We start from the raw sequence: 57671 nt of genomic DNA, 5'->3' as shown, positions 1-57671 counted from the left end.
CGAGCGCCTGCACGCCACGAACAATTTTCCCGAATTCACCGGTCGGCTCTGCCCGGCCCCGTGTGAATCGTCGTGCGTGCTCGGCATCAACCAGCCCGCCGTCACCATCAAGCAGGTCGAGGTGTCGATCATCGACCAGGCCTTCGCCAAGGGTTGGGTGCAGCCGCAGCCGCCAGGGCGTCTGACCGGCAAGACGGTCGCCGTAGTCGGATCCGGTCCGGCCGGACTGGCCGCCGCCCAGCAGCTGACCCGCGCCGGCCACACCGTTGCCGTGTTCGAACGCGACGACCGCATCGGCGGCCTGCTACGCTACGGCATCCCCGACTTCAAAATGGAGAAGAAGCACCTAGAACTGCGTCTGGCGCAGATGACGGCGGAGGGAACCCGGTTCCGCGCCAACGTCAACATCGGCGTGGACATCACCTGGGACGACCTGCGCGCCCGCTACGACGCCGTCGTGGTGGCGACCGGTGCCATGGTGCCCCGCGACCTGCCGATTCCGGGGCGCGACCTGCCCGGCGTGCACTTCGCCATGGAATACCTGGTGCAGCAGAACAAGATCGGCGCCGGCGGAGCCATCGAGGCGCAGATCACCGCCGAGGGCAAGCACGTCGTCGTGCTCGGTGGTGGTGACACCGGAGCCGACTGCATCGGTACTGCGCATCGTCAGCTGGCAGCATCCGTCACCAACCTGGCGATCGGCAAGCAGCCGGGCACCACTCGGCTGGAAAATCAGCCGTGGCCGATGTCCCCGACCCTGTTCGAGGTCTCCAGCGCCCACGAAGAGGGCGGCACCCGCCAGTACCTGGCCTCGACGGTCGAATTTCTGGCCAACGAATTCGGTGAGGTGCGTGCCATTCGCATCGCCGAGACTGAATACCTCGACGGACGCCGCGTTCCCAAGGCCGGCACCGAAAAAGAAATTCCGGCCGACCTCGTGCTGCTAGCGATGGGCTTCACCGGCCCAGAGCCCGACGATCTCAGTCACCAGTTGAAGCTTCCGTTCGACAATCGCGGCAACGCGGAACGCGACGGCAACTACCAGACCAGCCACGAGGGCGTATTCGTCGCCGGCGATGCCGGTCGCGGACAGTCACTCATCGTCTGGGCTATCGCTGAGGGGCGCGCTGCGGCCGCTGCGGTCGACCAGTTCCTGGAGGGCCAGACCCAACTGCCATCTCCCGTTAAGCCAACGGACCGCTCCTTCGCCCTTTAAACCCCTACTCTTCCTGCACCACGTCGTTATGCGCTCACACAGCGCGGAAATCGGAGATTCACCAGAATGAGACGCGCAAAAATCGTCGCCACCCTCGGGCCGGCGGCTGCCAGCTACGAGCAGATCAGAGCGCTCATCGACGCGGGCGTTGACGTCTGCCGCATGAACCTGAGCCACGGCAACTACCAGGTGCACGAGAGCGTCTACGCCAACGTGCGTAAGGCTGCTAACGACTCCGGGCGTGCCGTGGCCGTCATGGTCGACCTGCAGGGCCCCAAGATTCGCCTGGGCAAGTTCGAGGGCGGCCCGTATGAGCTCGCCGTCGGTGACATTTTCAAGATCACCACCGAAGACGTGCTCGGCACCAAAGAGCTCTCCGGCACCACCTTCAAGGGTTTGCCGCACGACGTGCACCCCGGCGACTTTCTGCTCATCGACGACGGCAAGGTCAAGGTGCAGGTCGTCGAAACGGATGGCGTGATCGTCACCACCCGCGTGATCGTCGCCGGCCCGGTCTCCAACAACAAGGGCATCAACCTGCCCGGCGTTGCCGTGAACGTACCGGCCCTGTCGGAGAAGGACGAAGCCGACCTGCGCTGGGGCCTCCGTCTCGGCGCCGACCTCATCGCCCTCTCCTTCGTGCGCAGCGCCGATGACATCACCCGCGTGCACGAAATCATGGCCGAAGAGGGCCGTCGGGTTCCGGTGATCGCCAAGATCGAGAAGCCGCAGGCCGTCGACAACCTCGAAGAGATCGTCGACGCCTTCGACGCGATCATGGTCGCCCGCGGCGACCTCGGTGTCGAGCTGCCGCTCGAGGCCGTGCCGATCGTGCAGAAGCAGGCCGTCGAGATCGCTCGCCGCATGGCCAAGCCGGTCATCGTCGCCACGCAGATGCTCGAATCCATGATCCTGAGCCCGGTGCCCACCCGCGCCGAGACCAGCGACGTTGCCAACGCCGTGCTCGACGGTGCGGATGCCGTCATGCTCAGCGGTGAGACCAGCGTCGGAGAATACCCCGTTGTCACGGTGCAGACCATGGCCCGCATTGTGGAATCCACCGAGGTGCACGGACTCGAGCGCATCGGCAAGCTGACCAACCGTCCGCGCACCCAGGGCGGTGCGATCACCCTCGCCGCCATCGAGGTCGCCGAGTTCGTCGATGCCAAGTTCCTCTGCATCTTCACCGAGTCCGGCGACTCGGCCCGCCGCATGTCTCGCCTGCGGTCGAAGATCCCGATGCTGGCCTTCACGCCGGAGCCGGGCATCCGTCGTCGTCTGGCCCTCACCTGGGGCGTTCAGACCTACCTGGTGGAGCCGGTGACCCACACCGACGCGATGTTCGGTCAGGTCGATGACATTCTCATCGGCCAGGGCCTCGCCGAAATCGGTGACAAGGTCGTCGTCATCTCCGGTTCCCCTCCCGGAATCGTCGGGTCGACGAACGACATTCGCGTGCACCGCGTGGGTGACGCCCACAACGAGGTCGCACCGGCGTACGTCAAGAAGTAGCGGTTAACACGAAAAGCCCCGCCCGATGTTTCGGGCGGGGCTTTTTGGGGCTGGTTAGACGACGGGAGGCCGCGCCCGGGTGTCGAGCCACTCCTGATGTTGCCGGAGCGCCGAACGCACGGCTTTTCGAATGACCAGGTAGGCGACCCAGAATCCGAGCGCCGCCAGGGCCGGATAGATCAGTAGTGTGAGGTAACCCCAGTACGCAATGTTGTTCGACATGGTGCCACCCTGACAGGCGACGGAGTGTCAACACAAACTGGCTGAACTCGAAGACGCTGGGGCATGGCTATTTTGCACACACGTGCAAGACACAGGAATTTGATCCAAAAGATGCCCGTCACCTGCGGTTTAACCGCGACATCAAAGTACCGGTGGTGGGACTCGAACCCACACGTCCTTTCGAACAAAGCATTTTGAGTGCTCCGCGTCTGCCATTCCGCCACACCGGCTTACAACTACTCGTTCAGAATACCGTAGGCTTTTGCTCGTGACCGACCAAGACAGCACCCCCACCCCTCCGCGCCGCGTTGTCGTCGCTGAGGATGAATCCCTCATCCGCCTCGACATCGTCGAGATTCTGCGCGACAACGGCTTTGAAGTCGTCGGCGAAGCCGGTGACGGAGAAACAGCGGTCGCCTTGGCACGGGAGCTCCGCCCCGACCTGGTTATCATGGATGTCAAGATGCCCCAGCTCGACGGCATCAGTGCTGCTGAACGCTTGTCCAAAGAGCACATCGCACCGGTCGTTCTGCTGACCGCGTTCAGCCAGAAGGAACTGGTCGAGCGTGCCACCGAGGCCGGCGCCCTGGCCTACGTCGTCAAGCCGTTCACCCCGAACGACCTGCTGCCGGCGATCGAGATCGCCCTCTCGCGCTACAGCCAGATCATTACCCTCGAAGCCGAGGTTGCCGACCTGGTCGAACGGTTCGAGACCCGCAAGCTCGTAGACCGGGCCAAGGGCCTGCTCAACGAGAAGATGGGCCTGACCGAGCCGGAAGCCTTCCGGTGGATCCAGAAGGCGTCGATGGACCGTCGCCTCACCATGCACGACGTGTCGCAGGCGATCATCGAGCAGCTCAGCGCCAAGAAGTAGCAGCAGTTCAGATCGAATGGCCCGGCAGATTCTGCCGGGCCATTTTTTGTGCCCGGGCATGACCCGCGGGCGTGTCGGAGGTGTCCGATACGCTCGAACAGACGAAGGGCGGGCGCATGTTCCTACTGGACGGCAGCGTGGTGACGAGTGCGAGTGACCTGAGCGCGGCATCCGTCTGCGAGTTTGCGTTTCTGCGCCGCATCGACGCGAAGCTCGGCCGCGTCGACAGCGTGTCGGACCCGGTCGACGCGATGTCGGAGCGCACCTCGCGGCTGGGCGACGAGCACGAACACCGTGTGCTCGAGCGGTACCGGCTGGCCCAGTCTGTGGTCGAAATTGCCCGTCCAGAGCGGATGGCGCGCCCTGCTCTGGAGATTGCCGCCGATCAAACGCGGCTGGCTTTCGCGACGACCGCCGAGATCATTTTTCAGGCCACGTTTTTTGACCCCGCCTTCGGCTCGCGCACCAAGAATCACCACGAGGGCATCGCTTTTCTCGGATTCGCCGACTTTATCGTGCGGCAGGAGAACGGCGTGTGGCTCCTGCAAGACACCAAACTGGCCCGGCACGCCCGAGTGACCGCGCTGCTGCAGCTGGTCGCCTACGCCGAACAGCTTGAGCGCATCGGCGTGCCAACAGCCCAGACCGTCGAACTGCTCCTTGGCGACGGTTCCGTGAGCGTGCACTGCCTTGCTGATATTCGTCCGGTGTACCGCAAACGCAAGCAGCGCCTGGTGCAGATCATTTCGGACCGTCTGGCCGACACCCAGGCCGTCGCGTGGGGAGACCCTCGCTACACCGTCTGCGGGCGCTGTACCAGCTGTGAGGGTGAGGTGCAGCAGCACCGCGATCCGCTGCTGGTGGCCGGGCTGCGATTGTCACAGCGGGCGCGGCTGGCGGCCGGCGGCATCCGCACCATCGATGATCTCGCGGAATCCACCGGAGAAATCGAGGGCGTGTCGGACTCGACGCTCACCGCCCTGCGCACGCAGGCGCGGCTACAGCTTCAGGCGGTTCCTGGCACAGCTCCGCCGGTCGACCTGTACCACCCAGGGGCGCTGGCCGCGCTGCCAGAGCCGAACCCCGGCGACATCTTCTTCGACTTCGAGGGCGACCCGCTCTATTCAGAGGTAAACGCCACTGAAGGCGGTGCCCCTGACGGCTCGCCCACGCAGTGGGGCCTGGACTACCTGTTCGGGCTGGTCGACGTCGATGAATCCTTTCGCGCCTTCTGGGCGCATACCTGGGCCGAGGAGAAGGTCGCCCTCACCGATTTTCTGGCCTATCTCGGGCTGCGTCGAGCCCAGTTTCCGGGCCTCCACGTCTACCACTACGCCGCCTACGAGCGCACCCACCTGCTCAGCCTCGCCGCCCGGCACGGCGTCGGCGAAGACCAGATCGACCAGCTGCTACGCGAGAACGTGCTCGTCGATCTGTACCCAATCGTGCGCAAAACCATGCGCGTCGGGTCGCGCTCCTACTCCATCAAGAAGCTCGAACCGCTGTACATGGGCGCCGAACTGCGCGGCGGCGAGGTCACCAATGCGGCGGACTCCATCACCGAATACGCCGCAGCCCGAGACCTGCACGCTCACGGCGACCGGGTCGAGGCGCAACGCATGCTCTCCTCCATCGCCGACTACAACCGCTACGACTGCGTCTCAACGCTGCGCCTGCGCGACTGGTTGCTTACGCTGGCGCGCGGAGCGGGCATCTGCTCGGCCGGTGGCACGACCGAAGCGGATGCCGACCCGCTCCAACAATCACCGGTGCGCGACGCTCTGCTCGCCCTCGCTGCGCCAACGACACCGCACACCCCGCGCACCACCGACCAGACCGCGGCCGCCTTTGCCGCCGCCGCCATCGACTATCACCGGCGAGAGCAGAAGAGTTTTTGGTGGGGGCACTATTTTCGGCTCGAGTACCCGATTGATGAATGGCAAGACACCAGGGACGTGCTCGTCGTCGAACGCATCGACGTCGAACGCGACTGGTTCCGCGAGGGTAAACAGCGCGTCGACCGTCGCCACCTCTGGCTGCGCGGTCGCCTCGCACCGGGGAGCAGTATCAAACCGGGGGACCAGGCGGGCCCTTACCTGCTCTACGAACACGCCGGGCCGTTCGTCAACCCCGACGGTGCAGAGGGCGCACGCGCTCACCGCACCGTAACAGTGCTGCGCGTCACCGATGACGGCGGCATTCTGGTCGAAGAGACACTTCAAAAGGACACCGCACGCTACGATAACCGGCCGAGTGCCCTGGCACCGGCCGCACCACCCCGGGCCCTGCAGCAGAAACCCGCCATCGACGAGTGGGCCCAGGTTATCGTCGACGCTCAGCCCAGCTGGCCGCGCGACTCGATGGTCGATATTCTGCGACGCACCCCGCCGCGCACCGGCAGCGGGCACTTGGCACTCGCCCGGGCGGACGGCAGCACCATCGACGCCGTCATCGCGACCCTGCTCGACCTGGATCACTCCTACCTTGCAATCCAGGGGCCACCCGGTACTGGAAAGACCTACCTCGGCGCCCACGTCATCACCGCGCTCGTGCAGCAGCACGGCTGGAAGATCGGCGTTGTCGCCCAGTCCCATGCGGTAGTGGAGAACCTACTCGAGGCCGTCGTCAAGGCCGGGCTCGAGCCGGCTCTCGTCGGCAAAGTCGCCAAGACCGGCGCCGATGCGGCGGAACCCGCCTACACCGTGCTGCAGAAAGACGGGCAACTTCTGTTCGCATTGAATCACACCGCGACGGGATTCGTCGTCGGCGGCACCGCGTGGGACTTCAGCAATCCGGCTCGCGTGCCCCGCCACAGCCTCGATCTGCTCGTCGTCGACGAGGCCGGCCAATTCTCGCTCGCCTCGACTATCGCGGCCAGTGTCGGCGCCCGCAATGTGCTGCTGCTCGGCGACCCGCAGCAATTGCCGCAGGTCAGCCAGGGCCTGCATCCCGAGCCGATCGACCAGTCTGCCCTGGGCTGGGTCGCCGCCGGCCACGACGTGCTTCCCGCCGACCGGGGCTACTTTCTCGCCGAGAGCCGCCGCATGCATCCCGCGGTCACCGAGCCCGTCTCCCGCCTGTCCTACGGCGGCCTGTTGCGCGCCGATCCGATCACCTCGACCCGATCATTGTCCGGAATTCGGCCCGGTGTGCACGCCGTGCCGGTCGAGCACACTGGCAATTCCATTTCGTCAGCCGAAGAAGCGAATGCCGTCGTCGCACTCGTGAGCGGTGTACTCGGCCGACTGTGGACAGACCCGACCACGGATCGGGTCGATTCCCCCCTGACCGAAGCCGACGTGATTGTCGTGACTCCCTACAACGCCCAGTTGGCTCTCGTTCGTGAGGCACTGGCGGCTGCGGGCTACTCCACCGTGAGGGTGGGCACTGTTGACAAGTTCCAGGGTCAGGAGGCCGCCATTGCCATTGTCACGCTCGCGGCCAGTTCGGCCGATGACGTGCAGCGTGGCCTGGGATTTCTCATTTTGAAGAACCGTCTGAACGTTGCCATCTCGCGGGCCCAATGGGCCGCTTATCTGGTCTATTCGCCGGCTCTCACCGAATACCTGCCCGTGACGCCGAACGGCGTTGCCGAGCTGAGCGCGTTCATCAGTCTGGTCGAGCCCGACGTGAGCTAACCCCGCGGCGGCAGGTCTTTGATGATGTTCGTGATGCGAATCGTCGAGCAGCGCCGGCCGGCATCGTCGGTGACCACGATCTCGTGGGTGGTCAGGGTGCGGCCTAGGTGGATCGGGGTGCACACCCCGGTGACGTACCCCGATGTCGCTGAACGGTTGTGCGAGGCGTTGATCTCAATGCCCACGGCGAGCTTTCCCGGTCCGGCGTGCAGATTGGCTGCCATCGACCCGAGGGACTCGCCGAGCACGACGTAGGCGCCGCCGTGCATGAGCATGGCCGGCTGCGTGTTGCCGGCCACCGGCATCCGCGCCACCGCCCGATCAATCGTGAACTCGGTGAACTCCAGCCCCATCTTGTCGGCCAGGTCTCCGCCACCCCGCTGTTGAACCCAGGCGAGTGCGTCGTCAGTTGTGTTGAACATGATCACCTTTGGTCGGGGGAGCCCGCGCGGGAAGACGCTTGTAGGCTAGGGGAGTGTTGGACTCCGAAAAGCCTACCCTGATGATCATCGACGGCCATTCCCTGGCATTCCGGGCGTTCTTCGCCCTGCCAGTGGATAGTTTCCAGACCCACGCCGGTCAGCATACGAACGCCATCCATGGCTTTCTCTCTATGCTGCTCAGCTTGCTGCGCAACGAGAAGCCAACCCACCTCGCGGTTGCGTTCGACATCTCCCGCGCCTCCTTTCGCACCAGGGAATACCCCGAGTACAAGGGGACCCGCAATGCGACGCCGCCGGAGTTCCTCGGGCAGATCCCGCTTTTGCAGGAAGCCCTCGCCGCGATGAACATCACCACCATCACCAAGGAGGACTTCGAGGCCGACGATATTCTCGCCACCCTCTCAGTCCAAGGCACAGCGGCCGGCTACAACGTGCTCGTCGTCTCCGGCGATCGGGATGCCATCCAGTTGGTCAACGAAACCGTCACCCTGCTCTACCCCTCCAGCCAGGGCGTGTCAGCCCTCACCCGCTACGACCCGGCCCGGGTGCGCGAACGCTACGGCATCGAACCCGAGCAGTACCCCGATGTGGCCGCTCTCGTCGGCGAAACCAGCGACAACCTGATCGGCATCAGCAAGGTCGGGGAGAAGACCGCGGTGAAGTGGCTGGGCCTCTATGGTAGCCTCGACGGCATCCTGGAACACGCTGAGGAGATCAAGGGCGTCGTCGGAAACAACCTGCGCGAGCAGAAAGAGAACGCGATTCGCAACCGCCGGCTAAACCGCTTGGTCACCGACCTGGAGCTTCCGATGGCCGTCGCGGCGCTCGAACGCGGCGCCATGGACACCGACGCGGTGCGGGACATCTTCACCCGCCTCGAATTCAAGACCCTGCTTGACCGGGTACTCAAGCTCGCCGGCGAAGACCCAGCCGTTGAAGCAGCCGTGGCCGTCATCGACGAGATACCCGCGGTGCAGGCCCCCATCGCGCAGGACCTCCTCGACGAAGAACTGCAGTCCTGGCTCGACCGGGTGATCGCGGCCCACCCGGCCGGACTAGGCCTCACTGTCGAGGTGCAGGACGGCAAGCCGATCGGTTTCGGTTTGGCCAGTCCGACGGAAACCATCAACCTGCCCTGGCAGCCGGGCCGCAAGGACTACGCCCCGCTCGAGGCGTGGCTCGCGAGCGACGCGCCGAAGATCATGAACGATGCCAAACACCAGGTGAAGGCACTGCGCCGCAGCGGTCTACCGTTCAGCGGCCTGGCCTTCGACACGCTGGTCGGTGCCTGGCTCATTCGCCCGGGTGGGCCGGACAAGACCCTGGCCGACCTCGTGTCGCGCTACCTCGACGAAACCCTGCCCATCGCCGACCCCAACCAGCTCGTGCCCGATAGTACCCAGCAGGCCGGGGCGCCAGCCCAAGCGTGGTTCACGCTGCGTGTCTTCGCCGCCGTCGAGAAGGCCCTGGACCCGGGTTCGCTGAAACTGCTGCTCGACATCGAACTGCCCACCCTGCTGGCTCTGGCCGACATGGAACTGGCCGGAGTTACCGTTTCGCACGACGAGCTCGCCGAGCTGTCCGCCGAGCTCGGCGCCAGCACGGCGAGCCTCGCCACCGCCGCCTACGCCGAAATCGGCCGGGAGGTGAACCTCGGCTCGCCCAAGCAGCTGCAGGACGTGCTGTTCACGCAGTTGGAGATGCCCAAGACACGCGCCAACAAGACCGGCTACTCAACGGATGCCGGCGCCCTCGCCGATCTGCAGGCCAGCAACCCGCATCCGTTCCTCGACCTGCTGCTGAAGCACCGCGACGCCACCAAGCTGCGTCAGATTGTGGAGACCCTCGACAAAGCCATCGACACGACCGGCCGTATCCACACCACCTACGTGCAGATCGGTACCACCACCGGCCGGATCTCGTCGAACGACCCGAACCTGCAGAATATTCCGGTGCGCACCGAGGAGGGGCGACGCATCCGCGCCGCCTTCCAGGCGGGTCAGGGCAGCGAGAGCCTGCTGACCGCCGACTACTCGCAGATCGAGATGCGCATCATGGCACACCTGTCCGAAGATGCCGGCCTGATCGAGGCCTTCAACGCTGGCGAAGACCTGCACCGCTTCGTCGGTGCGCGAATCTTCGGCGTGGACCCCGCCGACGTGTCCGGCGAAATGCGCAGCAAGGTCAAGGCGATGAGCTACGGGCTCGCCTACGGCCTCAGCGCCTTCGGCCTGTCTAAGCAGCTTCGGATCGACACTAAAGAGGCCAAGCAGCTTATGACGGACTACTTCGAGCGGTTCGGTGCGGTGCGCGACTACCTGCGCAACGTGGTCGAGCAGGCCAAGGTCGACGGATACACCGAGACCATTTTCGGGCGTCGCCGCCCGTTCCCCGACCTGGCCAGCCCGAAACGGGTACTACGCGACAACGCTGAACGAGCGGCGCTCAACGCTCCCATCCAGGGTTCGGCAGCCGACATCATGAAGATTGCCATGAACGGTATCGCCGCCGACCTGACGGATGCGTCGATGGACTCACGCATGCTGCTGCAAGTGCACGACGAATTGATCTTCGACGTCGCCCCCGGCGAATGGGATTCCCTGAGCCAGGTGGTCACCCACAACATGGAATCTGCCGCAGATCTGCTCGTTCCGCTGACGGTTCAAGTCGGCCGTGGAACCAACTGGGACGCCGCCGCCCACTAGTTCGCTGGCGCTTGACCGGCCAGTTTCCTCAATTGGGGGGTTCAGATAGAACTCTCGTGTTCTAGGCTCGATGCATGACAAATGACATCCAGCGCACTCCCACGGCCATCGACCAGATCGCCGAAGAGTGGGTGGACTCCCTCGTCGACCTTGACCCAACGGTGGGTACCTACATCGGCCGCACCGAGGGTGATGGCCGCTACGGTGACTACTCACCGGCTGGCCACGAACGCTTCGTCGCCGAGGCCAAGAAGACAATCGCCCAACTGGATGCCGCCCGCCCGGTTGACAGCATCGACGAGGTCACCAAGATCGACCTGCGGAGCGAGTTGTCGCTCAGTGTCGAGAGTTCAGACGCCCAGTTGGAACTGCGCGACCTCAACGTCATCGCTTCGCCGGCCCAGGAGATTCGCGAAATCTTCGACCTCATGCCCACCAAGACCGTCGACGACTGGGCCAACATCTCAAGCCGGTTGGGCAACCTCCCGGCCGCCATCGACGGGTACATCGAGACCCTTCGCCTCGGCATCGAGCGTGGGGTGACCCCCGCACGCCGCCAGGTGCGCGAGGTGCTCGCGCAGGCTCAGCGCCACGCCGCCAATGACGGCTTCTTTGCCGAATTCTCAGCGAACGCGTCGCTCGATAGCGGCACCCTTCCCGCTTCCCTCGCCAAGGACCTCGGCCTCGGCGCCCGCCGCTCGGCAACCGCCTACGACAAACTGGCAACCTTCTTCCGCGACGAACTTGAGGGCAAAGCCACCGACGAGGACGCGATCGGCCGCGAGCTGTACACCCTCGCCTCCCGCCGCTTTCTCGGCGCCACCATCGACCTCGACGAAACCTACGAGTGGGGCATCGAAGAACTCGCCCGCATGGTCGACGAGCAAGAGAAAGTCGCCGATCAGATCAAACCCGGCGCGAGCGTGCTCGAAGCCATCGCCTACCTCGACACCGACCCGAGCCGCAAGCTGCACGGTACCCAGGCCCTGCAGGAGTGGATGCAGCGCACCAGCGACAAGGCGGTCGCCGACCTCGCCGAAACCCAGTTCGACATCCCCGACGAGATCAAGACCATCGAGTGCATGATCGCCCCCACCCAGGAAGGCGGCATCTACTACACCGGACCCACCGACGATTTCTCCCGGCCCGGGCGAATGTGGTGGTCGGTGCCGGTGGGTGTGACCGAATTCGACACCTGGCGCGAGCTCACCACCGTTTACCACGAGGGTGTCCCCGGTCACCACCTGCAGATCGGCCAGGCCGTCTACAACCGGGCCAAGCTCAACACCTGGCGCCGGCAGCTCGCTGGCACGAGCGGTCATGCCGAGGGCTGGGCCCTCTATGCGGAACGACTCATGGAACAGCTCGGCTACCTCGACGACCCGGCCGACCGCCTCGGCATGCTTGACGGCCAGCGGATGCGCGCCGCTCGCGTCGTGCTCGACATCGGTGTGCACCTGGGCAAGACCCTGCCCGACGGTTCCGGCCCCTGGACCGCAGACTACGCCTTCGAATTTCTCGGTCAGAACGTGAACATGAACGAAAGCTTCGTCAAGTTCGAGGTTAATCGCTATCTCGGCTGGCCGGGCCAGGCGCCGTCCTACAAGGTCGGCCAGCGCATCTGGGAGCAACTGCGCGATGCCGCTCAGAAGCGCCAGGGGGATGCATTCTCGATCAAGGAATTCCACCGTACTGCCCTCGATTTAGGTGGCGTGGGTCTCGATACCCTGCGGTCGGCGCTGCTGAAGTAGGGCATCCGCTGGAGTAGGCAGACGAGAAGTCTGGTCAAGTTGCCTGCGGGGGAGTCTGGTAGCTAAGATAAAGTGTCACATTTGTGGCACTCTATCCGCTGCCATGCGCGGAACGTTCCCCGGGTTTTCTCTACCGCGGAACAACTAAAACACCTGAACGACTTTTTGCGTGTGGCCCGACTATGTCCATCCTGGAGCAACTACTACATGACAATCGCAACGACCGAACGGGCACCCAAGCAGGTCGCCATCAACGACATTGGATCTGCTGAAGACTTTCTTGCCGCGGTCGAAAAGACTCTGAAATTCTTCAACGACGGAGACCTCATCGAGGGCACCGTAGTGAAGATCGACCGCGACGAGGTTCTCCTCGACGTTGGGTACAAGACTGAGGGCGTCATTCCCTCCCGCGAACTTTCCATCAAGCACGACGTCGACCCCTCCGAGGTTGTCAAGGTCGGCGACCTGGTCGAGGCCCTCGTTCTTCAGAAGGAAGACAAAGAAGGCCGCCTCATTCTCTCCAAGAAGCGCGCTCAGTACGAGCGTGCATGGGGCGACGTTGAAAAGATCAAGGAGTCCGACGGTGTTGTCACCGGTTCGGTCATCGAGGTCGTCAAGGGTGGACTCATCGTCGACATCGGCCTGCGCGGCTTCCTGCCGGCATCGCTCATCGAACTTCGTCGCGTTCGCGACCTGACCCCGTACCTGGGCCAGGAAATCGAAGCGAAGATCCTCGAGCTCGACAAGAACCGCAACAACGTTGTGCTGTCGCGTCGCGCCCTGCTCGAGCAGACGCAGAGCGAGAGCCGCACCACGTTCCTCAACAACCTCCAGAAGGGACAGGTCCGCAAGGGCGTCGTCTCCTCGATCGTCAACTTCGGCGCGTTCGTCGACCTCGGCGGCGTCGATGGTCTGGTTCACGTTTCCGAGCTCAGCTGGAAGCACATTGAGCACGCCAGCGAGGTCGTTGAAGTTGGCCAGGAAGTCACCGTCGAGATCCTCGAAGTTGACCTCGACCGCGAGCGTGTCTCCCTGTCGCTCAAGGCAACGCAGGAAGACCCGTGGCAGGTATTCGCCCGCACCCACGCCATCGGCCAGGTTGCACCGGGTAAGGTCACCAAGCTCGTTCCTTTCGGCGCGTTCGTTCGCGTTGCCGAGGGCATCGAGGGACTCGTACACATCAGCGAGCTGTCCGGCAAGCACGTTGAGCTCGCCGAGCAGGTTGTCTCGGTCGGCGACGAGGTCTTCGTCAAGGTCATCGACATCGACCTCGAGCGTCGCCGCATCTCGCTCAGCCTCAAGCAGGCCAACGACGGCGTCGACCCCGACGGAACCGAGTTCGACCCGGCCCTCTACGGAATGCTCACCGAGTACGACGACAAGGGCCAGTACAAGTACCCCGAAGGTTTCGACTCCGAGACCAACGAGTGGCGCGAAGGCTTCGACGAGCAGCGCGAAAAGTGGGAGCAGGACTACGCTGCCGCCCAGGCTCGCTGGGAAGCCCACAAGAAGCAGGTTTCGACCGCGAACGACGAGATCGCTGCCCCCAGCGACGTCGCACCGGCCGGTTCAGCTTTCTCGAGCGAGTCGGCTGGCGCCGGCACGCTCGCCGACGACGAAGCTCTCGCGGCACTCCGCGAGAAGCTCTCCGGCGGCAACTAGCACGACATTTTCACACTGAAACATCGGGTCGCATCCTTCGGGGTGCGGCCCGTTGTTTTTGTTACAACAGGATGGAGAACGGATGCTGCCGCCCCGGTCCGACGCAGCAACTGACATCCCGATGAACTTGATTGCGGCACAGGGAAGCCTTCGTGCTATACCTGATAGTGAGGATCTTTCTTTTTCCCTGATTGTGGCGGGAAGTCCGAGCCGATTAGTTTTGCGTTTTCCACCGATGCACCCGAAGGCTGGATGGAATCCGAGTTGAAGTTCCATGCACCAAAGTCCCATCGGAGAGTTCCATGAGTAGTTTTGACCCGGCCGACAACGCCGATTACAGGGTCGCAGACGATTCTCGATCAGACGCGGCACAGGGGAGCAACCGCCAGAGTGTCGATGATGCGGTTTCATCGTTGTCGATTGAAGTGCTCAACCGTCGCTTGCATGACCAGCAGTTCTACACGCGTTCGCTGATCGAGTCCAATATTGACTCGCTGATGACCACCGACACCAGGGGCGTCATCACCGACGTCAACCAACAGATGGTCGACCTGACCGGTCGCAGTCGGGATGAACTCATTGGTGCTCCCTGCCGCAATTTCTTCACGAATCCGGCGCGCGCCGACTCAGCAATCGCCCGCGTCATAAGGGAAGACAGATTAAGCGATTATGAGCTAACCGTGCGGTCGTTCGACGGCACGGAAACCGTCGTCTCGTACAACGGGTCCACCTTGCGCAATCGTGAGCGCATCGTGCAGGGTGTTTTTCTGGCAGCTCGCGATGTCACCGAGAGCAAACGATTTGAACGGGCGTTGCTGGAGAAGAACTTTAAGATGGAACAGACCAATATCTCTCGTGCCGCATACATCAAACGCGCCAGGGTAGAAATTTTGACCCCGTTGCAGAGCATCGTTTCGTCAGCGGAAGTCCTGATTGCGGGCATCGTCGGCGAACTGAGCGCAGCACAGCAGGATCGAATTAGGAGTATTCAAGCTGAGGGCGAGTATCTACTGTCGCTGCTGCACAACGTGTTGGGCATGTCTACAATCGAGACCGGAATTGTGGAATTCAAGTATCAGGACGTCAATGTTCAGGGAATTTTGGCGTCGTGTGCCGCCGCATTGAATCGGCCAGATAAGCCCCCGGTGAACGTGCAGATCGACGTGGCAAGTGACGTGGGATCGTGGGCACTCGATTCAGCTAACGTCGAGAAGATCATTGCTATTCTGCTCTCCAACGCCGTAATCGCGAGCCCCGGCGGCACTGTTACCGTGCAGGCACGTGTAGTGAGTCGTCACGATGTGGGCACGTATGTTGGCTCACGACCCAGTTGGATGTTTGAACTGGCCGAGAGCGAATTCATCGAGTTCCTAGAGTTTCGGGTAACGGACCTGGGAGTAGGCATTGCAGCCGAAGACCTTCGCACCGTGTTTCTGCCGTTGGGACACCGAGGATCCGATCCTGAGTGGCCCTCCGCGGGAGGTGGCGTGGGGCTTGCCTTGGTGAAACTATTGGTGGAGCTTCAGAACGGCACCCTCGGTGTCGACTCCACGTTCGGAGAAGGCGCCGCATTCACCTTCTGGCTGCCGCGCCGTATCGCACCCATTATCGAGAGGGAGGTTGCGACCCCCACCAGTCCGATCCCTTCCACTGTCGAAAATCACGATGACGAATCTGCGGAGTTGGCCCCGCTGGAACCGCTCGATGAGAACGGGGATTCCCTGCTGCAGCATGCGAGTAAGGAACTCATCGCAGCCGCCAATGCCGATTCCAACGTGGACCTTCAGAGCCTCGCCGAAGCCGTCGCTGGCCTGGCTGTGCCAAGCGGTCACTCCACGGCCCTTGTCGTCGAAGACGACCCGAAATCAGCCAAACTTGTTCGGCTGCTGCTCGAGGCCGAAGGTTTCCGGGTGATTGGGGCGCCGAGCGGTGAAGAGGCACTAGATCTTGCCCGCCGGGTGCCGCTCAGCCTGATCACCCTCGACGTGCAGCTTCCGGGAATGGACGGCTGGAAATTCCTGATGAAACTGCACGACTCTCCGAATCTGGCTTCCATCCCGGTGGTCGTCATCGCCGGTCTAACCGATATGAGCCTGGCACTGAGTCGCGGCGCGGCGGCCGTGCTGGAGAAACCGCTGCAACGGGTCGAACTGCAGAATTCCCTCACCCTGCTCGGACTGCGTCCCGACCGTTCTCACACCCGGTGCATCCTCATAGTTGACGAAGACAGCGAAACCGTCGATCAGGTGACGTCCTACCTGGAGGAGCCGGCCTATCGGGTCGAATCCTCCGCAACCGGCACCGCTGCAATAGCGGATGCGCTCAAGCTCGCGCCCGACCTTATTTTGATCAATCTCATGATGGAGCACCTCGGTGGATTCAGAATTGTTCGTGCTTTGCAGGAGCACGAGAGCACCCAGCACATTCCGGTTCTGGTCATGTCGTCGGAGCAGATCACCGATGAGGAGCAGGACACCATCGACAGCGATCCGGCTCAGCCCGTGGTGGCGATGAACAAGCCTGACTTCAACCGGCAGGCGCTTCTGGCCGAGATCAAGCGCGCTCTCGGCTGAGTGCAAGCCCACGACACCACCGACGCGCTGATATTCCACGGCCCCAGCGGAGAATTCCATGAAGCGATTGTCTCGTAACAACAACGACCTTCTGATCGACGAACCACTGGTCTCGGGTGAGGCGCACAACTCGACCGATCTCTCATCGCTCTCCATTGATGCGCTCAAGCAGAGGCTGCACGACCAACAGTTTTATGCCCGGTCTGTGATCGAATCCAGTATCGATGCCGTCATGACCACGGACATCAGGGGCACCATCGTCGATGTGAATCGACGGGTGATGGATCTGTCCGGGCGTACCCGGGATGAGCTACTGGGGAGTCCTTGCCGCAAACTGTTCACCGATCAAGCACGCGCTGACGAGCTGATTGCGCAGGTCCTGATGAACGAAAGCGCCAGCGACTTCGAGCTGACCATTCGATCCTTCGCGGGTACCGAGGTTGAGATCTCATTCAACGCGTGGGCGCTTCGCGACCGTGAACGTTCCGTGCATGGAATTTTTGCAGCCGGACGTGACGTGACTGAGACCAAAAATCTCGAGCGGGCGCTACGAGACAAGAACAACAAGTTGGAGGAGATGAATAGAGCGCGGGCGGAGTATCTGAAAGTTGTCGAGGTCGTTCTTCTCGCGCCATTGAACAGTATTGTCGCCGAGTCATCGGCGATGGCCTCGGGTTCTGATGGTGTCCTTACCGACGTTCAGCAGGCTCGAATAGAACGGATCCAGACGCAGGGCGAGCAACTCTCGGCTTTGCTGGGCGATCTCATCGGCATGTCACGGGTAGAGACGGGGCTGATTGACCTGGAGTATGCGGACACCGAAGTGAGAGCGCTTCTTCAGGGGGCCGTCGCTCGGGCTACGAAGTACAGCGGGGCCATGACCAGCGGGACAGTGATGGTGGCTGTGCAGGTTGCGCCTGACGCACATAGTTTTACCGTGGATGCCGCCAGTCTGAACCAGATTATTGACGTTTTGCTGTCCAATGCTCTGCAAGCGTCCGGCGAGCACGGCCAGATCAACGTGGCGGCCCGGTTGGTCAATTCGCGCGTGGCTGGCACATTCTCCGGGTCTCGTCCCCACTACGCTATTTCGCCGCAGGAGTCGGACTGCGACGACTATCTCGAAATTAGCGTGTCCGATGGCGGCATTGGACTCGTCGAGTCCGAGCTCGCCGAGATTTTCCGGCCACTTCGCCAGGTGGTGGACAACGCGCACCGCCGGTTTGACGGGCACGGCGTCGGACTGACCAAAATAAAGCATCTGCTCGAGGCACAGGGCGGGGGCTGTGGCGTGGAGAGCGTTGTGGGGGCGGGGGCAACTTTCACCATCTGGCTCCCGAATCACGGGGTTCCGACGTCAACCTCGACAGATGCCAGCAGCTAGCATGGCCTGATGTATTTGATTGGGTTGACCGGCGGGATCGCCTCGGGCAAGAGCACAGTGGCGAAGCGACTGGCCGATCTAGGGGCTGTGGGCATCGATGCCGACCGTTTGGCCCGGGAAGTGGTTGAACCGGGTACCCCAGGCCTCGCCGACATCGTCACCGAGTTCGGCGAGGATATTGTGCTGGCCGACGGCACATTGAATCGGCCGGCCTTGGGCGCGATCATTTTCACTGACCCGTCCCGGCGTGAGCGGCTGAACGCCATCACCCATCCGGCCGTGCGTCAGCTCACCCGGGCGCGCGTAGCCGCTGCGGCGGCCGCTGACCCGCACGCCATCGTCGTCTACGACGTACCCCTCCTGGCCGAAGCAATCGCCGGCGGTCTCGTCAAGTTCGACCTGATCGTCGTCGTGAAAGCGGATGCTGACACGCGCATCGAGCGGATGGTGAAGTTGCGCGGCCTTACGCCCGACGAGGCGATCCACCGCATCACCGCACAGGCGAGCGACGCGGAACGCCTCGCTCTGGCCGACGTCGTCATCGACAACACGGGAACCGTCGCCGAGACCCTCGCCCAGGTTGACACGCTGTGGGACCGGGTGCGTAGTGCTGAAGCCGACGCGAGTGACGGGAGCAATGACATCCGTTTGGGGCCCACGGCCGTGGAGAGCTGAGTGTCAGACCCCCTTTGTAGAATGGAAGTATGGAACCCACGCGCTCTGTGAACCCGTTTGAAGTGGTCAGTGAGTACACGCCGAGCGGCGACCAGCCCACGGCGATCGCCGATCTCGCTGCCCGCATCAATGCCGGCGAAACTGACATTGTTCTGCTCGGCGCCACGGGCACGGGCAAGTCGGCGACGACCGCCTGGCTGATCGAGCAGGTGCAACGTCCGACGCTCGTGTTGGCCCACAATAAGACGCTCGCCGCCCAGCTGGTGAATGAATTCCGCGACCTCATGCCCAACAATGCGGTTGAATACTTCGTCTCCTACTACGACTACTACCAGCCGGAAGCCTACGTACCCCAGACCGATACCTTCATCGAGAAGGACTCCTCGATCAACGAAGAGGTCGAACGGCTGCGACACTCCACCACGAACTCACTGCTCAGTCGTCGCGACGTGATCGTGGTGTCGACGGTGTCGTGCATCTACGGTCTCGGCACGCCGGAAGGCTACATGCAGGCCATGATCGCCCTTCAGGTGGGGCAGAAGGTCAGTCGCGATTGGTTGGTGCGCAAATTCGTCGCCATGCAGTACAAACGCAACGATGTCGATTTCTCTCGCGGCAACTTTCGAGTTCGCGGCGACACCATCGAGATCATCCCGATGTACGAAGAGCTGGCGATTCGCATCGAGATGTTCGGCGACGAGATCGAGGCGCTGCACAGCCTGCATCCGCTAACCGGTGACATCGTCAAGACACTCGACGCGGTCTCGGTGTTTCCGGGCTCGCACTATGTCGCGAGCGATGACGTCATGCGTCGGGCGATCGGCACGATCGAGATCGAACTGGCCGAACGCCTTCAAGTGCTCGAACGTGAAGGCAAGCTCCTCGAAGCGCAGCGACTGCGCATGCGCACCACCTTCGACCTCGAAATGATGGAGCAGATCGGGTTCTGCTCCGGCATTGAGAACTATTCCCGCCACATCGATGCCCGCGAGCCGGGGGAAGCCCCGCACTGCCTGCTCGACTATTTTCCCGACGATTTTCTCATGGTCATCGACGAGTCGCACGTGACCGTGCCGCAGATCGGCGCCATGTATGAGGGCGATTCCTCGCGCAAACGCACCCTGGTCGACCACGGCTTTCGGTTGCCGAGCGCGCTCGACAACCGCCCGCTCAAGTTCAATGAGTTCAAAAACCGGGTCGGCCAGACCGTGTATCTGTCGGCGACGCCGGGTAAGTACGAGATGGGCATAGCTGATGGCATCGTCGAGCAGATCATCCGACCGACCGGCCTGATCGACCCGCAGATCATTGTCAAGCCGAGCAAGGGGCAGATCGACGACCTGCTCGAAGAGATCAAGAAGCGCAGCGAACGCAACGAGCGCGTGCTCGTCACGACCCTCACCAAGAAGATGGCGGAGAACCTCACCGACTTTCTCACCGAAGCCGGGGTGCGCGTACGCTACCTGCACTCCGACGTCGACACCCTGCGCCGGGTCGAGCTGCTGACGGAGCTGCGTGCTGGCATCTACGACGTTCTGGTCGGCATCAACCTGCTTCGTGAGGGCCTAGACCTGCCCGAGGTGTCCCTCGTCGCCATCCTCGACGCCGACAAGGAGGGCTTCCTGCGCTCGGCCACGTCGCTCATCCAGACCATCGGGCGCGCGGCCCGCAACGTGTCCGGCGAGGTGCACATGTACGCCGACCGGCTCACCGCCTCGATGGAAAAGGCAATCGACGAGACCGACAGGCGCCGAGAGAAGCAGGTGGCTTACAACACCCTGCACGGCATCGACCCGACCCCGTTGCGCAAACGCATTGGTGACATCACCGAGGCCCTCGCCCGCGAGGAGGCCGACACGGCTGAGCTGCTGGCCGGCCGCGATGCCCGCCGCAAAACGTCGACGCCCAACCGTCGCGTCGGCCTGGCCGCGAACGGCGCCAACGATCTCGAGTCGATCATCGCCGACCTCAACGGGCAGATGCTCGAGGCTGCTGGCGAGCTCAAATTCGAGCTCGCCGCTCGCCTGCGCGATGAGCTGTCCGAGCTCAAGCGCGAACTACGCCAGATGGAGAAAGCCGGCCACCTGCAATAGCCGACGCCGCGTGCCTCCCGAGTCGGTGCCGGTCCCGGAACGGTTCCCCTAGCGTCGCGGCACTCGTCCGCTCTCCTGGCACTCCGAGCTAGCGGTGCCGCCATCTCTACTGAGTGCCGCGAGAGCGGATGCTGCGGCTGGGCCGGCTGGGCTGGGCCGACCAGGCTCAGTCGAACGCAGCCCGATTGCTGAACCCGGTGCGATTACCGCCAGCAGTAAGCGCGCCGCCGACCGCGACGAGCGCCGGCAACGCCACGACGATCAGGGCCAGTTGCAGCCACGGCGGCGTGAACGGCAGCACGGAGAAGCCCGCCGTGTCGCGGGTCAGCGAGAGCGCGAACGACGGCACCAGCCCGAGCAGCACCCCGATCACGCTGCCGAGGCCCACGATCACCACGGCTTGCCAGAACCCGAAGGCTCGACGAACCCGCGGTGATGCCCCGAGGGAGGTGAGCACGGCTTACCGACAGGTCGACGCCCGCGAGTGCCGTGATCGCGGTCTCGCCGCGGCCGTAGTGCATCGAGACACCGTCGAGCTGTAAGAGGATGTCCGAGCCGGTCACGCGTGGGCCTGCACCGTTTTGGCCGGGCGTCCGCGCTTGGGCACATCCGTGTTGAGCGGCAGCGGATCGGCCAGCCCGGCGGCCCGAGCACGAGCGAGCCGGTGCTCCGAGTGATCGAGCCAGCGCGCCTCGGCCTCGGCCGCGAAGATGAGCGAGTCGACCACCAGCAGCCAGGCCAGCTGCTCCGACGACTCCGGGTCGGCGGTCGCGTTCTTGGTGCGGGTCAGCTCTTGCAGGGTACGCATCGTGGCGGTGCGCTGCACTTGGATCACCTGGGCGATGTCAACTCCCGGCAGCGTCACGGCGATCGCGAGCTTGATGGCGAGCTCGTCGCGGGTAGCCATGGTACGTACCACGGGGGAGCCGAGCCAGTCGGCGACCTCCGCGCGGCCGGCATCCGTTATCTGGACGTAATTCTGACCGTCGGCGTCGATATCGGCCTTTTGCACGAGGCCGTCCCGCTCGAGCCGGTCCAGCGTGTTGTAGATCTGGCCGACGTTGAGCGGCCAGGTTGAACCGGTACGCCGGTCGAATTCGGCCCGCAACTGGTAGCCGTAACACGGCCCCTGGTTGAGTATGGCGAGCAGACTCTGGCGAACAGACATACGACCTCCGACTCTTCAAACGGCTAATAACTACTGAGTATATACATACTCAGCAACCTTACGCGGAGGCCGCGCCCCGCGTCGTGGCACTCGTTAGCTCTCGTGGCACTCCTAGCACCGAGTGCCGCGAGGCCTAACGAGTGCCACGACGCGAAAGGCATCCTGCCGGTTGTGCAAATCGTGCATGCGGCCCTAACGGCCTCGCCGAGGCCCGACTTCCTGCACGAGACTGTCAGTGGCGTTGCATAGACTCAATGAGTGTCGATTACCAAGGTAGAAACAGGTCCGAAACTCAGTGTGCGCGGAGCCCGGGTGCACAACCTCCACAACGTAGATCTCGAGATACCGCGCGACTCGCTCGTGGTCTTCACCGGGCTCTCCGGGTCGGGCAAGTCGTCGCTGGCCTTCGACACCATCTTCGCCGAGGGCCAGCGCCGCTACGTCGAGTCGCTCTCGGCCTACGCTCGGCAATTCCTCGGGCAAGTCGACCGGCCCGATGTGGACTTCATCGAGGGCTTGAGCCCCGCGGTATCGATCGACCAGAAATCGACCAACCGCAACCCGCGGTCCACGGTCGGTACCATCACCGAGATCTACGACTACATGCGCCTGCTCTGGGCCCGCATCGGCGTGCCGCACTGCGCTGTCTGCGGCGAGATCATCCAGTCCCAGACCGTGCAGCAGATCGCCGATCAGCTGATGGAATTGAAGGCGGGCATCCGCTACCAGGTGGTCAGCCCGGTGATTTCTCAAAAGAAGGGCGAGTTCGTCGACCTGTTCCAGGAACTCGCCGGCGGCGGTTACTCCCGGGCGATCGTCGACGGCGCCCAGATTCAGCTGAGTGAACCGCCCGTTCTCAAGAAACAGCAAAAGCACGACATCGCTGTCATCGTCGACCGGCTCGTCGCCGGCCCCGAACTGCTCAGTCGTCTCACCGACTCGCTCGAAACGGCGCTCAAACTCACCGATGGCCTCGTGCAGATCAACTTCCTTGACGAAGAAGGCGACAAGGCCTGGCAGAACTACTCCGAGAAGCTGTCCTGCCCGAACAACCACCCGGTGCAGCTGACCGAAATCGAACCGCGCACCTTCTCCTTCAACGCGCCGTTCGGCGCCTGCCCGGAGTGCTCCGGCCTCGGTACCCGCATGTCCGTCGATGAAGACCTGTTGCTCGGCGACCCCGACCTGAGCATCGCCGAGGGCGTCGTGCTGCCCTGGACCACCCAGGGCAAGGGCCTGTTCCAGTACTACGAGAAACTGCTCGACGGGCTCGCCCGCGACCTCGACTTCTCGCTCGACACCCCTTGGGGTGAGCTCACCAGCGAGGTGCAGAACGCCGTCATGCGCGGCGACAACTTCGAGGTGCGGGTCAAGTGGAAAAACCGTTACGGCCGGGAGATGAGCTACACCTCCGGTTTCGAGGGCGTCGTGCCGTACATCGAACGCCAGTATCTGCAGGCCGAGAGCGACACCCAGCGTCAGCGCTGGTCGGAATACCTGCGCGAGGTCGACTGCCACGTCTGCCGGGGCACCCGGCTCAAGCCCGAGGTGCTCGCCGTGCTCGTGCACGACGCGAGCATCGCGGATGTCTGCGCCCTCAGCCTGAGTGATGCCCGCGCCTTCATGGACAAGCTGACCCTGACAGACCGGGAGGCGGCCATCGCCGCCCAGGTGCTGCGGGAGATCAGGGCACGCCTCGACTTTCTCATTCGGGTGGGGTTGAACTACCTCAACCTGGCCCGGGCCGCGGCGACCCTCTCGGGCGGTGAGGCGCAGCGCATCCGTTTGGCCACTCAGATCGGGTCCGGCCTCACCGGAGTGCTTTATGTTCTCGACGAACCGAGCATCGGCCTGCACCAGCGCGACAACCGGCGCCTGATCGAGACGCTCGTCACCCTGCGTGACCTCGGCAACACGCTCATCGTGGTCGAGCACGACGAAGACACCATCAAGACCGCCGACTGGGTCGTCGATATCGGCCCTGGCGCCGGCGTCAATGGCGGGCACGTCGTGCACTCCGGCTCCTATGAAGGGCTGCTGGCCAACACCAAGTCGCTGACCGGCGATTACCTGTCCGGACGCAAGTCCATCGCCACGCCGCAGACCCGCCGCCCGGTCGACCCGGAGCGCCTGATCGGCGTCACCGGCGCCGAGGCCAACAATCTGCAAAAGGTCTCGGTGACCTTCCCGCTCGGCACCTTCACGGCCGTCACCGGGGTCAGCGGATCGGGCAAATCATCGCTGGTCAACGACATCCTCTACCGGGTGCTCGCCAACCGGCTCAACGGCGCCCGCAAACTTCCCGGCAAGCACACCCGGGTCACCGGCCTCGAGCAACTCGACAAGGTCATCCACGTCGACCAGGCACCGATCGGCCGCACGCCGCGCTCCAACCCGGCCACCTACACCGGCGTGTTCGACAAGATCCGCACCCTGTTCTCCGAAACCATCGAATCGAAGACCCGCGGCTACCTCCCTGGCCGGTTCAGCTTCAACGTCAAGGGCGGGCGCTGCGAAGCCTGTTCGGGCGACGGCACCATCAAGATCGAAATGAACTTTCTGCCCGACGTGTACGTCGCGTGCGAGGTATGCGGGGGAGACCGGTACAACCGCGACACCCTCACCGTGCACTACAAGGGCAAGAACATCGCCGAGGTACTTGACATGCCGATCAGCGAGGCTGCCGACTTTTTCGAACCGATCTCCTCGATCCACCGCTTCCTCAAGACCCTGGTCGAGGTCGGACTCGGCTATGTGCGCCTCGGCCAGAGTGCCACCACCCTCTCCGGCGGTGAAGCTCAGCGGGTGAAGCTCGCCACTGAGCTGCAGAGGCGTTCCAACGGGCGCAGCGTGTACGTGCTCGATGAGCCCACCACCGGACTGCACTTCGAAGACGTGCGCAAACTCCTGCTCGTGCTGAACAGCCTCGTCGACAAGGGCAACACCGTCATCGTCATCGAACACAACCTCGACGTCATCAAGTCCGCCGACTGGGTGATCGACCTCGGACCCGAGGGTGGTTCCGGCGGCGGCAAGGTACTCGCCACCGGCACGCCGGAGCACCTCGCCACGGTCAAGAAGAGCTTCACCGGCTCCTTCCTGAAGGAGGTCCTGGCTGCCGGCTAGGCGGCTGATCGGCCATGTCTGACGCCCTGAGCTATCGCCCGAAAACGGGCGAGATTCCCACGACCCCCGGGGTCTACCGGTTTCGCGACGCGACCGGGCGCATTCTCTATGTCGGTAAAGCCAAGAACCTGCGGGCGCGGCTGAGCAACTATTTCGCCCCGCTCCATAGCCTGCACGAGCGTACCCGCCGCATGGTCACCACGGCCACCGGTGTCGAGTGGACTGTTGTCGGAACCGAGGTTGAGGCCCTGCAGCTCGAATGGATGTGGATCAACGAGTTCGATCCGCCGTTCAACGTGCAGTTCAAGGACGACAAGTCTTACCCGTACCTCGCGGTTACCCTCGCCGACGAGGCGCCGCGAGCCTTGGTCACCCGCACCGAGGGAATCAAGGGTGCCCGCTATTTCGGGCCGTACCCCAAGGTCTGGGCCGTTCACGAAACCATCGAGCTCATGCTCAAGGCTTTCCCCATCCGTACCTGCAACAACGCCAACTACAAGCGGGCCATGCAGAGTGGTAAGCCGTGCTTCGCGGGCCAGATCGGGCGGTGCTTCGGCCCCTGCTCCGGGCTGGTGTCGATCGAGGACCACCGCACGATCGTCAACGAGTTCGTCAGCTTCATGGGCAGCCACGACAAGAAGCTCATCAATGAACTCACCCAGCAGATGAAAGAAGCGGCTGCAGCCCAACAGTACGAAATAGCGGGCAAGCGACGCGACCAGGTGCGCGCCCTCAACGCTGTGCTCGAGAAGAGCGCTGTCGTTCTGCGCGACAACGTCGATATCGATCTGTTCGCCGTCGAGCAAGACGAACTTGCTGCGGCCGTGCAGCTCTTCATCGTGCGGGGCGGGCGCATCCGTGGTGTGCGCGGCTGGATGGTCGACAAAGAACTCGACGTCACCATGAGCGAACTCATCGACTCCATGATGCAGACCGCTTACAACCATGATGCTCTGCCGCCGCGCGAAATTGTTCTCCCCGAACTGCCCGACGACGCCCAGGCCCTCGAAACCTGGCTGGCCAATCTCGCCGGGCGCAAGGTGCGCCTCGTGGCCGCCCAGCGGGGTGAAAAGGCGGCCCTGCTGGTCACGGCCGGCAATAACGCCAAGCAGGCGCTGATGCTTTACAAAACCCGGCGCAGCTCGGACTTCGTCGCACGTTCCAAAGCACTCGAAGACATTCAGGACGTGCTCGAGATGCCGGCCGCCCCGCTGCGCATGGAATGCTACGACGTATCGCACCTCAGCGGCACCAATATCGTTGCGTCCATGGTCGTTTTTGAAGACGGGCTGCCCCGCAAAGACGAATACCGACGCTTCAACATTCCTGAGTCGACCGATGACACCGACTCGATTTACCAGATCCTCACGCGTCGGCTCGCGTATCTGAAACCCGAAGCGTTGGCAGCGGATGCCGTGGTCGTTGATGACACCACGACCGACATTGCTCAGGTCGAACAGAAGCGTGCCAAATTCAAGTACCAGCCGAACCTGCTCATCGTCGACGGCGGCCAGCCGCAGGTTGCCGCCGCCAAACGGGCCCTCGCCGAATCTGGCGTCACCGGAATCCAACTGTGCGGAATAGCCAAACGGCTCGAAGAAATCTGGCTCCCCGATTCCGACTACCCGGTCATTCTGCCGCGCAACAGCGACGCGCTGTTTCTCATCCAACGCATTCGTGATGAAGCCCACCGGTTCGCAATCACCCACCAGCGCATTCGGCGCAAGAAAGACATCAGCTCCGTTCTCGGCGAAATCGCCGGGCTCGGGCCGGCCCGGGTGAAAGTTCTGCTGCAACATTTCGGCTCTGTGGCGCGCCTCAAGGTCGCTTCGGCGGCCGAAATAGCGGATGTCCGCGGCATCGGCCCCGTGCTGGCCGAGTCGATCCACGCCCACCTGCGCTCCTAAACAAGACCCGAAAGCGCCCCACGCTGGGTAGGCTTGCTAGTCCACCGACTTCTCATTAAGGCGATTTCCAAGAATGACTACGGACCCCGACAAGCAGGAAGTGCTGATCGTCACGGGAATGTCCGGGGCGGGACGCTCCACCGTAGCCAACGCGTTGGAAGACCTCGACTGGTATGTCGTAGACAATCTTCCGCCGCAAATGCTGCGGCCCCTGGTTGATCTAGTCGAACGGGCTGGTACGAATCTGCCCAAGATCGCCGCTGTCGTCGACATTCGCGGTCGCGATCTGTTCGGCGATTTCCTCGACACTGTGCAACAACTCCGCAGCAACACACAGGTGCAGGTCATCTTTCTGGAAGCCAGGGACGACGCGCTGGTCCGCCGGTTTGAATCGGTGCGCCGCCCGCATCCGCTGCAGGGCGACGGCACCCTGCTTGATGGCATCGCGGCGGAGCGCTCCCGACTGCTCGCCGTGCGGGAGTCGAGCGACCTCGTCATCGACACCTCCGATCTCAACGTGCACCAGCTCGCGACGACGATCACCGAACGGTTTGCGGCCGAGGGGCGAGCGGGCGTGCAGCTGACCATCATGAGCTTTGGCTTCAAGTACGGCCTGCCGACAGACGTCGATCTGGTCGCGGATGCCCGCTTCCTACCGAACCCGTTCTGGATCCCCGAGCTGCGCGCGCACACCGGCGTCGACCCGGAGGTGAGAGACTTTGTACTTGCCCAAATTGGTGCCCTCGATTTTATCGACCACTACGCCGCCGCCATGGCGCCGGTGCTGGCGGGCTACCAGCGGGAAAACAAACGTCACGCCACCATCGGCATCGGCTGCACCGGAGGCAAGCACCGCTCCGTTGCGATGGTCAGAGAACTGGCGTCTCGACTCGAGAAACTTCCCGGTGTCGCGGTCAATATCAAGCACCGCGACCTCGGACGCGAATAAGCGAGCCCGGGCACAGCATCCGGCTCCCCGGGCTTTTATCACTCAGACCTCACGCAACTGATCAACAGAATGGAAAAGCGATTGGCACTCACCGCCGACGTTAAAGATGAACTTTCGCGCGTGGAGGTCTCCAAGACCACCGTGCGCGCGGCCGAACTGGCCACAATTCTCCGGTTCTCCGGCGGATTGCACATGATTAGCAGCCGGATCGCGATCGAGTCCGAACTCGACACTGCCATCCTGGCCCGTCGGGTGCGCAAGGATCTCGCCGAGTTGTACGGCGTGCGCAGTGCCCTGCAGGTCATCGCCGCCACCGGCATCCGTCAGTCCAGCCACTACCTCGTGCAGGTGATCGAGGGCGGGGAGACGCTCGCACGCCAGACCGGCCTGCTGGATGGGCGTCGCCGCCCGATTCGTGGTCTGCCGAACCGGCTGACCACGGGCTCGAGGGAAGAGATCGCGGCCGTCTGGCGCGGTGCGTTTCTCGCCCACGGCACCCTGACCGACCCGGGCCGCTCTGCAGCCCTCGAGGTGATCTGCCCGGGCAACGAGGCGGCCATGGCTTTGGTCGGGGCAGCCGGCCGGCTGGGTGTCGCGGCCAAGGCACGCGAAGTGCGCGGAGTACACCGCGTTGTCATTCGCGATGGTGACGCCATTGGCGCGATGCTCGTGCACATGGGCGCTACCAGCACGGTCCTCAACTGGGAAACCCTGCGTCAGCGCCGCGAAGTGCGCGCCACCGCCAACCGCCTGGTCAACTTCGACGACGCCAACCTGCGCCGCTCCGCCGAGGCGGCCGTCGCCGCCTGCGCTCGGGTACAGCGGGCCATGGACATTCTCGGCGAGGATATTCCCAAGCACCTGCGCTACGCGGGAGATCTACGCCTCAACTTTCGCGATTCCAGCCTCGACGAGCTCGGCCACCACGCCGACCCGCCCATGACCAAAGACGCCGTCGCCGGTCGAATTCGTCGCCTGCTGGCCATGGCCGACAAAAAAGCGGTCGAACTCGGCGTCGAAGGAACCGACGTTGACTACCCGGTTCACCCCGATGACGTTTCACCTCGGTAAACCACACAACGCGACGCGCGAGGTCACGAATTCTGTGCCGCCCAGGCCTCGCGGGTAGACTAGATCGTCGCTTACAACGCCGCCGCACCCGGTGCGGCGGCACAACTCACAAGGAGATAAGTAATGGCCGAATACACCCTGCCCACCCTTGACTATGACTATGCGGCTCTTGAGCCCAGCATCAGCGGCACCATCATGGAACTCCACCATGGTAAGCACCACCAGGCGTACGTCACCGGTGCCAACACGGCCCTGGCTCAGCTTGCCGAGGCTCGCGACAGCAGAAGCCTCGCCAACGTGAACAAACTGGAGAAGGACCTCGCCTTCAACCTCGGCGGCCACGTCAACCACTCCATCTTTTGGACCAACCTGTCCCCGAACGGCGGCGACAAGCCGGTCGGCGAGCTCGCCGCGGCGATCGACGATAACTTTGGTTCGTTCGACAAGTTCCAGGCGCACTTCACCGCCGCCGCTCTCGGCGTGCAGGGTTCCGGCTGGGCCGTGCTCGCTTGGGACTCCATCGGGCAGCGCCTGATCATCCAGCAGTTCTTCGACCAGCAGTCCAACTTCGCTGCCGGTACCGTTCCGGTGCTCATGCTCGATGTTTGGGAGCACGCCTACTACCTCGACTACCGCAATGTGCGTGCCGACTACGTCAAGGCCTTCTGGAACATTGCCAACTGGGCAAACGTGCAGGAGCGTTTCACCGTCGCACGTGAGAAGACCAACGGCCTGCTGCTACTCTCGTAGCCTGCTGGTGCCCCGAATTCTTCGGGGCACCGCCGTTCTCCTTCCGCACTCTTTTCATCGCGTCTTCCGGCGCCCTCTCATCAACAGGAGCTATTTGTGTCCGTAAAGATCGGCATCAACGGATTCGGCCGTATTGGCCGTAACTATTTCCGCGCAGCACTCGCCAAGGGCAGCGACATTGAAATCGTCGCCGTCAACGACCTCTCTGACCCCGCGTCTCTCGCGCACCTGCTGAAGTACGACTCCGTCGGAGGTCGGCTGAACGCCACCGTCGAGGTGGACGGCGACAACATCGTGGTAAACGGCAAGCCCATCAAGGTGCTGGCCGAGCGCGACCCGGCCAACTTGCCCTGGGGCGCACTCGGCGTTGAAATCGTCATCGAGTCCACCGGTCGCTTCACGAAGGCCGCCGACGCCCAGAAGCACATCGAAGCCGGCGCCAAGAAGGTCATCGTGTCTGCTCCGGCAACGGGTGCCGACGTCGCGACCCTCGTGCTCGGTGTGAACGAGGACACCTACGACTCCGCAATCCACGACATCATCTCGAACGCGTCCTGCACCACGAACTGCCTGGCGCCGCTGGTCAAGGTGTTCCTCGACAACTTCGGCATCGAGCGTGGCCTGATGACGACGATCCACGCCTACACCGCAGACCAGAACCTGCAGGACGGCCCGCACAGCGACCTCCGTCGCGCCCGTGCCGCCGCGTTGAACATCATCCCCACCTCCACCGGTGCCGCCAAGGCTCTCGGAATCGTCATCCCCGAGAGTGTCGGCAAGCTTGATGGATATGCCCTGCGCGTTCCGGTTCCGACCGGCTCGATCACCGACCTCACCCTCACCGCCTCGCGCGCGGTCACGGTTGAAGAAGTGAACGCCGCCTACAAGGCAGCGGCCGAGGGCCCGCTCAAGGGAATCCTGAGCTACACCGAGGACCCGATCGTCTCCAGCGACATCGTCGGCGATCCGCACTCCTCGATTTTCGACGCCGGACTCACCAAGGTGATCGGCGACCAGGTCAAGGTCGCGTCGTGGTACGACAACGAGTGGGGTTACTCCAACCGCCTCGTAGACCTCACCGAGTTCGTCGCCGAGCGACTCTAACGGCCGCGCGGTGACGCTACGCACGATTGACTCGCTCGGTTCGCTTACCGGCAAGCGGGTCATTGTCCGCTTCGACCTGAATGTGCCGTTGAAGAACGGTCAGATCACCGACGATGGACGAGTGCGGGCGTCACTGCCCACCCTCAACGCCCTCGTCGCCCAGGGCGCCCGCGTGGTGATCGTTTCTCACCTCGGGCGCCCCGACGGAGCCGTTGATCCCCAACACAGCCTGAAGCCCGTTGCTTCTCGCCTGAGCGAACTGGTGAATCTGCCGGTGGCCTTTGCCACCGATACCGTCGGTGATTCCGCCACGCAGGCCGTCGCAGCGCTTCAGGACGGCGACATCGTCGTTCTGGAAAACCTGCGCTTCAACGCCGGTGAGACCAGCAAAACGGATGCCGAGCGCCTCGCGTTCGCCCATCAGCTTGCGCTGCTCGGCGACGCCCTCGTCTCTGACGGCTTCGGCGTCGTGCACCGCAAGCAGGCCAGCGTGTTCGATCTGGCCTCGCTACTGCCGAGCGCGGCCGGCCTGCTCATCGCGGCCGAACTCGACGTCCTCGATCGCCTCACCGAGAAGCCCGAGGCGCCTTACACGGTCATCCTCGGCGGATCCAAGGTCAGCGACAAACTCGGTGTGATCGGGCACCTGCTGCCCCGGGTGAATTCTCTGCTCATCGGCGGCGGGATGCTGTTCACCTTCCTGGCCGCCCAGGGCCACAAGGTCGGCGCGAGCCTGCTGGAGAGCGATCAGATCGAGACGGTGCGCGGGTATCTGGCCGAGGCCGATCGTCTTGGCGTCAAAATCGTGCTCCCCACCGATCTCGTCGTGGCCTCGAAATTCGGTGCAGACGCCCAGCACGTGATCACCCCGGCCGACGGCATCGAGAACACCCCGTTCGGTGCTGCCGGTCTCGGCCTGGATATCGGGCCAGATACGGCGGCGGCATTCGCTGAAATCATTCGTGCGTCCAACACCGTATTCTGGAACGGCCCAATGGGTGTCTTCGAACTCGCACCATTCGCGGAGGGCACCCGCACGGTAGCCGCGGCACTCACCGAGGTCACCGGCCTCAGCGTGGTTGGTGGCGGCGACTCGGCTGCTGCCGTGCGCATCCTCGGTTTCAGCGACGACCAATTCGGTCATATTTCTACCGGCGGTGGCGCGAGCCTCGAGTTCCTCGAGGGCAAGCGTCTACCAGGACTGGAGGTCCTCGGATGGCAGTGAACATCAACCCTCGGCGTACACCGCTGATTGCGGGCAACTGGAAAATGAATCTGGACCACCTCCAGGCCATCGCTTTCGTGCAGAAACTCGCTTGGAACCTCAAAGACGCCAACCACGACTTTGCCGCGGTCGAGGTGGCAGTTTTTCCCCCGTTCACCGATCTGCGCAGCGTGCAGACTCTGGTATCGGCCGACAAGCTTCCGCTGGCCTTTGGCGCCCAGGACGTGTCAGCTCAGGATTCGGGCGCATACACCGGAGAGATCTCGGGTGCTTTCCTGGCCCAGCTGGAATGCCAGTACGTCATCATCGGGCATTCCGAACGCCGTACCCTGCACAGTGAAACCGATGAGCAGGTCGCTGCCAAGGTGACTGCGGCTCTCAAGCACAATCTGGTGCCGCTGATCTGCGTCGGTGAAAGTGCCGAAGACCTCGCCGTTCACGGACCCAGTGCGGTCCCGGTCGCCCAGCTTCGGGCAGCCCTGGCAGGGGTCACCAACGCGGCAGACATCGTCGTCGCGTATGAGCCGGTATGGGCCATCGGGTCCGGCCAGGCTGCCACGCCGGAACAGGCAGAACAGGTCGCCGCAGCGCTGCGTGGCGTTCTCACCGAGACTCTCGGCCAGGACGTAGCCGACAAGACCCGCATCCTCTATGGCGGATCGGTCAAGAGCGGCAACATCGCCGCATTCATGCGCGAACCCAACGTCGATGGTGCCCTGGTTGGCGGTGCCAGCCTGGATATCCCGGAGTTCTCCAGCATCATTCGGTATCACAAGCATGTCGGCGTCTAAACCGACGCGTTGCTGACATCGCAGGAGCGAGGTAGTTGCCACTGGCAACCCCCTCGCTCCTGCGTGAAGGTATAATTACGTTGTCTGGGCGCCCAGAGTTGCGCCCACCGTTTTTGAAAGGTTTCGTGTGGAGATTCTCCAGGTCGTCATGCAGGTGCTCGTCGGTATTACGAGCCTCCTGCTCACCATGCTCATTTTGCTGCACAAGGGGCGGGGTGGTGGGTTATCGGACATGTTCGGTGGCGGCGTCACCTCCAACCTCGGCGCATCGGGAGTTGCCGAGCGCAACCTCAACCGCATCACTGTCATTCTGGGACTGCTGTGGATCTCGTGCATCGTCGTTCTCGGATTGATCACCAAGTTTGATACAGGGGCTTAACTTTTCACACTGTGCGGAGTTACCCTGAAGCGAAGTCACCCAGAATTCTGGGCACAGTTATTTACGAGCACGTCTCAGCACCAGCAGCAGCACCAATAAGAGTTCGACTGCAGCGCACAACTGCACGGGTATATGGAGGAACAAGATGGCATCAGGCGGAAGCGCAATTCGTGGCTCGCGTGTCGGCGCAGGCCCCATGGGCGAGCAGGACCGCGGTTTTCACGCGGATCGCATCAAGGTTTCCTACTGGGATGCACTCGGCAATGAGACCGTCCGATACTTTGCCGCGAGTCTTCCCGACGAGGAAATCCCCGTCACCATCGATTGCCCGTCGTCCGGGCTTCCCGCCGGGCGTGATAAGGAGAATCCTCCCTCCGTGGTGAAGCTTGAGCCCTACAAGACACACCTGGCCTACGTCAAGGAGCGTCGCACCGAGGAAGAAGCAGAGTCGCTTCTCGAAGAGGCACTCAACCAGCTGCGCGTTCGTCGCGGCAAGTTGTCACCCACGAACTGACGTGTAGCACAGCAAAGACCGGCCTCGAGAATGTCGAAGGCCGGTCTTTTTGTTTGTCTGGCTGACTAGTACGTCGGGGCGATTAGGTTCTCGGGAACCTGGGCCGCAGCGTCACTGTCGACGAAGAACATCGTTCGGTACCGACCCTTGATGCCGGCAGCCGGGACCTCGTCGCGGCTCGCGCCTGCCAGCGCGAGCCCGAGTGCTGAGGCTTTGTCTGAGCCGGCCAGAACAAGCCAAACCCGGTCGGAGGAGTTGAGTACCGGTCGCGTGAGCGACAAGCGGTCGGCGGGGGGCTTGGGGGAGTCGTGCACGGTGACGACACTGGCGTCACGCTCCCGAATACCTGATCGGTGGGGGAACAGCGACGCTATGTGGCCATCCGGGCCGACCCCGAGAAACGTCACGTCGAATCGTGGGTACTCGGCACCCTCTGGTGCGTGAGAGCGCAATTCTGCTGTATACCGTGCCGCCGCTGCTTCGAGGGCGTCGTCACCGGCTCCGACATCGATCGGGTCATCCGACGCACCGAACGCGTGTATGTTTTCTCTCGGAACGTCGATATGGTCCAGGAGAGCATCCCGGGCCTGCAGTTCGTTACGCTCGGGATCGGCGCGGGGCACCCAACGTTCATCGCCCCACCAAAAATTCACCCGGGACCAATCGATGGTGTCGCGTGCGGCCGACTCATTGATGGCGGCCAACACGGCGATACCAACCGAACCACCGGTTAGGACAACATTGGCCTCGTCCTGGTCCTGCAGGACGTCGACCATGTTCGTCAAGAAACGTGCAGCCACCGACCCGGCCAGCGCTTGCTTGTTCTGGTGCACCAGCACGCGTCGATCATTTGTCACGGTCACACTCCGGTTCCTTGGGTCACCACGTCATCGAGTTGCGGCAGTCCGCGCGTGATGACCTCACCATACAGGTCGTCGGGATCCAGCCGGCGCAGTTCGTCGGCCAGACAGTCGCGCAGGCTGCGACGCTTGAGCGTCAGATCCTGCACCGGCTGCCCCGGCTGGCTGAGCGTGGCGATGTCGGGCACTTCACGCTCGAGCGAGATCGTTCCCGATGCGCGGGTGAGGTGAACCCCGTGCACACCATTGGCGAGAGGTCCGGTGGTCAGTTCGCAGTCCACGGGAATTTGGAGCTGCATCTGCAGCCAGGCAGCCAATAGCGTCGTCGACGGTGAAGCGGCAGCACCGGAGACCTGAATCGCGATAATCGGTTCATAGGGGGGCTGGTCCAGCACGGCGGCCAGCTGGGCGCGCCAGAGGGTCAGCCGGGTCCAGGCGAAATCGGTGTCGCCCGGGCGGTAGCTTCCGCACAGGTGATGCAGGGCTGCCTGCGGATCCGGTTGCGCCGACGCATCCGTTATTCGGCGGTAGGCGATGCGTCCGAGCGGCGAGTCGCCGGGAACGGCCGGAGCGGTTCCCGGCCACCAGGCGACGACGGGAGCATCGGAGAGCAGCAGGCCGGTGACCAGACTCTCCGGGTCGTTGGCGGCATCGCCGTAGACGCGCAGAACGATGACCTCGCTCGCGCCAGCGTCACCGCCCACCCGAATTTCGGCGTCCACTCGTGCGTCGGGTGTGGCCGCGGTGGACCCTGGCTCTTGGGTCGACACGACGATGACGCGCATTGGATGCTCGCGGGAGGCATCGTTGGCGGCCTCGATGGCCTCCTCCTCGTGTCCGAGAGTCGAGGCAATGATCAGGGTGAGTACACGGCCGAGGGCGACAGCGCCTCCCTCTTCGCGAATACGCACGAGCGCCTTCGAGATCTTCGCGGTCGTGGTGTTGGGCAGATCGACGATCATGGACGCCTCCAGGTGCGGCCATCGCGGGCCAGTAGATCATCAGCGGATGTGGGGCCCCACGTTCCGGGGCGGTATTGCTCGGGCTGCCCCTGCGTGGCCCAGTACTCCTCGATCGGGTCGAGAATCTTCCAGGACAGTTCGACCTCTTCGTGACGGGGGAACAGCGGCGGGTCGCCGAGCAGCACGTCGAGGATGAGCCGCTCGTACGCCTCAGGGCTGGCCTCGGTGAAAGCATGGCCGTACCCGAAGTCCATGGTCACATCGCGCACCTGCATGACCACGCCGGGTACTTTCGATCCGAACCGGATCGTGACGCCCTCGTCGGGCTGCACCCGAATCACCAGGGCATTATGGCCAAGTTCGGCCGTCTGGCCGGGGGCAAAGAGGTACTGCGGGGCGCGTTTGAACACCACGGCGATCTCGGTGACGCGGCGTCCCAGGCGTTTGCCGGCGCGCAGGTAGAACGGCACACCGGCCCAGCGACGTGTGTCGATGGTCAGGCGCATCGCAGCGTAAGTTTCGGTGACCGATTCCGGGTTCATCCCGTCTTCTTCGAGAAAACCGACGACCTTTTCACCGCCCTGCCATCCGCCGGCGTACTGGCCGCGGGCGGTTCCGAGACCGAGATCGGCGGGCAGCCGAACCGAAGCGAGCACCTTTTCCTTCTCGGCGCGCAGATCGGCGGCGTCGAACGAGATGGGCTCCTCCATCGCCGTCAGGGCAAGCAGCTGCAGAAGGTGGTTCTGAATGACGTCGCGCGCGGCGCCGATGCCGTCGTAGTACCCGGCACGGCCGCCAACGCCGATGTCCTCGGCCATGGTGATCTGCACGTGCTCGACGTGGTTGGCGTTCCACAGCGGTTCGAACATTTCATTGGCGAAGCGCAGCGCCAGAATGTTCTGCACCGTCTCTTTGCCGAGGTAGTGGTCGATTCGAAAGACGGAGTCGGGCGGAAAGACCGACTCGACGACGTCGTTGAGTTGCCGCGCTGTCTTCAGGTCACTGCCGAATGGTTTTTCAATGACCACACGACGCCATTGTCCATTTTTTTGCTCGGCCAGGCCGGATCGGCGCAGCTGCTCGGTGACCTGGGGGAAGGCTTTCGGCGGAATGGCCAGGTAGAACGCATGGTTGCCCATCGTTCCGCGCTCCCGGTCGAGTTCGTCGATCGTCTGGGTGAGGCGGGTGAACGCCTCATCGTCGTCGAAGGTGCCCGACACGAAGCGGATGCCTTCAGCTAGCTGCGCCCAAACGTCTTCGTGGAACTCGGTGCGGGCGTGTTCCTTGACGGCGTCATGCACAACCTGCATGAAGTCCTCGTTGTCCCAGTCTCGTCGAGCAAAGCCGACGAGCGCAAAGCCGGGTGGCAGCAACCCTCGGTTAGCGAGGTCGTAGACCGCGGGCATGAGTTTCTTGCGCGCCAGGTCACCGGTGACGCCGAAGATCACGAGGCTGGATGGCCCGGCGATTCGATTCAGGCGGTAGTCGGAGGGCGACCTGAGCGGATTAAACTCCGGAGTAATTTCCACCGGGGACATGCAGCTCCTTTGACGGGACAGTGCAGAAAGTTTGGGATTGCAAACAGCGCGGGCGCTGCGAAAAGAATAGTGCTTTCAGCTGGTTGGTTCCTCGCGGCCCAACCGCGAGTAACCAACCAGTCGTCCGATTCCCTGCGGTTAAGCCAGGGCCTTGAACAGGGTGGAGATATTCTGCTTCGGCTGCGTCAGGGTCAACGTCAGCACCGGACGCCCGTGCTCGGCGAGCACGCTCGCGTCGCCGCTGGCCTGCGCCTGGATGAGTTCGCCGAAGGTGAACGGACGCTCAGGAATGTCGAGATCCTCCGCCGGCGTGGCCAGAATTTGCAGGTAGACGGCCGTTGCCGGTCCGCCCTTGTGGAACTGCCCGGTGGAGTGCAGAAAGCGCGGTCCCCAGCCGAAGGTAACCGGACGCTTTGACAGGGTGGCGAGCTTGGTGCGAATCTCGGCCAGTTCCGGCAGCGCGAGACGGTCGACGTAGGCCTGCACGGCGACGTAGCCGTCGGGGCCGAGTTCTTCGAGCAGGGCGTCGATCGCCGAGGCGAGGTCGCTTGCCGCTCCGATCACGTGCGGCGTGCCACGCACCTCGATGCCGTCCGCGATGAACGCGGCCGGCTCCGGTGCGGGACGGGCGTCGAGCAGACCGCGCGTGGCGATCTTCGCCGACTCCACGTCGGGCTGGTCGAACGGGTTGATACCGAGCAGTCGTCCGGCCACGACGGTGGCGTATTCCCAGACCAGAAACTGCGCTCCGAGGGTTCCGCTGACGCGAATCTCGTCGCCCGTGTCGCTGAACAGGTCTGTGCCGGCGTCAGCGACAACCCGCACGAGCTGCAGGTCCGGCAGCGCCTCGGTCAGTTCCGGAGCATCCAGCTCCAACACGACCGGCAGGATGCCGGTGCCGAGCTTGCCGGTGGATTCCGCGATGAGCTGTTCGACCCAGTCGGCGAAACCCACAATGTGGGTACCGTCGGAGACGATCGCGAGCTTGTCGCGGCGCGGGCTGGTGGCGGCGATCGCCGCACCGAGCACGAGTCCCGGGTTGTCCGGTGAGTCAACGGCCAGGGCCAGGGCGACGGACTCGGCCTCGTCGAGGAGCGCACCGACGTCAACGCCGGCCAGTCCAGACGGAACCAGACCGAAGGCCGTCAGTGCCGAGTAGCGTCCGCCGACGGTGGGGTCAGCGTTGAAGACGCGGTAGCCGGCAGCGAGAGCGGATGCCTCCAAAGGCGACCCGGGATCGGTCACCACGATGATGCGCTCGGCCGGGTCGATGCCGATGGCACGGAATGCGCGCTCGAACACGCGGCGCTGGCTGTCGGTTTCCACGGTGGAACCGCTCTTGGACGACACGACGAGGGCCGTTTCGGCCAGGTTGTCGTTCAGCGCAGACAGCACCTGGCCGGGGTCGGTCGCATCGAGCACGGTGAGGTTCACGCCGGCGGTGCGGGTGATGACCTCCGGCGCGAGCGACGAGCCGCCCATGCCGGCGAGGGCGAGCTGGGTGACACCGCGAGCCTGCAGGGTGGCCCGCAGTTCCACGATTTCGGCCACGAGGGGGCGCGACACCGTGACGGACTCGGTCCAGCCGAGACGCAACGCGGCCTCAGCTTCGGCTTCCGGACCCCAGAGGGCGGGGTCGAGTGCGGTGATGCCGGAGGCGACCAGATCTGTGACGAGGGTGGGCACGGTGGCGCGAACAGCGTCAGCAGCGGCGCCACTGACCGAGATGCGAAAGCTCATCAGACGGCCGAGCTGGTCGGGGCCGCGGTGGTAGAGGCGGCGGTGAGGGCCGTCTGCACGGTGTCCAGCAGTTCGTTCCAGGACACCTCGAACTTCGACAGGCCTTCTTCTTCGAGCAGGCGGGTGACGTCGTCGTAGGAGACGCCCTGCGCGGCCAGTGCGTCAAGCACGGCGTTGGCTGCTCCGTAGGAGCCGGTGACCGAGTCGGCGGGGATGACGCCGTGGTCGGCTGCCGCCTGCATGGTCTTCTCCGGCATGGTGTTGACGACGTCGGGGGCGACCAATTCGGTCACGTAGAGGGTGTCGGGCAGGCTGGCGTCCTTGACGCCGGTCGAGGCCCAGAGCGGGCGCTGCTTGGTGGCGCCGGCCTTGATCAGGCCAAGGGCACGCTCGCTGCTGAACGCCTGCTCGTAGACCTGGTAGGCGAGCTGGGCGTTGGCGACTCCGGCCTTGCTCTTGAGGGCGAGGGCCTCGGGGGTGCCGATGGCCTCAAGGCGGGAGTTGATCTCGGAGTCGACGCGTGAGACGAAGAACGAGGCAACCGAGTGAATCGTGGAGAGGTCGATGCCGGCAGCTTTGGCCTGCTCGAGTCCGGCCAGGTACGCGTTGATGACCTGGCGGTGACGCTCCAGGCTGAAGATCAGGGTGACATTGACGCTGATGCCGAGGGCGATGGTTGCCGTGATGGCTTCCAGTCCTTCAACCGTCGCGGGGATCTTGATCATCGCGTTGGGGCGGTTGACCTTCTTCCAGAGCTGCTGGGCTTCAGCAACCGTGCCGGCTGCATCGCGGGCGAGGCTCGGCTCGACCTCGATCGAGACGCGGCCATCCTGGCCGTTGGTCGAGTCGTAGACCGGGCGGAAGATGTCGCAGGCGGCGGCAACGTCGTCCGTGGTGATGGCGAAGACGGCGTCGGTCACGTTCGTACCGGCAGCGGCCAGGGTCGCGACCTGCTCGGTGTACGCCTCGCCCTTGGCGAGGGCACCGGCAAAGATTGTCGGGTTCGTGGTGACACCGACGACGTTGCTGTTCTTGATCAGGTCCTGCAGCCCGCCGGAGTTGATGCGCTCTCGGGAGAGATCGTCGAGCCAGATGCTGACGCCGGCGGCGGACAGTTGGGCGAGGGGGGAGGGGGTAGTCATTGTCAAATTCTCCTAATACTGCTGCCGTCAGGCAGCGATGCTGTAGCGATTTAGTGGAGAGGTAAGGGGCAACATCAGGCTGCGCTGATTGATTCCTTGGCGGCGGCGACGACGGCCTCGGTGGTGATGCCGAATTCGCGGAACAGCGTCTGGTAGTCAGCGGATGCCCCAAAGTGCTCGATCGAGATGCTGCGGCCGGTGTCGCCGACGTAGCCACGCCAGGTCAGCGCGAGGCCGGCTTCGACCGAAACTCGGGCGGTGATCGCGGCGGGTAGTACGGATTCGCGGTACTCGCTGCTCTGCTCTTCGAACCATTCCAGGCAGGGAGCGCTGACGACGCGGGCGTTGATGCCCTCGGCGGCGAGCTGGGCGCGGGCGTCCACGGCGAGCTGCACCTCGGAGCCGGTCCCGATCAGGATCACGTCGGGCGTGCCGCCGGCCGCGTCGGCCAGCACGTAGGCGCCGCGGGCGACGTTCTTCGCGGAGGCGAAAATTTCAGCGGATGCTGCGCCTTCGCCACGCTCGTAGACGGGAATGTTCTGGCGGGTCAGGGCGATGCCGGCCGGGCCGTTACGGCGTTCCAGGATGGTCTTCCAGGCCCAGGCGGTCTCGTTGGCGTCGCCGGGACGTACCACGTCGAGACCCGGGATGGCGCGCAGGGTCGCGAGCTGTTCGATCGGCTGGTGGGTGGGACCGTCTTCGCCGAGCGCGACGGAGTCGTGGGTCCAGACGAAGATCGACGGTGCCTTCATGAGAGCGGCCAGACGAACAGCCGGGCGCATGTAGTCGCTAAAGATGAGGAACGTTCCGCCGAACGGGCGGGTGTTGCCGTGCAGCACGATGCCGTTGAGAATCGCAGCCATGGCGTGCTCGCGAATGCCGAAGTGCAGCACCCGACCGTAGGGGTTCCCGGTCCATTCCGCGGTGGAGTGCTCGCTCGGAATGAAGGAGGCAGCGCCGCCGATGGTGGTGTTGTTCGATTCGGCGAGGTCGGCGGAGCCGCCCCACAGTTCGGGGATGACGCCGCCGAGAGCGGTGAGGACCTTGCCCGACGCCGCGCGGGTGGAGACCGCGGTGCCACCGGGGAAGACCGGGAGGGCGTCGTCGACGCCGTCAGGCAGGTCGCCGGAGAGAACCCGGTCGAGCAGCACCTTGCGCTCCGGGTTGGCTGCGGCCCAGGCGTCGAACCGCACGGTCCACTCGGCGTGTGCGGCCAGGCCGCGCTCCAGGGCCAGGCGGGTGTGGGCGATGACCTCGGGGGCGACATCGAAGGTCTTTTCCGGGTCGAAGCCCAGAACGGTCTTGACGCCGGCGAGTTCTTCGGCGCCGAGGGCTGAGCCGTGGATCTTTCCGGTGTTCTGCTTCTTCGGGCTCGGCCAGCCGATGATCGTCTTGAGGATGATCAGGCTCGGCTTGCCGGTCTCGTTCTGGGCCGCTTCAATGGCCGCATTCAACTCGGCGACGTCTTCGACGTAGGAGCCGGTCTTCTTCCAGTCCACGGTCTGCACGTGCCAGTCGTAGGCGGCGTAGCGAGCGGCGACGTCCTCGGTGAAGGCGATGTTGGTGTCGTCCTCAATCGAGATCTGGTTGCTGTCGTAGATGGCGATCAGGTTGCCGAGCTGCTGGTGGCCGGCGAGAGAGGAGGCCTCACTCGTGATGCCTTCCTGCAGGTCACCGTCGCCGGCAATGACGTAAACGAAGTGGTCGAACGGGCTGGCGCCGGTGGCGGCATCCGGGTCGAACAGGCCGCGCTCGAAACGCGACGCGTAGGCGAAACCGACAGCGGATGCCAGACCCTGGCCGAGCGGGCCGGTTGTGATCTCGACGCCATCGGTGTGGCCGTATTCCGGGTGACCGGGGGTCTTGGAACCCCAGGTGCGCAGGGCTTTGAGGTCTTCGAGCTCGAGACCGTAGCCACCGAGGTACAACTGCACGTACTGCGTCAGCGAGCTGTGGCCAACCGAGAGGATGAACCGGTCGCGACCGATCCACTCATTGTCGGCCGGGTCGCGGCGCATGATTTTCTGAAACAGGAGGTAGGCGGCGGGAGCGAGACTCATCGCGGTGCCCGGATGCCCATTCCCAACCTTCTCCACGGCGTCGGCCGCCAGAATGCGTGCGGTGTCAACCGCCTGATCGTCAACGGAATCCCATTGGAAAGCTGCCACGTCACGTAACCCTTCATTGAATTGAAGGCGGGTTGAGCTCAACCCATCCTTTGATAGTTGTGCAAGTGTCGGCAGTCGCGTCACCGGCCGGTCGCGCCAACTGGCGCGGACTGCAGGCGAAACATCACCCCCAGCGAGTTGGCCTGCTGGTGCAGCCATCTCCCACCCGGGGGCTCGCCGAACTACTGATTCACTGTGGGGAGCACTTTAAGTATACGGACGAATGTCAGGGGACGCTCGAAATGACGTGACCTGACGACACAATCCGGATTCGCGCTCGGTGGAGCGTCGCTCACGGCGTGTCCTAGAATGAGAAGACTTGCCTAGCGTTAGAGGATTAATGGACGTCGCCCTGAAGACCCCGGTCCGGAGCGGACCGCGCACACTGAAGCGCACCCTCAAGGCCTACGTCTCCCTGACCAAACCGCGCGTGGTCGAGTTGCTCCTGGTGGTGACGGCACCCACGATGCTGCTCGCCGAGCGCGGTATCCCCAGTCTCTGGCTGATTTTGGCGACGTTGGTCGGCGGGTCGCTCAGTGCCGGTTCCGCCGGTGCCTTCAACTGCTACCTCGACCGCGATATCGACCGTCTCATGAAGCGCACCAAGAATCGTCCCCTGGTGACCGGAGAACTGAGTGACCGTGAAGCCTTGATCTTTGCGTGGGCGCTGGGCGCGGCATCCATTCTGTGGCTGGGTCTGCTGACCAACTGGCTGGCCGCCGCGCTGTCGTTCGGCGCGATTCTGCTCTATGTCGTGTTCTACACGATCATTCTCAAGCGTCGTACCCCGCAGAACATTGTCTGGGGCGGTGTGGCGGGTTGTATGCCCGTTCTCATCGGCTGGGCGGCGGTGACGGGCGAACTGTCCTGGCCGCCGGTCATTCTGTTCATGATCATTTTCTTGTGGACACCGCCGCACTATTGGCCGCTATCCATGAAGTACCGAGCAGACTACCAGGCCGCCGGCGTTCCGATGCTCGCCGTCGTGCGTGGTCGGGCTCAGGTAGGCCTGCAGGTCATCCTGTACGCATGGGCTACGGTCGCCTGCTCGCTTCTGCTGATTCCGATCGCCGACATGGGCCTGCTTTACAGCTTTACCGCCCTGGTCACGGGTGGCTGGTTCATCTACGAGACTCATCGCTTGTACAGCCTGGCGATTCGGCACGAGCATGTGTCACCGATGCGCGTATTCCACGGCTCCATCGCCTACCTGACGCTGCTGTTCGTGGCCGTCGGAGTGGATCCGCTGCTTCCGTTCTAAGCGGCGCTAGACCCGGCGGGTGAGTCGGGTGTCGATCTTTCCGACGTCGGCCGAATGGATCACGACCGTGACCACCCGACCGGCCAGGGCCATCGCCGTTGCCGTGAAGTCGAAGGCCGTCACCGTGATGGCGGCCAGCGCCGTGTCGTCGATGACCAGGTTCGACCGGTGTGCCAGCGCGAGTTCGATCTCCGACTGCTGATGGGTGTGCCGTTCGGCCCACAACTGAGACCCGAAGTCGTACGGGTTCTTGGCGTAGTTCATCACGATGTACTGCAGGTGCTGATTGAGTGCGTCTCGGATGGGGTCGCCGCCGCGATTGGTGGACCCCGGCACATCGGTGAAGACGAAGCCGCGTAATTCGGCGATGCCGACCGGACCGGCCGGGGAATCCTCGAACCAGAAATTACCAGAGGGGTCAGCGAGCCAGTAGTGCGCCTGCGCTTCGAGGGTGCGGCCGTGGTTGCCGTACCAGCTCCAGCCGCGTTCCTGCAGGCGAGGCTGGCGCACGAAACCGAATACGGGAGGGCCGAACAGGGCAAGGCGCGCCGCGTCGTCTGGCGGCTTCGATTTGGCTCCCGGTGCGAGATGCATGTCTGGAGAGTACACCGGCGGCCCTCCTCCGGGGAGTGCCGCGCGGCAATTACTGTTTGGGGGTCTTGGCCCCTCGAGTAGCCACCTTCGGCCCCGCCAGTCGCACGAGACGACGGCTTCGGCCCCGTCAAAGCAGTTCGTGGGGCCGGAGCTGGCATCTCACCCCGCAGAGGCAGATCCCCGGGCCGGAAGTCGCGGTCGTGATCCGTTAGCTACGAACCTGCTCGTGTGCCGTTTCCGAAATCTCGGACGTGACTTCTCCGGGGGCCTTGAGGTTCAGCACAACCAGGGTCATCGCGGCCGCGAGCACGCAGGCCAGAACCATGTGCACACCGACCAGGATCGGCGGGAGGCCCAGGTTGGCCTGCAGGAGCCCCACCACGATCTGCACGAGCTCGATCATCAGAAGCGTGACGACGAATGAGCGCACCGGCAGTCTGCCGCGAACGGATGCCACGAGCAGTACGACCGTCAAAACCAGCGTCGCGTAGCCCGGCCAGGCGTGCAGGTGTTCGAGCAACTCGGCGTTGAAGCCGGTGCGTCCGGCGTCGGCATCACCGGAATGCGGTCCGGAGGCGGTGGTCAGCACCCCCATCAGCACGGTGAGCGCTACGACGAAACTCGTAGCGTGGGCCAGCCCGGCGAAGCCGGCGGGGACGACGAGGGCCCGTGGCCCCGGAGCAAGGTAGACCCGGTGCACGAGAACGGTGGCAATACACACCATGATCAGCGACACCGTGAAGTGAAAACCGACGATGAACGGGTTCAACCCGGTCAGCACGGTGACCCCTCCGACGAGTGCCTGAGCCAGCACGCCGGCGGCAAGGATCACAGCGAGAGTGAATAGATCCTTGCGCGGGGTGCGCATGCGCCAGAGCAGAACAACGGCCGCAATGGCGATAATGCCGATGAGACCGGTCATCGTGCGGTTAGCGAACTCGATGACTCCGTGCATCCCCATTTCCTCCGTCGGCACGATCGATCCGGCGACACAGGTCGGCCAGGTCGGACAGCCGAGCCCGGATCCGGTGAGACGAACGGCCCCGCCGGTTCCCACAATCAAAATCTCCGTCACGAGCGACAGCCAGGCGACCACCCGAATCTGTCCGTCGATAACACTGGGTAGCCTTTGGTAGATCGGATTCACCGGTTCTGCTCTCTCTGTCAAACTTATGAACGCGCCCTCTGATCGTGCCCTGTACAAATGTGAATCGACCGGCAAGAACGCGTATGTTGCTGATCAACCTGTAGAATTGGGATCTCCATGGAGATCCATATTTAGTTCCATGAATATTCTAGGTACGCAACGTAGCTGTCCACACAACCCGTTCCCCGCGGTCTCCACTGAGTTCATCTCTATTGAGTTGATCACTACGGCGGACGCCCGGGAATGACCGGACTAATATCCGGGTTGTGATGGGTAGAGAAGAGGTAATAATGTCGGATGTCCTGCTAGACCGTCCCGACCTTGAGGGGATAGGCACCTACGAGTTTGGGTGGGCAGATTCAGACACGGCCGGAGCATCCGCTCGCCGTGGTATTTCCCCCGAGGTTGTCACTGACATCTCGAATCTGAAATCTGAGCCGGACTGGATGCTGCAGCGACGCCTCAAGGCCCTGCAGTTGTTCGAGCGCAAGCCCATGCCCACTTGGGGCGCCGATCTCTCCGAGATCGATTTCGACAACATCAAGTACTTCGTGCGCTCAACGGAGAAGCAGGCCCAGACCTGGGAAGACCTGCCCGACGACATCAAGAACACCTACGAGAAGCTCGGAATTCCAGAAGCTGAGCGCCAGCGCCTTGTCTCCGGTGTCGCAGCTCAGTACGAGTCTGAAGTGGTCTACCACCAGATCAACGAGGAGCTCGAAGCCCAGGGCGTCATCTTCATGGACACCGACACGGCGCTCAAGGAGCACCCGGAGTTCTTCGAAGAGTACTTCGGCACCATCATCCCCTCCGGCGACAACAAGTTCGCCGCGCTCAACACGGCCGTCTGGTCGGGCGGATCGTTCGTCTACGTGCCGCCCGGCGTGCATGTCGAGATTCCGTTGCAGGCCTACTTCCGCATCAACACGGAGAATATGGGCCAGTTCGAGCGCACGCTCATCATCGCCGACGAGGGCAGCTACGTGCACTACATCGAGGGCTGCACCGCCCCGATCTACAAGTCCGACTCGCTGCACTCCGCCGTGGTCGAGATCGTGGTGAAGAAGAACGCTCGCGTTCGCTACACGACCATCCAGAACTGGTCCAACAACGTCTACAACCTCGTCACCAAGCGGGCCACGGCCGGCGAAGGCGCCACGATGGAATGGATCGACGGCAACATCGGCTCCAAGGTCACCATGAAGTACCCGTCCATCTACTTGATGGGTGAGCACGCCAAGGGCGAGACGCTCTCTGTGGCCTTCGCCGGCCCCGGTCAGCACCAGGATGCTGGCGCGAAGATGATCCACATGGCTCCGTACACGCAGTCATCGATCGTCTCCAAGTCCATCGCCCGTGGCGGCGGACGCAGTGGATACCGCGGTGAGGTTCGAGTGGATGCCTCCGCGCACCACTCCGCCAACACCGTGCGCTGCGACGCCCTCCTGGTCGACACCCAGTCGCGCTCCGACACCTACCCGTCCATCGACATCCGTGTCGACGACGTGCAGCTCGGCCACGAGGCCACCGTCTCCCGCGTCAGCGAAGAACAGCTGTTCTACCTGATGAGCCGCGGTATGCCCGAAGACGAGGCCATGGCCATGATCGTTCGCGGATTCATCGAACCGATCGCCCGGGAGCTCCCGATGGAGTACGCCCTCGAACTCAACAAGCTCATTGAAATGGGCATGGAAGGATCCGTCGGCTAAATGTCCGCCGCTTCAGCGCTTTCGAAGAGCGCTTCAAAAACTGTGCCCGCACCATCCACACCCGCTGCCGGCGCGTCGACTCTGACGCCCGGCCAGCACGGAATCAAAGAACACTCCGACGGACGTTTCGGCTACGTGCCGGTGCAAACCCGTTCTGACCGTTTCAAAAGCGTCAACGTTGCCGACTTCGAGGCTGTCACCGGCCGCGAAGCCGTCTGGAAGCACTCGCCTGTCGCCAAATTCACCGACCTCACCGCCGACGTTCTCGACGGCTCGCGCTACCTCATCGAGTCCACCTCCTCGGCCGATATCTCGGTTGAGTGGGTGCCCAGAACGGATGCCCGCATCGGCACCGCCGGTCTGCCGGAGGAACGCGCCGCAGCCAACGCCTGGGGCGTCTTCGATGACGCCCTCGCCATCACGGTCAGCGGCGAGGAAGCCAAGGAGATCACGGTCACCCGCTCGGCCCTCGGCAACACTGCCCGCGGCGCCCACACGATCATCGAGGCCAAGCCGTTCAGCCAGGCCACGGTCATCCTGGCGAACACCGGTGACGCCCGGATCAGCGAAAACATCGAGATCATCCTCGGCGAGTCCGCGAACCTCACGGTCGTCTCCCTGCAGGAATGGGACGACTCGGCCGTGCACCTGGCCAACCATTTCGCATCCATTGGTCGTGACGCGCGGCTCAAGCACGTCGTCGTCTCGCTCGGTGGCAGTATCGTGCGGGTCAACCCGTCGGTGCGTCTCGCCGGACCGGGCTCGGACACGTTGCTCCTCGGCCTGTATTTCGCGGATGCCGGCCAGCACCTGGAACAGCAGGTGTACGTATTCCACGACGCACCGAAGAGCCGCAGCCGGGTCAACTACAAGGGTGCGCTGCAAGGCCAAGACGCCCGAACGGTCTGGATCGGCGATGTGCTGATCGGCAACAAGGCTGCCGGCACCGACAGCTACGAGCAGAACCGCAACCTCGTGCTCAGCGAAGGTACCCGCGCCGATTCCATCCCCAACCTGGAGATCGAAACCGGCGACATCGTCGGAGCCGGGCACGCCAGTGCAACCGGACGTTTCGACGACGAGCAGCTGTTCTACCTCCAGTCTCGCGGCATCACCGAGGAAGAAGCGCGTCGACTCGTCGTGCGCGGATTCCTCACCGAGGTCGTGCAGCAGATTGGTTCCCCCGAACTTGAAGCGCGGTTGCAACTCGCAATCGAAGCCGAACTTATTGGAACGGACGACAAGTAAGCATGGCCGCAACGAAGATCTGCGCTCTCGATGAGCTCGAAGTAAACCAGGCCGTCAAGGTCGAAATCGACGGGGTCGCCATCGCCCTCGTGCGTGATGCCGCCGGCGATGTGTTCGCCATCGGTGATACCTGCACGCACGGCGACATCTCCCTGTCCGAGGGATTCGTGGAAGGCCAGACTCTCGAGTGCTGGGCCCACGGTTCGATGTTCTCCCTCACCACCGGAAAGCCGCTGTCCCTTCCGGCGTACGACCCGGTCCCGGTTTACAACGTTGAACTCATCGACGGCTTCGTCTTCGTCGATCCCTCCGTCACCGTCGCGGTCTAGATCTGCATTATGCAGCGACCGCACCCACCAGCCATTTTTAGAAAGGGATAAGACATTCATGTCTGTTCTTGAAATCAAAGACCTGCACGTCAGCGTCGAGACCGACCAGGGCACCAAGCAGATTCTGCGCGGAGTCAACCTGACCATCAACGAGGGCGAAATCCACGCCATCATGGGCCCGAACGGCTCCGGCAAGTCCACCCTCGCCTACACGATCGCCGGCCACCCGAAGTATCACGTCGAGAGCGGTTCGATCATGCTCGACGGCGCCGAAGTGCTCAAAATGACAGTGGATGCCCGCGCCCGCGCCGGTCTGTTCCTCGCCATGCAGTACCCGGTCGAGATCCCTGGAGTGACCGTCACGAACTTCCTGCGCACCGCCAAGACCGCCATCGAGGGTGAAGCCCCGCCGATTCGTACCTGGATCAAGGACGTGCGCCAGTCGATGAACAACCTGCGCATGGACAAGACCTTCGCCGAGCGCAACGTCAACGAGGGCTTCTCCGGTGGCGAGAAGAAGCGCAACGAGATCCTGCAGCTCGAACTCCTCAAGCCCAAGTTCGCCGTCCTCGACGAGACCGACTCCGGCCTCGATGTCGATGCGCTCAAGATCGTCTCCGAGGGCGTCAACCGTGCCAAGGCCAACACCGGCCTTGGACTCCTGCTCATCACGCACTACACACGCATCCTGCGTTACATCCACCCCGACTTCGTGCACGTGTTCGTCAACGGACGCATCGCCGAACAGGGCGGCCCCGAGCTTGCCGACCGCCTCGAGGACGAAGGCTACGATCGCTTTCTCGTCCCGTCGAACGTAGGCTAGTCCTATGGCCTCAACACTCAGTCCGGCTCGCTTCGACGAAATCGAAGAGGCCCTCAAGGACGTCATGGACCCGGAACTCGGCATCAATGTCGTCGATCTTGGACTCATCTATGACCTCGGCTGGGACGACGAGAATGACGCGCTCATCGTTCACATGACGCTCACCTCGGCTGGCTGCCCGCTGACCGATGTGATCGAGGAGCAGACGGCTGAGGCGCTCGATGGCGTCGTCGACCAGTTCCGCATCAACTGGGTCTGGATGCCGCCGTGGGGTCCCGAGAAGATCACCGATGATGGTCGCGACATGATGCGAGCCCTTGGCTTCGCCATGTAGCTCCAGTTGTAACTCGAAGGCCCCGCCTGCACTCGCAGTCGGGGCCTTCGGTTTGTGCAGAAAGCTCTTGACCCTGTTTCGGCGCGACCTGCGAAAGAGTTAGTAATCAACTCTACTCAGTAGAACGGTATGCTAGTTGTATGGATACAGGGGAAAATGGGGCCATGAGGCGGCGAGCGGCACAGGCTGCGAGTACGCGAGCGGAGATTGTCATGGCGGCGGGGCGGCTCATGCTCGAGCGCGGGTATGTGGGCACGTCGATCGTAGCGATTGCGGCGGAGGCCGGTGTCGTGGTGCAGACGATCTACAACTCGGTGGGGTCGAAGGCCGAACTGCTGGCCGCGGTTCTCGACCGGGTTGCGGCTGAGCCGGGGGCACCGGCCCTGTTGTCGGGCGCGACCCGGGAACGCATTGCCGAAGCGCGTACCGCGACCGAGGTCATCCGTATTCTGGCGCGGTCGAGCGCACTCGTGAATGAGCGAACCTCCGGCATTCTGCGCATCGTCAGCGAAGCTGCCGTCGTCGACCCCGATGTGGGGGAGTTCGAGCAGAAGCGCGATGCTGCACGGCTGCACGGATTCGGCGAGGTGGCGGCAGCACTGCGTGAGAAACGCGGCCTTCGAGGAGGGCTGAGCGATCACGAAGCTGCGGCGACGATGTGGGCGCTGGCCCATCCGCACACCTATCGCTCGCTCGTTCTGTCGCTCGGATGGTCGACCGAGGCGTACCTGAACTGGCTGGAAAAATCGCTCCTGGCTGCCCTGCTGTAGGTACCTGTGTGCCGAGCACAGCCTGAGGCAAATATACTAGTGAGTTGGACCGCTTCGGCCCACTCACACTTCACACCCGTACAAACACTTCGAATGGACTATTGCTGTGCTCAACGTGCAAGATCTCGAAATCCGCGTTGGAGCCCGCGTGCTCATGGAGGGCGTCAACTTCCGCGTCGCGAGCGGCGACAAGATCGGCCTCGTCGGTCGTAACGGCGCAGGCAAGACGACCCTGACGAAGACGCTCGCGGGAGAGACGAACCCGACCAAGGGTTCGATCAGCCACTCGGGGGAGATCGGTTACCTGCCCCAGGACCCGCGCGCCGGCGACCCGTCCATGCTCGCCCGCACCCGAATTCTGGATGCCCGTGGCCTGGGTACCATTGCCCTCGGCATGCACGAGTCCAGCATGGCCATGGCCGACCCCGATCCCAAGATCGCCGCGGCCGCCATGAAGAAGTATGGTCGGCTGACTGACGAGTTCAACGGCTTGGGCGGCTACTCCGCCGAGGCCGAAGCCGCCTCGATCGCCAGCAACTTAAAACTGCCTGACCACATTCTCGACCAGGCTCTCAGCACTCTCTCTGGTGGTCAGCGTCGTCGTATCGAGCTCGCCCGCATTCTGTTCTCGGCCGCCGAGATGATGATCCTCGACGAACCGACGAACCACCTCGACGCCGATTCGGTGGCCTGGCTGCGCGAATTCGTCAAGAACTACAAGGGTGGTGTCATCATCATCAGCCACGACATCGAGCTCGTCGGCGAAACGGTCAACCGAGTGTTCTACCTCGATGCCAACCGCATGATGATTGACATCTACAACATGAATTGGAAGAACTACCTGCTCCAGCGCACCGCGGATGCCGACCGTCGCAAGAAGGAACGCTCCAACGCGGAGAAGAAGGCCTCGACCCTGCAACTTCAGGCCGCTAAGTTCGGCGCCAAGGCCAGCAAGGCCGCCGCCGCCCACCAGATGGTGGCGCGCGCCGAGAAACTCCTTTCCGGGCTGGACGCCGTGCGTGCCGTCGAACGCGTCGCCAAGCTGCGCTTTCCAGAGCCGGCACCCTGTGGGCGTACCCCGCTCATGGCCAAAGACCTGTCGAAAAGCTATGGTTCGCTCGAGATCTTCACGGCCGTCGACCTCGCGATCGACCGAGGCTCCAAGGTCGTCATCCTCGGACTCAACGGTGCCGGGAAGACCACGCTGCTGCGCATGCTCGCCGGTGTCGACGAATCGGACACCGGTTCGATCGAACCCGGCCACGGCCTGCGCATCGGCTACTACGCGCAGGAACACGAGACCATCGACGTCAAGCGCAGCGTGCTGGAGAACATGGTCTCATCCTCGCCCAGCATCACCGAGATGGAAGCCCGCCGGGTACTCGGTTCGTTCCTGTTCACCGGTGACGACTCCAACAAGCCCGCCGGTGTGCTGTCCGGTGGCGAGAAGACCCGACTGGCCCTGGCCATGATCGTGGTCTCCGGCGCCAACGTGCTGCTGCTCGACGAGCCCACTAACAACCTCGACCCGGCCAGTCGAGAAGAGATCCTCGACGCCCTCGCTCACTATGCCGGCGCCGTCGTTCTGGTCAGCCACGATGAGGGCGCCGTACAGGCCCTCAACCCCGAGCGCGTGCTGATCATGCCCGAGGGTACGGAGGACCACTGGAACAAGGACTACCTCGACCTCATCGAGCTGTCCTAACCACCCACACCGATTCGGCGGGGGTGGTGCCGGTTCGCCTCAAGAAAAGGATCCGTGCGTGTTCCCGCTCGAGAAACCATTGCGCATCGCACTGGTCTGCCTGCACACTTCTCCCGGTACCGACCCCGGTTCCGGTGACGCCGGTGGAATGAACGTGGTGGTGCGTCATCAGGCTGAGGCTCTCGGAGCGCTCGGCCACAGCGTTACTATCCTGACCCGGCGCTCGTCGCCGGTACAGCCGCTCTTGGAGTACCTGGCGCCGGGTGTCATCCTGCAGTTCTTGGACGCCGGCCCCGCCGTTGCACTCGCCAAGGGCGAGCATGAGAGATACATCGAGGACTTCGAGGCCGCGATCGGCGCTCTGGAACCATTCGACATCATCCACTCGCATCACTGGTTCTCCGGCATGGCCGCGCTGCCGGTTGCGCGAACTTGGGACATTCCGCACGTGCAAAGCTTTCACAGCATCGCCGCCGAGGACGGTAGCCCGCTGGCGGCCGGCGAACGAGCCGAATCGCCGGGACGGATGCTCGGCGAGGCCTGGCTCGCTCGCGAATCGGACTCAATGGTCGCGATCAGTGCGGCCGAGGCGGCAACGATTTCCGGGCGGCTCGACGGCCGGGCTGACCGAACCAGCATCGTGCTCCCGGGAGTGGACAGCCAGCTCTTTTCACCAGCGCGTCTTCGCCAGCCACCGGCCGGTTCGACCGCCGCTGCGACCGCCGCTGCGACCGCCGATGGCTACGTCGTCGTCGCGGCACGGCTACAGCCGCTGAAAGGCCTTGACTTGGCCATTCACGCCATCGCAGCGCTTCCACAGGGCCGCCGACCCGAGCTGGTAATTGCCGGCGATGCCTCGGTCGACTATGCCGGTTACGTTGAGGAGCTCCGCCAGCTCGCTGAAGAGGCCGGCCTGTCCGACATTCGATTTGTCGGTGCACAGTCCCACGCGAAGCTGGCAGAACTGTTTCGCGGTGCCCGCCTGGTGCTCGTACCGTCGCACTCGGAGACCTACGGTCTGGTGGCACTGGAAGCGGCCGCGAGCGGCGTACCGGTCGTTGCTTCTGCGGCTGGGGGACTGCGCGAGGCGGTCGTCGACGGAATCACCGGACTCGTTCTGGACTCCCGCGATCCGCAGGTTTGGGCCGATGCGATGGCGCAGATCCTGAGCGACCCAACGCGGGCAGGCGAACTGGCCCAGGCCGCCCGCGAGCATGCGCTTCGGCTGGACTGGACTCGCTCGGCAGCGTCTCTGGTCCGGGTCTACCGTGCACTCCTCGATGATCCGATCAAGGCCCGGCGGCACGACCATGCCGTCGCCTGAAGTGCTCTAGGTCAGCTGCCGGTCGAGCAGCTCATCCTCGATCTCGGCGTCGTTGCGCGGTTTCGCCGCCCGTTTGCGGGCACGCTCATCGGCGCGTTCGCGTTCGTCGGGATCTTCGGCATTCACACTGCGATATTCCTCGCGCAGCGCCCAACCGAGGCCGATGAAGGCGAGGAGGCCGAAAACGAACCACTGGAACGCATACGAGAGGTGCGGGCCTTCGTCGCGGATCGGCTTCACGACGGCCGCCGGACGCTTCTCGGTAGCGGCCGGGCTCTCGGTGTCCATCAGGCCATAGGCGCCGGTATAGGTGGGCTGGTCGAGCCGCGCGGCAATGGTGGTGAGATTGATCGTCGCGACCTGGTCGCCGTTGGCGGTACGGCCCGGGAGGTCGGGTTCGCTGGCCTTGAGCCGGGCGACAACGGTCACCGTTCCGCTCGGCGGAGCCGGCACCGTGTCGGGTGCGTCCTGTTCCTGCCCGGTGGGCAGCCAGCCGCGGTCGACGATGAATATGGTGCCGTCGGTGAGCAGCAGCGGGGTCAGAACCTCGAAGCCCGGATTGACGTTGAGCGGGCGGTTGCGCGCGAGCATCTCGTCGGCGGTGAGGTAGGCGCCAGTCAGTTCCACCGGCATCCACTTTTGGGATTCGTCAAAGGCGGCCAGGTCGGGCAGAGCCTCGCTGACGGGGACCGGGTTCGAGTCGAAGTTGGAGTCGATCTTGAACAGTTCGGTGAGGGCCTCGTCGCGCCGGGCAAGCTGCCAGACACCGAGTCCGGCGCAGACCGCCGCAAAGAGCATGGTGAGCGCGAGGTATCCGGCCCAACGGCGGCTGAAGGCGAATTTCCAGCCCGTCATCGCGCGTCTCCGGCGGGCTCTGGTGAGGTGTCAAGCGGGCTCACAGTGAGGGGAAAATCACGCGCGGCGAGAAAATCGCGCAGATAGTCGACGTGGTCGTCGCAGGCCAGCCAGGTCTTGACCCGGTCGGTCGAGTGGATGCGCGGGTTGCGCCAGTCCAGTCGCCAACTTCCCGCACTGCGGCAGTCGGCTCGGGAGCAGGTCGACGACTCCAAGGGCGCGCCTAGGCCGATCATCGGACTTGGTGAACTTGCCGGAGCGGCCTCGCGAGCACTCACCTGGCGTCATCGTCGACGTTGCGAGTGCTGGTTTCGCCATACAGCTCAACGCTGCCGGGCCGCAGGACTTCGGCCCCGCGGGGCGCGATCTTCACGTTCGCGACCACGACGGCGAAGTAGGGCAGGGCAATGGCACCGATGGCGCAGAGCACCAGCCACCAGCCATGTACGAACAGCATGAGCACAATGCAGACGACACGCACACCCATCGCAATCGAATATTTGATCATCCGGTTGCGTCGTTCAACCTCCGGGGAGGCGGGGAGCGAGGTGATCGACTGCTGCTTCATAGGTCCATCGGGTTCGTCGTTGGTGTCGGAAACGGAGGAGAATCCACCTCAATAAGCCTACGACCGCGCAGCCGGTTTGTCGCACGCCTTAAACTTGAATCTGCCGGGTATTTCAATGTGCCCCCAAACCTCGGCATACATCAGCGCACGCTAGAGAACAGGAACTTCATGACAACGGCTCGAACAGTGCTCGTCACCGGCGGCAATCGCGGCATCGGATTTGCCATCGCTGAAGAATTCCTCGCCCAGGGACACCGCGTGGCCGTCACCTCGCGGTCCGGGCACGGGCCGGCCGGCAGCCTCACCGTGCGTGCCGACGTGACGGATGTCGCGTCGATCGATGCCGCGTTCACCCAGATCGAGGCGACCTACGGCCCGGTCGAGGTCGTTGTGGCCAACGCCGGGATCACTCGCGACACCCTGCTCATGCGCATGTCGGAGGATGACTTCACCTCGGTCATCGACACCAACCTCAGCGGCGCATTCCGCGTCGTCAAGCGTGCCAGCAAGGGGATGCTGAAGGCTCGCTTCGGACGCATCGTGCTCATCTCGAGCGTTGTCGGCCTCTATGGCTCTGCCGGGCAGGTGAACTACTCGGCGTCGAAGAGCGGCCTGATCGGCCTGGCCCGCTCGGTCACGCGTGAGCTCGGCGCCCGCGGTATCACCGCCAACGTTGTCGCTCCCGGCTTCATTGAAACGGACATGACCGCCGCCCTACCCGAAGCACAGCAGGCCGACTACAAGCGCAATATCCCCGCCGGCCGTTTTGCCACTCCGTTAGAAGTCGCCCGCGTCGTCACCTGGCTGGCCGGCGATGACGCCGCGTACATTTCTGGTGCCGTCATTCCGGTGGATGGCGGCCTGGGAATGGGCCACTAAGCCCCACGAGCGCGGGGCGCGGCTTTCCTCAGCCGCGCAGACCGAGCAGCGGCAGCACCTGGCTGAGGTTGCAAGTCTCGATTACCAGGTCGGCCTCACGCTTCACTCGAGGCTTGGCATTGAACGCGACAGCGAGTCCGGCGGCGTCCATCATTCGCAGGTCGTTCGCACCGTCGCCGACGGCGATCGTCTGCGATAGAACGATGCGGCGCTGGGTGGCCCATTCACGCAAGGCGACGGCCTTTGCTTCGGCGTCGATGATCGGGCCGAGCACCCGTCCGGTCAGGTGGCCGCCTTCCACTTCGAGTCGGTTGGCCCGCCAGTGGTCCAAGCCCAAGTCGGCCGCTAGCGGGTCGAGCAGTTCATGAAAACCGCCGGAGACCACGCCCACGACGCCCCCGCCGGCATGAATGCCGGCGATCAGTTCGTGCACTCCCTCGGTCGGGCGGATGCGCCGCCCCACCTCGGCGAAAACGGTGTCCGGAAGCCCCGCCAGGGTCAAAACCCGTTCGCGCAGGCTGTCGGCGAAGTCGAGTTCGCCGCGCATCGCGCGCTCGGTGACGTCGGCGACGAGATCACGTGAGCCAGCGGCATCCGCCAGCAGTTCGATCACTTCGTCCTGGATCAGGGTGGAGTCGGCGTCGAGCACGACCAGAAAAGTTGGTGCGGAGCTAAAGATCACGGAGTAACGAGCACGCCCTTACCGACGACGGTGATGCCGGATTCGGTCACACTGAAGCCGCGTGCCAGGTCACGATCCCGATCAACACCGACCGTGGCACCGGCCTCGACGATGACTTCCTTGTCGAGGATTGCCCGGCGCACGATCGCCCCCGGGCGGATCTGAACGCGGTCGAACACGATGGAGTCGACGACTTCGCAGGCCGACCCGATCGAGGTCCACGGCCCGAGCACGCTGCGCTCGATGTGTGCGCCCGAGATGACGCAGCCCAGGGAGACGATCGAGTCGATCATGGTGCCGAGGGCACCCCGTCCGTCGCGGACGAATTTGGCCGGCGGCGAGTTCAGCTGCATGCTGAAGATCGGCCATTGCTGGTTGTACAGGTTGAACACTGGGAGGGCTGAAATAAGGTCCTGGTGGGCTTCGAAGAACGAATCAATCGTTCCGACATCGCGCCAGTAGTACCGGTCGCGATCGGTGGAACCGGGGACCTCATTGCGCTGGAGGTCATACACGCCGGCATCCCCGCGAGAAACGAAATCGGGAATGATATCGCCGCCCATGTCGTGACTCGAATCGGTACGCTCACCATCGCGCAGCACCGCCTCGATCAAGGCATCGGTGTTGAAAACATAGTTGCCCATCGAGGCGAACACCTCGTGCGGGGCGTCGGCGAGCCCGACGGCATCCTTAGGCTTCTCGCGAAAGTCCTGGATGCGATCGGGAGTGGCGGCATCCACTTCGATGACGCCGAACTGGTCGGCCAGGCCGATCGGCTGGCGAATGGCTGCGACCGTGGCTGCTAATCCCGACGCGATGTGGGCGTCGATCATCTGGCTGAAGTCCATGCGGTAGACGTGGTCGGCACCGACCACGACGACGATGTCGGGCTTTTCGTCGTGAATGAGATTGAGGCTCTGCAAGATGGCGTCGGCGGACCCGCTGAACCAGCGCTTGCCGAGGCGCTGCTGCGCCGGTACCGAGGCGATGTACGAGTTGGACAACCCGCCAGACATGTGCCAGGTCTGCGAGACGTGGCGGTCGAGGCTGTGGGACTTGTACTGGGTCAACACCACGATCTGGGTCACACCCGAGTTGATGAGATTAGAAAGTGCGAAATCCACCAGGCGGTAATGCCCGCCAAAGGGGACGGCGGGCTTTGCCCGGTCCTCGGTCAGCGGCATTAGCCGTTTTCCCTCGCCACCGGCGAGAACGATTCCAAAGATCTTCTTGGCCTTCATGTGTACAGAGTAGGGCCAACCGGGCAAGTCGACTAGCACCACGGGGTGTGGGTCGGGCCC

48 protein-coding genes and 1 tRNA gene (1 of these 49 only partly in view) are annotated in these 57671 nt (G+C 63.6%); 31 read left to right on the top strand and 18 right to left on the bottom strand.

The window, feature by feature from the left end; all coding sequences use genetic code 11:
* Together QMF22_RS09790 and pyk are read left to right on the top strand one after the other, a co-directional pair.
* Window positions 1-1216, top strand: the 3' portion of a protein-coding gene (locus tag QMF22_RS09790) for a glutamate synthase subunit beta (protein WP_283452998.1). The gene continues 242 nt to the left of window position 1, outside the view; 1216 of the gene's 1458 nt are visible here — the last part of the coding sequence; its start codon lies beyond the left edge, outside the window; the stop codon is at window positions 1214-1216.
* 66 nt (window positions 1217-1282) lie between these two features.
* Window positions 1283-2728: a pyruvate kinase gene (gene pyk, locus QMF22_RS09785; protein ID WP_283452996.1), complete on the top strand. Its 1446-nt coding sequence runs from the start codon at window positions 1283-1285 to the stop codon at window positions 2726-2728.
* Window positions 2729-2782: 54 nt separating this feature from the next.
* Here the strand turns inward: pyk and QMF22_RS09780 are convergent, their stop codons facing one another.
* Window positions 2783-2950, bottom strand: a complete 168-nt coding sequence (locus QMF22_RS09780; RefSeq protein ID WP_283452994.1) for a hypothetical protein — start codon at window positions 2948-2950, stop codon at window positions 2783-2785.
* Window positions 2951-3097: 147 nt separating this feature from the next.
* Window positions 3098-3180 (bottom strand) — tRNA-Leu (locus QMF22_RS09775).
* A gap of 38 nt (window positions 3181-3218) precedes the next feature.
* On the opposite strand from QMF22_RS09775, the gene QMF22_RS09770 reads away from it, so the two are divergent.
* Both QMF22_RS09770 and QMF22_RS09765 read left to right on the top strand, forming a co-directional pair.
* Window positions 3219-3824 (top strand): ANTAR domain-containing response regulator, encoded by a 606-nt coding sequence (locus QMF22_RS09770; RefSeq protein WP_035879545.1) that lies wholly within the window; start codon window positions 3219-3221, stop codon window positions 3822-3824.
* Between the two features lie 116 nt (window positions 3825-3940).
* Complete coding sequence (locus tag QMF22_RS09765) at window positions 3941-7462, top strand: TM0106 family RecB-like putative nuclease (RefSeq protein WP_283452991.1); 3522 nt, start codon at window positions 3941-3943, stop codon at window positions 7460-7462.
* Here the strand turns inward: QMF22_RS09765 and QMF22_RS09760 are convergent.
* Entirely contained in the window at window positions 7459-7884 is a 426-nt protein-coding gene (locus QMF22_RS09760) for a hotdog fold thioesterase (protein ID WP_105036718.1), read from the bottom strand. The two genes, QMF22_RS09765 and QMF22_RS09760, sit on opposite strands and share 4 nt — an antisense overlap.
* Window positions 7885-7937: 53 nt before the next feature.
* Between QMF22_RS09760 and polA the strand changes: the two genes are divergently transcribed.
* The 7 genes from polA to uvrB all read left to right on the top strand — a co-directional run bounded on the left by polA (window position 7938) and on the right by uvrB (window position 20748).
* Window positions 7938-10610 carry a DNA polymerase I gene (gene polA / locus QMF22_RS09755; RefSeq protein ID WP_283452986.1) on the top strand — a complete coding sequence of 891 codons (2673 nt, stop codon included), beginning with the start codon at window positions 7938-7940 and terminating at the stop codon, window positions 10608-10610.
* A 74-nt stretch (window positions 10611-10684) separates the two neighbouring features.
* On the top strand, window positions 10685-12361 hold the full coding sequence (locus QMF22_RS09750; RefSeq protein WP_283452984.1) for a DUF885 domain-containing protein: 1677 nt from the start codon (window positions 10685-10687) through the stop codon (window positions 12359-12361).
* Between the two features lie 207 nt (window positions 12362-12568).
* Entirely contained in the window at window positions 12569-14023 is a 1455-nt protein-coding gene (rpsA, locus tag QMF22_RS09745; protein WP_092107815.1) for a 30S ribosomal protein S1, read from the top strand.
* 302 nt (window positions 14024-14325) lie between these two features.
* The gene (locus QMF22_RS09740; RefSeq protein WP_283452981.1) at window positions 14326-16596 is read left to right on the top strand and encodes a response regulator; all 2271 of its coding nucleotides are present in this window, start codon (window positions 14326-14328) and stop codon (window positions 16594-16596) included.
* Between the two features lie 58 nt (window positions 16597-16654).
* A complete protein-coding gene (locus QMF22_RS09735; protein ID WP_283452979.1) occupies window positions 16655-17980 on the top strand; it encodes a PAS domain-containing sensor histidine kinase in 1326 nt (441 codons plus the stop codon).
* Between the two features lie 9 nt (window positions 17981-17989).
* Window positions 17990-18655, top strand: a complete 666-nt coding sequence (coaE, locus tag QMF22_RS09730; protein WP_283452977.1) for a dephospho-CoA kinase — start codon at window positions 17990-17992, stop codon at window positions 18653-18655.
* A 29-nt stretch (window positions 18656-18684) separates the two neighbouring features.
* Window positions 18685-20748, top strand: a complete 2064-nt coding sequence (gene uvrB / locus QMF22_RS09725) for an excinuclease ABC subunit UvrB (RefSeq protein ID WP_283452975.1) — start codon at window positions 18685-18687, stop codon at window positions 20746-20748.
* A 166-nt stretch (window positions 20749-20914) separates the two neighbouring features.
* Here uvrB and QMF22_RS09720 read toward each other — a convergent pair whose 3' ends face one another.
* Complete coding sequence (locus QMF22_RS09720; RefSeq protein ID WP_283452973.1) at window positions 20915-21205, bottom strand: ABC transporter permease family protein; 291 nt, start codon at window positions 21203-21205, stop codon at window positions 20915-20917.
* A 102-nt stretch (window positions 21206-21307) separates the two neighbouring features.
* Window positions 21308-21916 carry a PadR family transcriptional regulator gene (locus tag QMF22_RS09715; RefSeq protein WP_283452970.1) on the bottom strand — a complete coding sequence of 203 codons (609 nt, stop codon included), beginning with the start codon at window positions 21914-21916 and terminating at the stop codon, window positions 21308-21310.
* A gap of 258 nt (window positions 21917-22174) precedes the next feature.
* On the opposite strand from QMF22_RS09715, the gene uvrA reads away from it, so the two are divergent.
* The 10 genes from uvrA to QMF22_RS09665 all read left to right on the top strand — a co-directional run bounded on the left by uvrA (window position 22175) and on the right by QMF22_RS09665 (window position 33732).
* Window positions 22175-25042, top strand: coding sequence for an excinuclease ABC subunit UvrA (gene uvrA / locus QMF22_RS09710; RefSeq protein WP_283452968.1), 2868 nt, complete (start codon window positions 22175-22177; stop codon window positions 25040-25042).
* Between the two features lie 14 nt (window positions 25043-25056).
* On the top strand, window positions 25057-26949 hold the full coding sequence (uvrC, locus tag QMF22_RS09705) for an excinuclease ABC subunit UvrC (protein WP_283452966.1): 1893 nt from the start codon (window positions 25057-25059) through the stop codon (window positions 26947-26949).
* Between the two features lie 73 nt (window positions 26950-27022).
* Window positions 27023-27898, top strand: a complete 876-nt coding sequence (gene rapZ / locus QMF22_RS09700; protein WP_283452964.1) for an RNase adapter RapZ — start codon at window positions 27023-27025, stop codon at window positions 27896-27898.
* An 81-nt stretch (window positions 27899-27979) separates the two neighbouring features.
* Window positions 27980-28969 carry a DNA-binding protein WhiA gene (whiA, locus tag QMF22_RS09695; protein WP_283452962.1) on the top strand — a complete coding sequence of 330 codons (990 nt, stop codon included), beginning with the start codon at window positions 27980-27982 and terminating at the stop codon, window positions 28967-28969.
* Between the two features lie 123 nt (window positions 28970-29092).
* Window positions 29093-29719, top strand: coding sequence for a superoxide dismutase (locus QMF22_RS09690; RefSeq protein WP_283452960.1), 627 nt, complete (start codon window positions 29093-29095; stop codon window positions 29717-29719).
* 96 nt (window positions 29720-29815) lie between these two features.
* Window positions 29816-30823: a type I glyceraldehyde-3-phosphate dehydrogenase gene (gene gap / locus QMF22_RS09685; protein WP_283452958.1), complete on the top strand. Its 1008-nt coding sequence runs from the start codon at window positions 29816-29818 to the stop codon at window positions 30821-30823.
* A 10-nt stretch (window positions 30824-30833) separates the two neighbouring features.
* Window positions 30834-32048, top strand: coding sequence for a phosphoglycerate kinase (locus tag QMF22_RS09680; protein ID WP_283452956.1), 1215 nt, complete (start codon window positions 30834-30836; stop codon window positions 32046-32048).
* Window positions 32039-32839 (top strand): triose-phosphate isomerase, encoded by an 801-nt coding sequence (gene tpiA / locus QMF22_RS09675; RefSeq protein ID WP_283452954.1) that lies wholly within the window; start codon window positions 32039-32041, stop codon window positions 32837-32839. Before QMF22_RS09680 ends, tpiA begins: the two co-directional genes overlap by 10 nt.
* A gap of 127 nt (window positions 32840-32966) precedes the next feature.
* A complete protein-coding gene (secG, locus tag QMF22_RS09670) occupies window positions 32967-33218 on the top strand; it encodes a preprotein translocase subunit SecG (protein WP_092340102.1) in 252 nt (83 codons plus the stop codon).
* Between the two features lie 145 nt (window positions 33219-33363).
* Window positions 33364-33732 (top strand): RNA polymerase-binding protein RbpA, encoded by a 369-nt coding sequence (locus tag QMF22_RS09665; protein ID WP_092107849.1) that lies wholly within the window; start codon window positions 33364-33366, stop codon window positions 33730-33732.
* Window positions 33733-33797: 65 nt separating this feature from the next.
* On the opposite strand, the gene pgl is transcribed toward QMF22_RS09665, so the two are convergent.
* From pgl to tkt, 6 genes are all read right to left on the bottom strand, one after another.
* The gene (gene pgl, locus QMF22_RS09660) at window positions 33798-34589 is read right to left on the bottom strand and encodes a 6-phosphogluconolactonase (RefSeq protein ID WP_283453424.1); all 792 of its coding nucleotides are present in this window, start codon (window positions 34587-34589) and stop codon (window positions 33798-33800) included.
* Between the two features lie 2 nt (window positions 34590-34591).
* Window positions 34592-35554, bottom strand: coding sequence for a glucose-6-phosphate dehydrogenase assembly protein OpcA (locus tag QMF22_RS09655; RefSeq protein WP_283452949.1), 963 nt, complete (start codon window positions 35552-35554; stop codon window positions 34592-34594).
* Window positions 35551-37092, bottom strand: a complete 1542-nt coding sequence (zwf, locus tag QMF22_RS09650) for a glucose-6-phosphate dehydrogenase (RefSeq protein WP_283452947.1) — start codon at window positions 37090-37092, stop codon at window positions 35551-35553. The genes QMF22_RS09655 and zwf overlap by 4 nt, the downstream gene beginning before the upstream one ends.
* A 138-nt stretch (window positions 37093-37230) precedes the next feature.
* Window positions 37231-38832: a glucose-6-phosphate isomerase gene (locus QMF22_RS09645; protein ID WP_283452944.1), complete on the bottom strand. Its 1602-nt coding sequence runs from the start codon at window positions 38830-38832 to the stop codon at window positions 37231-37233.
* Window positions 38832-39974, bottom strand: coding sequence for a transaldolase (gene tal / locus QMF22_RS09640; protein WP_283452942.1), 1143 nt, complete (start codon window positions 39972-39974; stop codon window positions 38832-38834). Before tal ends, QMF22_RS09645 begins: the two co-directional genes overlap by 1 nt.
* Before the next feature lie 74 nt (window positions 39975-40048).
* On the bottom strand, window positions 40049-42142 hold the full coding sequence (tkt, locus tag QMF22_RS09635) for a transketolase (protein ID WP_283452940.1): 2094 nt from the start codon (window positions 42140-42142) through the stop codon (window positions 40049-40051).
* 340 nt (window positions 42143-42482) lie between these two features.
* Between tkt and QMF22_RS09630 the strand changes: the two genes are divergently transcribed.
* Complete coding sequence (locus tag QMF22_RS09630) at window positions 42483-43403, top strand: heme o synthase (RefSeq protein ID WP_283452938.1); 921 nt, start codon at window positions 42483-42485, stop codon at window positions 43401-43403.
* A gap of 6 nt (window positions 43404-43409) precedes the next feature.
* On the opposite strand, the gene QMF22_RS09625 is transcribed toward QMF22_RS09630, so the two are convergent.
* Both QMF22_RS09625 and QMF22_RS09620 read right to left on the bottom strand, forming a co-directional pair.
* Window positions 43410-43997, bottom strand: a complete 588-nt coding sequence (locus QMF22_RS09625) for a hypothetical protein (protein ID WP_283452936.1) — start codon at window positions 43995-43997, stop codon at window positions 43410-43412.
* Window positions 43998-44205: 208 nt separating this feature from the next.
* A complete protein-coding gene (locus QMF22_RS09620; protein WP_283452934.1) occupies window positions 44206-45144 on the bottom strand; it encodes a COX15/CtaA family protein in 939 nt (312 codons plus the stop codon).
* 290 nt (window positions 45145-45434) lie between these two features.
* On the opposite strand from QMF22_RS09620, the gene sufB reads away from it, so the two are divergent.
* The 8 genes from sufB to QMF22_RS09580 all read left to right on the top strand — a co-directional run bounded on the left by sufB (window position 45435) and on the right by QMF22_RS09580 (window position 53386).
* Window positions 45435-46853, top strand: coding sequence for a Fe-S cluster assembly protein SufB (gene sufB, locus QMF22_RS09615; protein WP_283452932.1), 1419 nt, complete (start codon window positions 45435-45437; stop codon window positions 46851-46853).
* Window positions 46854-48101 (top strand): Fe-S cluster assembly protein SufD, encoded by a 1248-nt coding sequence (sufD, locus tag QMF22_RS09610; RefSeq protein WP_283452930.1) that lies wholly within the window; start codon window positions 46854-46856, stop codon window positions 48099-48101.
* Window positions 48102-48103: 2 nt separating this feature from the next.
* The gene (locus QMF22_RS09605; protein WP_092340113.1) at window positions 48104-48430 is read left to right on the top strand and encodes a non-heme iron oxygenase ferredoxin subunit; all 327 of its coding nucleotides are present in this window, start codon (window positions 48104-48106) and stop codon (window positions 48428-48430) included.
* 58 nt (window positions 48431-48488) lie between these two features.
* A complete protein-coding gene (sufC, locus tag QMF22_RS09600) occupies window positions 48489-49253 on the top strand; it encodes a Fe-S cluster assembly ATPase SufC (RefSeq protein WP_283452926.1) in 765 nt (254 codons plus the stop codon).
* 4 nt (window positions 49254-49257) lie between these two features.
* Window positions 49258-49587 (top strand): metal-sulfur cluster assembly factor, encoded by a 330-nt coding sequence (locus tag QMF22_RS09595; RefSeq protein ID WP_283452924.1) that lies wholly within the window; start codon window positions 49258-49260, stop codon window positions 49585-49587.
* 164 nt (window positions 49588-49751) lie between these two features.
* Window positions 49752-50357 carry a TetR/AcrR family transcriptional regulator gene (locus QMF22_RS09590; RefSeq protein WP_283452922.1) on the top strand — a complete coding sequence of 202 codons (606 nt, stop codon included), beginning with the start codon at window positions 49752-49754 and terminating at the stop codon, window positions 50355-50357.
* 106 nt (window positions 50358-50463) lie between these two features.
* On the top strand, window positions 50464-52062 hold the full coding sequence (locus tag QMF22_RS09585) for an ABC-F family ATP-binding cassette domain-containing protein (RefSeq protein ID WP_283452920.1): 1599 nt from the start codon (window positions 50464-50466) through the stop codon (window positions 52060-52062).
* Window positions 52063-52120: 58 nt separating this feature from the next.
* A complete protein-coding gene (locus tag QMF22_RS09580) occupies window positions 52121-53386 on the top strand; it encodes a glycosyltransferase (protein ID WP_283452918.1) in 1266 nt (421 codons plus the stop codon).
* Window positions 53387-53392: 6 nt separating this feature from the next.
* On the opposite strand, the gene QMF22_RS09575 is transcribed toward QMF22_RS09580, so the two are convergent.
* From QMF22_RS09575 to QMF22_RS09565, 3 genes are read right to left on the bottom strand one after another with little or no spacing between them, the layout of a single operon-like run.
* Window positions 53393-54241: an SURF1 family cytochrome oxidase biogenesis protein gene (locus tag QMF22_RS09575; RefSeq protein ID WP_283452916.1), complete on the bottom strand. Its 849-nt coding sequence runs from the start codon at window positions 54239-54241 to the stop codon at window positions 53393-53395.
* Window positions 54238-54477, bottom strand: a complete 240-nt coding sequence (locus QMF22_RS09570; RefSeq protein WP_283452914.1) for a hypothetical protein — start codon at window positions 54475-54477, stop codon at window positions 54238-54240. The genes QMF22_RS09575 and QMF22_RS09570 overlap by 4 nt, the downstream gene beginning before the upstream one ends.
* Before the next feature lie 38 nt (window positions 54478-54515).
* On the bottom strand, window positions 54516-54809 hold the full coding sequence (locus QMF22_RS09565) for a DUF3099 domain-containing protein (RefSeq protein ID WP_283452912.1): 294 nt from the start codon (window positions 54807-54809) through the stop codon (window positions 54516-54518).
* A gap of 168 nt (window positions 54810-54977) precedes the next feature.
* Between QMF22_RS09565 and QMF22_RS09560 the strand changes: the two genes are divergently transcribed.
* Complete coding sequence (locus QMF22_RS09560; protein WP_283452910.1) at window positions 54978-55688, top strand: beta-ketoacyl-ACP reductase; 711 nt, start codon at window positions 54978-54980, stop codon at window positions 55686-55688.
* Window positions 55689-55716: 28 nt separating this feature from the next.
* Here QMF22_RS09560 and serB read toward each other — a convergent pair whose 3' ends face one another.
* Together serB and QMF22_RS09550 are read right to left on the bottom strand one after the other, a co-directional pair.
* On the bottom strand, window positions 55717-56370 hold the full coding sequence (serB, locus tag QMF22_RS09555) for a phosphoserine phosphatase SerB (protein ID WP_283452908.1): 654 nt from the start codon (window positions 56368-56370) through the stop codon (window positions 55717-55719).
* Entirely contained in the window at window positions 56367-57611 is a 1245-nt protein-coding gene (locus tag QMF22_RS09550; RefSeq protein WP_283452906.1) for a glucose-1-phosphate adenylyltransferase, read from the bottom strand. The genes serB and QMF22_RS09550 overlap by 4 nt, the downstream gene beginning before the upstream one ends.
* Between the last annotated feature and the right edge of the window lie 60 nt (window positions 57612-57671).

Origin of the sequence: Cryobacterium sp. PH31-L1 (assembly GCF_030063145.1) — a bacterium.
Taxonomy (GTDB): Bacteria; Actinomycetota; Actinomycetes; order Actinomycetales; family Microbacteriaceae; genus Cryobacterium.
This window is presented reverse-complemented; position numbering and strand designations above follow the sequence as displayed.

Bases quoted from the DNA above. Each gene is read 5' to 3' on its own strand.
- QMF22_RS09740 (WP_283452981.1), top strand. From the start codon at position 14,326: ATGAGTAGTTTTGACCCGGCCGACAACGCCGATTACAGGGTCGCAGAC.
- uvrC (WP_283452966.1), top strand. From the start codon at position 25,057: ATGTCTGACGCCCTGAGCTATCGCCCGAAAACGGGCGAGATTCCCACG.
- rapZ (WP_283452964.1), top strand. From the start codon at position 27,023: ATGACTACGGACCCCGACAAGCAGGAAGTGCTGATCGTCACGGGAATG.
- QMF22_RS09780 (WP_283452994.1), bottom strand. From the start codon at position 2,950: ATGTCGAACAACATTGCGTACTGGGGTTACCTCACACTACTGATCTAT.
- QMF22_RS09655 (WP_283452949.1), bottom strand. From the start codon at position 35,554: ATGATCGTCGATCTGCCCAACACCACGACCGCGAAGATCTCGAAGGCG.
- QMF22_RS09595 (WP_283452924.1), top strand. From the start codon at position 49,258: ATGGCCTCAACACTCAGTCCGGCTCGCTTCGACGAAATCGAAGAGGCC.
- coaE (WP_283452977.1), top strand. From the start codon at position 17,990: ATGTATTTGATTGGGTTGACCGGCGGGATCGCCTCGGGCAAGAGCACA.
- QMF22_RS09625 (WP_283452936.1), bottom strand. From the start codon at position 43,997: ATGCATCTCGCACCGGGAGCCAAATCGAAGCCGCCAGACGACGCGGCG.
- sufD (WP_283452930.1), top strand. From the start codon at position 46,854: ATGTCCGCCGCTTCAGCGCTTTCGAAGAGCGCTTCAAAAACTGTGCCC.
- QMF22_RS09735 (WP_283452979.1), top strand. From the start codon at position 16,655: ATGAAGCGATTGTCTCGTAACAACAACGACCTTCTGATCGACGAACCA.
- uvrB (WP_283452975.1), top strand. From the start codon at position 18,685: ATGGAACCCACGCGCTCTGTGAACCCGTTTGAAGTGGTCAGTGAGTAC.
- QMF22_RS09605 (WP_092340113.1), top strand. From the start codon at position 48,104: ATGGCCGCAACGAAGATCTGCGCTCTCGATGAGCTCGAAGTAAACCAG.
- QMF22_RS09690 (WP_283452960.1), top strand. From the start codon at position 29,093: ATGGCCGAATACACCCTGCCCACCCTTGACTATGACTATGCGGCTCTT.
- rpsA (WP_092107815.1), top strand. From the start codon at position 12,569: ATGACAATCGCAACGACCGAACGGGCACCCAAGCAGGTCGCCATCAAC.
- QMF22_RS09750 (WP_283452984.1), top strand. From the start codon at position 10,685: ATGACAAATGACATCCAGCGCACTCCCACGGCCATCGACCAGATCGCC.
- zwf (WP_283452947.1), bottom strand. From the start codon at position 37,092: ATGTCCCCGGTGGAAATTACTCCGGAGTTTAATCCGCTCAGGTCGCCC.
- QMF22_RS09560 (WP_283452910.1), top strand. From the start codon at position 54,978: ATGACAACGGCTCGAACAGTGCTCGTCACCGGCGGCAATCGCGGCATC.
- QMF22_RS09590 (WP_283452922.1), top strand. From the start codon at position 49,752: ATGAGGCGGCGAGCGGCACAGGCTGCGAGTACGCGAGCGGAGATTGTC.
- QMF22_RS09760 (WP_105036718.1), bottom strand. From the start codon at position 7,884: ATGTTCAACACAACTGACGACGCACTCGCCTGGGTTCAACAGCGGGGT.
- QMF22_RS09630 (WP_283452938.1), top strand. From the start codon at position 42,483: ATGGACGTCGCCCTGAAGACCCCGGTCCGGAGCGGACCGCGCACACTG.
- pyk (WP_283452996.1), top strand. From the start codon at position 1,283: ATGAGACGCGCAAAAATCGTCGCCACCCTCGGGCCGGCGGCTGCCAGC.
- QMF22_RS09645 (WP_283452944.1), bottom strand. From the start codon at position 38,832: ATGAGCTTTCGCATCTCGGTCAGTGGCGCCGCTGCTGACGCTGTTCGC.
- QMF22_RS09550 (WP_283452906.1), bottom strand. From the start codon at position 57,611: ATGAAGGCCAAGAAGATCTTTGGAATCGTTCTCGCCGGTGGCGAGGGA.
- QMF22_RS09765 (WP_283452991.1), top strand. From the start codon at position 3,941: ATGTTCCTACTGGACGGCAGCGTGGTGACGAGTGCGAGTGACCTGAGC.
- QMF22_RS09665 (WP_092107849.1), top strand. From the start codon at position 33,364: ATGGCATCAGGCGGAAGCGCAATTCGTGGCTCGCGTGTCGGCGCAGGC.
- QMF22_RS09575 (WP_283452916.1), bottom strand. From the start codon at position 54,241: ATGACGGGCTGGAAATTCGCCTTCAGCCGCCGTTGGGCCGGATACCTC.
- sufC (WP_283452926.1), top strand. From the start codon at position 48,489: ATGTCTGTTCTTGAAATCAAAGACCTGCACGTCAGCGTCGAGACCGAC.
- sufB (WP_283452932.1), top strand. From the start codon at position 45,435: ATGTCGGATGTCCTGCTAGACCGTCCCGACCTTGAGGGGATAGGCACC.
- QMF22_RS09715 (WP_283452970.1), bottom strand. From the start codon at position 21,916: ATGTCTGTTCGCCAGAGTCTGCTCGCCATACTCAACCAGGGGCCGTGT.
- QMF22_RS09570 (WP_283452914.1), bottom strand. From the start codon at position 54,477: ATGATCGGCCTAGGCGCGCCCTTGGAGTCGTCGACCTGCTCCCGAGCC.
- QMF22_RS09565 (WP_283452912.1), bottom strand. From the start codon at position 54,809: ATGAAGCAGCAGTCGATCACCTCGCTCCCCGCCTCCCCGGAGGTTGAA.
- tal (WP_283452942.1), bottom strand. From the start codon at position 39,974: ATGACTACCCCCTCCCCCCTCGCCCAACTGTCCGCCGCCGGCGTCAGC.
- tpiA (WP_283452954.1), top strand. From the start codon at position 32,039: ATGGCAGTGAACATCAACCCTCGGCGTACACCGCTGATTGCGGGCAAC.